The 57,671-nt window shown below is 47.3% G+C and carries 50 protein-coding genes, 1 pseudogene and 1 riboswitch (1 of these 52 running past the window's edge); of the genes and pseudogenes, 1 reads left to right on the top strand and 50 read right to left on the bottom strand.

Features of this window, described 5'->3' with window-relative positions; translation table 11 throughout:
• Positions 1–463, bottom strand: the 5' portion of a protein-coding gene (locus J2T14_RS26780) for a VOC family protein (protein WP_307475868.1). It extends 50 nt beyond the left edge of the window; 463 of the gene's 513 nt are visible here — the first part of the coding sequence; the start codon lies at positions 461–463; the stop codon falls past the left edge of the window.
• A 202-nt stretch (positions 464–665) separates the two neighbouring features.
• Here J2T14_RS26780 and J2T14_RS26775 point away from each other — a divergent pair, with 202 nt between their 5' ends.
• On the top strand, positions 666–1,487 hold the full coding sequence (locus tag J2T14_RS26775; protein ID WP_307475866.1) for a helix-turn-helix domain-containing protein: 822 nt from the start codon (positions 666–668) through the stop codon (positions 1,485–1,487).
• A 66-nt stretch (positions 1,488–1,553) separates the two neighbouring features.
• On the opposite strand, the gene thiD is transcribed toward J2T14_RS26775, so the two are convergent.
• The 49 genes and pseudogenes from thiD to J2T14_RS26530 all read right to left on the bottom strand — a co-directional run bounded on the left by thiD (position 1,554) and on the right by J2T14_RS26530 (position 57,649).
• A complete protein-coding gene (gene thiD, locus J2T14_RS26770; RefSeq protein ID WP_307475864.1) occupies positions 1,554–2,384 on the bottom strand; it encodes a bifunctional hydroxymethylpyrimidine kinase/phosphomethylpyrimidine kinase in 831 nt (276 codons plus the stop codon).
• 8 nt (positions 2,385–2,392) lie between these two features.
• Entirely contained in the window at positions 2,393–3,511 is a 1,119-nt protein-coding gene (gene thiO / locus J2T14_RS26765) for a glycine oxidase ThiO (RefSeq protein ID WP_307475862.1), read from the bottom strand.
• Between the two features lie 18 nt (positions 3,512–3,529).
• Positions 3,530–4,309 carry a thiazole synthase gene (locus J2T14_RS26760; protein ID WP_307475860.1) on the bottom strand — a complete coding sequence of 260 codons (780 nt, stop codon included), beginning with the start codon at positions 4,307–4,309 and terminating at the stop codon, positions 3,530–3,532.
• Positions 4,310–4,312: 3 nt separating this feature from the next.
• Positions 4,313–4,510 (bottom strand): sulfur carrier protein ThiS, encoded by a 198-nt coding sequence (thiS, locus tag J2T14_RS26755; protein ID WP_307475858.1) that lies wholly within the window; start codon positions 4,508–4,510, stop codon positions 4,313–4,315.
• 15 nt (positions 4,511–4,525) lie between these two features.
• Positions 4,526–5,143 (bottom strand): thiamine phosphate synthase, encoded by a 618-nt coding sequence (gene thiE / locus J2T14_RS26750; protein WP_307475856.1) that lies wholly within the window; start codon positions 5,141–5,143, stop codon positions 4,526–4,528.
• Positions 5,144–5,161: 18 nt separating this feature from the next.
• The gene (locus tag J2T14_RS26745; protein ID WP_307475854.1) at positions 5,162–6,175 is read right to left on the bottom strand and encodes a ThiF family adenylyltransferase; all 1,014 of its coding nucleotides are present in this window, start codon (positions 6,173–6,175) and stop codon (positions 5,162–5,164) included.
• 18 nt (positions 6,176–6,193) lie between these two features.
• The gene (locus tag J2T14_RS26740; protein WP_307475852.1) at positions 6,194–7,198 is read right to left on the bottom strand and encodes an ABC transporter substrate-binding protein; all 1,005 of its coding nucleotides are present in this window, start codon (positions 7,196–7,198) and stop codon (positions 6,194–6,196) included.
• Positions 7,199–7,228: 30 nt separating this feature from the next.
• The gene (locus J2T14_RS26735) at positions 7,229–7,984 is read right to left on the bottom strand and encodes an ABC transporter permease (protein WP_307475850.1); all 756 of its coding nucleotides are present in this window, start codon (positions 7,982–7,984) and stop codon (positions 7,229–7,231) included.
• Entirely contained in the window at positions 7,981–8,787 is an 807-nt protein-coding gene (locus J2T14_RS26730; RefSeq protein ID WP_307476057.1) for an ABC transporter ATP-binding protein, read from the bottom strand. The genes J2T14_RS26735 and J2T14_RS26730 overlap by 4 nt, the downstream gene beginning before the upstream one ends.
• Positions 8,788–8,789: 2 nt before the next feature.
• A complete protein-coding gene (gene tenA / locus J2T14_RS26725) occupies positions 8,790–9,461 on the bottom strand; it encodes a thiaminase II (RefSeq protein WP_307475848.1) in 672 nt (223 codons plus the stop codon).
• Complete coding sequence (locus tag J2T14_RS26720) at positions 9,442–10,785, bottom strand: acetylornithine deacetylase (RefSeq protein WP_307476055.1); 1,344 nt, start codon at positions 10,783–10,785, stop codon at positions 9,442–9,444. Before J2T14_RS26720 ends, tenA begins: the two co-directional genes overlap by 20 nt.
• 72 nt (positions 10,786–10,857) lie before the next feature.
• Positions 10,858–10,968, bottom strand: a riboswitch (TPP riboswitch).
• Between the two features lie 153 nt (positions 10,969–11,121).
• The gene (locus J2T14_RS26715) at positions 11,122–11,559 is read right to left on the bottom strand and encodes a hypothetical protein (RefSeq protein ID WP_307475846.1); all 438 of its coding nucleotides are present in this window, start codon (positions 11,557–11,559) and stop codon (positions 11,122–11,124) included.
• Positions 11,560–11,758: 199 nt separating this feature from the next.
• Positions 11,759–12,328, bottom strand: coding sequence for an SF0329 family protein (locus tag J2T14_RS26710; RefSeq protein ID WP_307475844.1), 570 nt, complete (start codon positions 12,326–12,328; stop codon positions 11,759–11,761).
• A gap of 24 nt (positions 12,329–12,352) precedes the next feature.
• Complete coding sequence (locus tag J2T14_RS26705; RefSeq protein WP_307475842.1) at positions 12,353–12,913, bottom strand: DUF4256 domain-containing protein; 561 nt, start codon at positions 12,911–12,913, stop codon at positions 12,353–12,355.
• 36 nt (positions 12,914–12,949) lie between these two features.
• A complete protein-coding gene (locus J2T14_RS26700) occupies positions 12,950–14,113 on the bottom strand; it encodes a DUF4317 domain-containing protein (RefSeq protein WP_307475840.1) in 1,164 nt (387 codons plus the stop codon).
• Positions 14,114–14,265: 152 nt separating this feature from the next.
• Entirely contained in the window at positions 14,266–15,771 is a 1,506-nt protein-coding gene (locus J2T14_RS26695) for an alpha/beta hydrolase family protein (RefSeq protein ID WP_307475838.1), read from the bottom strand.
• Between the two features lie 357 nt (positions 15,772–16,128).
• Positions 16,129–17,355 (bottom strand): carbohydrate-binding domain-containing protein, encoded by a 1,227-nt coding sequence (locus J2T14_RS26690; RefSeq protein ID WP_307475835.1) that lies wholly within the window; start codon positions 17,353–17,355, stop codon positions 16,129–16,131.
• Between the two features lie 196 nt (positions 17,356–17,551).
• Entirely contained in the window at positions 17,552–17,812 is a 261-nt protein-coding gene (locus J2T14_RS26685; protein WP_307476070.1) for a hypothetical protein, read from the bottom strand.
• A 9-nt stretch (positions 17,813–17,821) separates the two neighbouring features.
• Positions 17,822–18,685, bottom strand: a complete 864-nt coding sequence (locus J2T14_RS26680; protein ID WP_307475833.1) for a DUF4085 family protein — start codon at positions 18,683–18,685, stop codon at positions 17,822–17,824.
• Between the two features lie 251 nt (positions 18,686–18,936).
• On the bottom strand, positions 18,937–19,926 hold the full coding sequence (locus J2T14_RS26675) for a quinone oxidoreductase family protein (protein WP_307475831.1): 990 nt from the start codon (positions 19,924–19,926) through the stop codon (positions 18,937–18,939).
• Positions 19,927–20,021: 95 nt separating this feature from the next.
• Entirely contained in the window at positions 20,022–20,858 is an 837-nt protein-coding gene (locus tag J2T14_RS26670) for a helix-turn-helix transcriptional regulator (RefSeq protein WP_307475830.1), read from the bottom strand.
• Between the two features lie 83 nt (positions 20,859–20,941).
• The gene (locus J2T14_RS26665) at positions 20,942–21,850 is read right to left on the bottom strand and encodes a GGDEF domain-containing protein (RefSeq protein WP_307475829.1); all 909 of its coding nucleotides are present in this window, start codon (positions 21,848–21,850) and stop codon (positions 20,942–20,944) included.
• Positions 21,851–21,854: 4 nt separating this feature from the next.
• The gene (locus tag J2T14_RS26660; protein WP_307206313.1) at positions 21,855–22,301 is read right to left on the bottom strand and encodes a response regulator; all 447 of its coding nucleotides are present in this window, start codon (positions 22,299–22,301) and stop codon (positions 21,855–21,857) included.
• Entirely contained in the window at positions 22,288–24,105 is a 1,818-nt protein-coding gene (locus J2T14_RS26655) for a sensor histidine kinase (protein ID WP_307475827.1), read from the bottom strand. Before J2T14_RS26655 ends, J2T14_RS26660 begins: the two co-directional genes overlap by 14 nt.
• Before the next feature lie 13 nt (positions 24,106–24,118).
• Positions 24,119–25,405: an ABC transporter substrate-binding protein gene (locus tag J2T14_RS26650; RefSeq protein ID WP_307475825.1), complete on the bottom strand. Its 1,287-nt coding sequence runs from the start codon at positions 25,403–25,405 to the stop codon at positions 24,119–24,121.
• 627 nt (positions 25,406–26,032) lie between these two features.
• Entirely contained in the window at positions 26,033–29,215 is a 3,183-nt protein-coding gene (locus J2T14_RS26645) for a hypothetical protein (RefSeq protein WP_307475823.1), read from the bottom strand.
• Positions 29,212–30,633 (bottom strand): glycosyltransferase family 2 protein, encoded by a 1,422-nt coding sequence (locus J2T14_RS26640; RefSeq protein WP_307475821.1) that lies wholly within the window; start codon positions 30,631–30,633, stop codon positions 29,212–29,214. The genes J2T14_RS26645 and J2T14_RS26640 overlap by 4 nt, the downstream gene beginning before the upstream one ends.
• On the bottom strand, positions 30,630–31,676 hold the full coding sequence (locus J2T14_RS26635; RefSeq protein WP_307475818.1) for a HEAT repeat domain-containing protein: 1,047 nt from the start codon (positions 31,674–31,676) through the stop codon (positions 30,630–30,632). The genes J2T14_RS26640 and J2T14_RS26635 overlap by 4 nt, the downstream gene beginning before the upstream one ends.
• Complete coding sequence (locus J2T14_RS26630) at positions 31,673–32,554, bottom strand: response regulator (protein WP_307475817.1); 882 nt, start codon at positions 32,552–32,554, stop codon at positions 31,673–31,675. Before J2T14_RS26630 ends, J2T14_RS26635 begins: the two co-directional genes overlap by 4 nt.
• Before the next feature lie 582 nt (positions 32,555–33,136).
• The gene (locus J2T14_RS26625) at positions 33,137–33,982 is read right to left on the bottom strand and encodes a carbohydrate ABC transporter permease (protein ID WP_307475815.1); all 846 of its coding nucleotides are present in this window, start codon (positions 33,980–33,982) and stop codon (positions 33,137–33,139) included.
• Between the two features lie 21 nt (positions 33,983–34,003).
• Positions 34,004–34,906 carry a carbohydrate ABC transporter permease gene (locus J2T14_RS26620; RefSeq protein ID WP_307475813.1) on the bottom strand — a complete coding sequence of 301 codons (903 nt, stop codon included), beginning with the start codon at positions 34,904–34,906 and terminating at the stop codon, positions 34,004–34,006.
• Positions 34,907–35,009: 103 nt separating this feature from the next.
• Positions 35,010–36,389: an ABC transporter substrate-binding protein gene (locus tag J2T14_RS26615; RefSeq protein ID WP_307475811.1), complete on the bottom strand. Its 1,380-nt coding sequence runs from the start codon at positions 36,387–36,389 to the stop codon at positions 35,010–35,012.
• A 148-nt stretch (positions 36,390–36,537) separates the two neighbouring features.
• A complete protein-coding gene (locus tag J2T14_RS26610; protein WP_307475808.1) occupies positions 36,538–37,806 on the bottom strand; it encodes an ABC transporter substrate-binding protein in 1,269 nt (422 codons plus the stop codon).
• Between the two features lie 37 nt (positions 37,807–37,843).
• Entirely contained in the window at positions 37,844–38,821 is a 978-nt protein-coding gene (locus J2T14_RS26605) for a substrate-binding domain-containing protein (RefSeq protein WP_307475806.1), read from the bottom strand.
• Positions 38,821–40,620 carry a cache domain-containing sensor histidine kinase gene (locus J2T14_RS26600; RefSeq protein ID WP_307475804.1) on the bottom strand — a complete coding sequence of 600 codons (1,800 nt, stop codon included), beginning with the start codon at positions 40,618–40,620 and terminating at the stop codon, positions 38,821–38,823. Before J2T14_RS26600 ends, J2T14_RS26605 begins: the two co-directional genes overlap by 1 nt.
• A 1-nt stretch (position 40,621) precedes the next feature.
• Positions 40,622–42,259, bottom strand: coding sequence for a response regulator (locus J2T14_RS26595; RefSeq protein WP_307475802.1), 1,638 nt, complete (start codon positions 42,257–42,259; stop codon positions 40,622–40,624).
• 143 nt (positions 42,260–42,402) lie between these two features.
• A complete protein-coding gene (mutT, locus tag J2T14_RS26590; protein WP_307475799.1) occupies positions 42,403–42,786 on the bottom strand; it encodes an 8-oxo-dGTP diphosphatase MutT in 384 nt (127 codons plus the stop codon).
• Between the two features lie 13 nt (positions 42,787–42,799).
• Positions 42,800–43,180 (bottom strand): annotated as a pseudogene (locus J2T14_RS26585) (DUF3427 domain-containing protein); the annotation flags it as partial.
• Between the two features lie 184 nt (positions 43,181–43,364).
• Positions 43,365–44,360 (bottom strand): hypothetical protein, encoded by a 996-nt coding sequence (locus tag J2T14_RS26580; RefSeq protein WP_307475797.1) that lies wholly within the window; start codon positions 44,358–44,360, stop codon positions 43,365–43,367.
• Between the two features lie 207 nt (positions 44,361–44,567).
• On the bottom strand, positions 44,568–46,976 hold the full coding sequence (locus J2T14_RS26575) for a restriction endonuclease-like protein (RefSeq protein ID WP_307475795.1): 2,409 nt from the start codon (positions 46,974–46,976) through the stop codon (positions 44,568–44,570).
• Positions 46,948–49,713, bottom strand: coding sequence for an MrcB family domain-containing protein (locus J2T14_RS26570; protein ID WP_307475793.1), 2,766 nt, complete (start codon positions 49,711–49,713; stop codon positions 46,948–46,950). The genes J2T14_RS26575 and J2T14_RS26570 overlap by 29 nt, the downstream gene beginning before the upstream one ends.
• Before the next feature lie 114 nt (positions 49,714–49,827).
• Positions 49,828–50,154, bottom strand: coding sequence for a nucleoside triphosphate pyrophosphohydrolase (locus J2T14_RS26565; RefSeq protein ID WP_307475791.1), 327 nt, complete (start codon positions 50,152–50,154; stop codon positions 49,828–49,830).
• A 17-nt stretch (positions 50,155–50,171) separates the two neighbouring features.
• Positions 50,172–51,614: a DUF2075 domain-containing protein gene (locus tag J2T14_RS26560; protein ID WP_307475789.1), complete on the bottom strand. Its 1,443-nt coding sequence runs from the start codon at positions 51,612–51,614 to the stop codon at positions 50,172–50,174.
• 56 nt (positions 51,615–51,670) lie between these two features.
• On the bottom strand, positions 51,671–52,036 hold the full coding sequence (locus tag J2T14_RS26555) for a hypothetical protein (RefSeq protein WP_307475787.1): 366 nt from the start codon (positions 52,034–52,036) through the stop codon (positions 51,671–51,673).
• Between the two features lie 115 nt (positions 52,037–52,151).
• Positions 52,152–52,847 (bottom strand): nuclease-related domain-containing protein, encoded by a 696-nt coding sequence (locus tag J2T14_RS26550; protein ID WP_307475785.1) that lies wholly within the window; start codon positions 52,845–52,847, stop codon positions 52,152–52,154.
• Between the two features lie 1,269 nt (positions 52,848–54,116).
• Entirely contained in the window at positions 54,117–55,586 is a 1,470-nt protein-coding gene (locus J2T14_RS26545) for a recombinase family protein (RefSeq protein ID WP_307475783.1), read from the bottom strand.
• Between the two features lie 14 nt (positions 55,587–55,600).
• On the bottom strand, positions 55,601–55,759 hold the full coding sequence (locus J2T14_RS26540) for a hypothetical protein (RefSeq protein WP_307475781.1): 159 nt from the start codon (positions 55,757–55,759) through the stop codon (positions 55,601–55,603).
• A gap of 232 nt (positions 55,760–55,991) precedes the next feature.
• A complete protein-coding gene (locus J2T14_RS26535; RefSeq protein WP_307475779.1) occupies positions 55,992–56,897 on the bottom strand; it encodes a hypothetical protein in 906 nt (301 codons plus the stop codon).
• A gap of 113 nt (positions 56,898–57,010) precedes the next feature.
• Positions 57,011–57,649, bottom strand: coding sequence for a helix-turn-helix domain-containing protein (locus J2T14_RS26530; RefSeq protein ID WP_307475777.1), 639 nt, complete (start codon positions 57,647–57,649; stop codon positions 57,011–57,013).
• Positions 57,650–57,671: the final 22 nt, after the last annotated feature.

Here is a 57,671-nt window from a genome sequence, read left to right as displayed (position 1 = left end):
AAATATCCTCCACCCGGGTCATAATCGACCACCGAATGCCGTACGGATCCAGAATGCTGCAGTAACGATCGCCGGAGACGAAGCTTGCAGCCGGTTCTCTGACCGTCGCTCCGCCGGCAACGGCCAGAGCTAAGGTTTTGTCGACGTCCGGTACATAAATGCCCATCGAATAACAAGCCTTTCCTTCGCCCGGCGGCGAGATCAGTCCATATTCGGGCGTCGCCGCTCCCAGTTGCAGGAAGCCGTTGCCGAAGTCGATATCCGCATGAACGATGACTTTGTTGCCTTCATCGCCAAAGTCCGTCACGCTTTTCGCTTTGGCTCCAAATACATTTTCGTAAAAAACGATCGCTTCCGCCGGGTTGTTCACGACGATAAACGGCGTAAGTGTCGTATAGCCGTGGGGCTTGCCGTTGCTCGTATATTGTCCGTTCGCTCCCGGTGCATGAATGTTTTCTGCCATCCTTATTCCCCTCCAATAATAAACGTTATCGGCGTACGTCGGCACGAAGCGAATTGCCGGTACCGGTCGAGCGCCTGACAGCCGCTTCTCTACCCTATTGCGAAACCGGCTTGCATCTGCTAGATTCCATTATAGATGCATGGCTATGCCCTGTATTGTAAAAAGGCGACCAAGCAGACATATCGTCAGGAGGTTCGTAACCGTGAAGCCAAAAGACAGCTCGTCCACGCGCGGCATCGTGCACGCGGGCGCCGGGCGGGACAAGTTCAAGCTGTCCCGCTATGAACCGGGACCCGCGCTCAGGCCGTTTGTCGAGCATTATTGGGCGATTCGCTACGAATTGCCCAGAGGGATATCGCATACGCAGACCGTGCTGTCGTACCCTAACGTCCACTTGGCTTTCGAGCAAGACGAGGAGGGACGCCGCGCGTTGGTGTACGGCATTCCAAGCCGTCCGTTCGTTCGCGAGCTTCGGGGTGCCGGACAAGTGTTGGGGGTCAAGTTTCGCGCAGGAGGCTTCTTTCCGTTCTGGCAGCGCGACGTTTCCCTCTTAACCGGATCGACGATTGCGTTAACCGAGGCGCTCGGACAGGAAGCATGCGGGTGGATGGATTCTGTGCTTGGCGCCGGCGACGATGCGGCGATGGCCGGTCAAGCCGAGGACTTGCTTCTATCGCGGCTTCCGGAGCGCGACGAGCAGGCCGAACTAGCAGATCGGATCGTACAGGAAGTCATGAACGACTTAGGCGTCACGAAAGTAGAGCATATGCGCGAACGAAGCGGATTGTCCATTCGCCAATTGCAGCGCCTATTCCGCAAATACGTCGGCGTAACCCCGAAGTGGGTCATCAAGCGGTTCCGCCTGCAGGAAGTCGCGAATCGGCTGGAGAGCGACGCGTCCGTGCAATGGGCGGAGCTCGCCGATCAATTGGGCTATTTCGACCAGGCGCACTTTATTAAAGACTTCAAATCCGTTCTCGGTCAATCGCCGTCCGCCTACCGCAAGCATTCATCCGGTTCTTAACATAAAAGGCTGCTCCGAAGTCATCCAGAATGACTTCGGAACAGCCCTGATACCAAGAGTTGCCCTTTATCGAGGCAATCGGCTCCGTTGGAAAGCCCAGTGGTTCGTCGGTCCGCGGCCGCCGCCGATCTTTATCCCGTCTTCGATCGCCGCTTGGATGAAGGCTTTGGCCTCGCGCATAGCGCTCTCGACCTCAAGCCCCCGAGCGAGTCCGGCTGCAAGAGCAGCTGAGAATGTGCAGCCCGTGCCATGGGTATGCCCCGTAGCTATTCGCTTGCCTGCGAGCTCGGTAAAATAACGGCCGTCAAACAGCAAATCCACGGCTTCCGCTCCCGCGTCGTGACCGCCTTTGATAATGACATACCTCGCACCGAATCCGGCGAGCCGCCTTGCCGCTTCTTCTTTATCCGCCTTACCCCGAATAGAGCTGCCCGTAAGCTGCTCCGCTTCCGGAATGTTAGGCGTCACGACTGCCGTAAGCGGCAATAGCTTGCCCGTTAAGGCGCGAATCGCCTCTTCCTGCAGCAGCACGGCACCGCCTTTCGCTACCATGACGGGATCCACGACAACCTTCGTCCACCCGAAATGCCGGATCGCTTCGGCAACGGCAAGTATGATTTCGCTGCTGAACAGCATGCCCGTCTTAACGGCATCGACCCCGATATCGTCGCCCACCGCATGGATCTGCTGAATAACCGCATCCGGGCTTAACGGATATACGGCCTGTACCCCCAGCGTATTCTGCGCCGTCACCGCCGTTATGGCGGACATGCCGTAGACGCCAAGCTCTTGGAACGTTTTCAAATCCGCTTGGATGCCCGCCCCTCCGCCGCTGTCGGAGCCTGCGATCGTTAAAGCCCTTGCAACCTGTTGTCTTGAATGTGTATCGATCTCCATCTATACGCTCAACCCCTTCTTCCAAACCGTTCCGGCGAGAAAGCTTGATTAAATTCGGATGCGTTCTTCCCTTCCACGCAATCGGCAGCAAGCATGGCGGTAGCCGGACTAAGAAGAATTCCGTTCCGATAATGGCCAACCGCGAACGCGACATGGCTGGCGCCCGTCAAAGATCCGATCAAAGGAAAACCGTCTTGGGTGGAAGGACGCAAGCCGGCCCATCGGTGAAACGGGATCTTGTTCTCAAGGAAAGGAAACGCTTGTTTGTTCCATTTCCTCAGCCGGTCGATCCCCTTATCCGTTACCGAAGTATCGAAGCCGGCAACATCCTCCGAAGCCCCGCATACTAACGTCCCGTTTTCTTTGCCTACCAGATAGCCCTGATTGCTAAAGACCATATGCCGAACAGGCTTCTCTTCGACCTCGTAAGCGCAAATCTGGCCTCGGATCGGGTACACGGGAATACGGAGGCCGAACGTATCGGAAAGCTCCTGCACCCATGCCCCCGAGCAAACAAGCAATCTGTCCGCGCTGAACGAGCGCTGATCCGCCGACTGAACGGCAATTTCATTCCGCCATTCGGTGACGGACAGCTTCCCTAAATTGTCATGAATCTCGACACCCGTTATCCGGCAAGCTTGCTCAAGAGCGCTTACGTAGTGCGGCGCGTAGAGATGGCTCTCTTCCGGCGTATGAAGTGCTGCCCGTACGTTCCTCGACAGATTAGGCTCCAGACGGAATAAAGCATCTCCTTCCAATATGCTGCCGGAGGATCCGAACTGTTGCTGCCACAGGAGTCTGCCTTCCAGAGCAAGCAGATCCGCCTCATGGTAGGCAATATAGAGACTGCCCGAGTTCGTGTATTCGAAATTGCGGCCCGAAACCTTCTTAACCATCTCTTGCCAATCCGGGTATAACCGCAGGCTTTGCAGACAAAATCGGAAAAAGGCATCGGGACTCTCCAGATTCTCGGAATAAGGCGCCAGCATGCCCGCGGCCGCGCCGGAAGCCTGCCCGCCGCAACGATTGATTTCCAGCACCGTTACCCGATGACCCCGTCTCTGCAATTCCAACGCGCAGGATAAACCGATGACTCCCCCGCCCATAACCAAAATGCTTTGTTTCATCTCGCTAACCAGCTTTCGTTATTTCAATTTATACTCGTCGAATCCGCTGCTTGCCGAAGCATACCGTTTCTTATCGATCCGTCCGGATAGATAAGCAAGCCTTCCGGCTTCAATGCCCATTCTCATCGCTTGCGCCATGCCGACCGGGTCCGTCGCTTTCGCTACGGGCGTATTCATCAATACGCCGGATACTCCGAGCTCCATAGCCTGGGCTACATCGCTCACCGAACCGAGTCCGGCATCCACGATGATCGGCACTTGCGCTTCCTCGACGATTAGCCCTAAGTTATACGGATTGAGAATTCCAAGTCCCGTACCGATCGGAGCCGCTCCCGGCATAACTGCCGCTGCTCCGGCCTCTTCAAGACGTTTGCAGATGATAGGATCGTCCGAAATATAAGGAAGAACGGTAAAGCCTTCTTTGACGAGAATTTCCGTTGCTCTCAAGGTTTCGATCGGGTCCGGCAACAGCGTGCGTTCATTCGCGCTAATCTCTACCTTGATCCAATCGCTCAAGCCGGAGGCGCGCGCGAGCCGAGCGATGCGCACCGCTTCATCGGCCGTTCTCGCACCGGATGTGTTCGGCAGGTAGATATACGGTTCATTCTGCAAATGCTGAAGGATGGAATCATCCTCCGTCGATTCCAGGTTTATTCGCCGAATGGCAAAGGTCAATACCTGGGCGCCAGAAGCTTTGATCGCTTCCATCTGTACGTATGGATTGGGAAACAGGCCGGTACCGATGAAAAAGCGGGATGTCAATTCATAGTTGCCTATACGTAAAACGTCGCGTCTCATTCGTCAACCTCCTCCTACAAAGTGTACAAGCTCAATCGGCATCCGGGGATGAACCTCCGTATCCGCCCATTGATCCGCTTTCAGAACGACGCCGTCCGCCTCTACGACAACCGGCTTTCCTGCCAATCCGTAATGTTCAATGACATCTTGAATCGTCCGAGCGTCCAGCTCCTGGCTTTTTCCATTAATGATAAGTTCCACGTGCCTTCCTCACCCCTATTTGTTCAGCTTACTCAGGAACGCTTCGCAAGTCCCTCTTACATCGCTGCTTCCGACAATCTCGCTAACTGCGCAAATCCGCGTCGCTCCCGCTGCAATCACTTCATCGACATTGCTTAGTTTAATGCCGCCAATCGCAACGAAAGGGATGCGGATATTCTGCGTTACCTCGCGTACATACGAGACACCCACCGGATCAACGACATCCGCTTTGGTCGCCGTTCGATATACGGGACCGACCCCGATATAATCCGCGCCTTGTTGCTGTGCCAGCCATGCTTCTTGAAGCGCATGCGTGGAAATGCCGATGATTTTTTCGCCGACGAGCTTTCTTGCTTCCGGCAAGGAAACATCGCCCTGCCCCAGATGAATGCCGTCCGCATCGACCTCCATCGCGACATCGATGTGGTCGTTGACGATAAAGATTACGCCATGCTTGCGGGTTAATTCCCGAAGCGCCCTGGCCTTGCGCAGCAGCTCCGGTTTGCCGCTTGTTTTGTCCCGCAGCTGTATAATATCCGCTCCGCCAACAATCGCTTCCTCCATCACCTCGATCAAATCCCGGTTCGGATGGAATTGCTCTCCTGTTATTGCATACAAACGGAAATCCCTCATCTTCCTTATCCCTCCCATTTAAGATCCGATATAACGGGCATACAACGTTTTGGCCCGTACCAAGTCATCGGTCCCCTGAACGAATACGCGGCCATCGGGAAACAGCACAAGCTGTTCGCCATCCGGCAGCTCTGCCTTGAGCAAGTAAGCATTCACAGTAATTTTTACGCATGCAGGCTCCAGCCTTTGACGCCAAACCTCCAGATCCATCGGACCGCTTCCGGCGATCTGCACCGTGCCTCGCCCGCATAAGGAAATCGCCGAGTCCTGATCGAACCTGTCCAGGGCAGGATACTCCTTCAACTGACAGCAAGGACAGTTATTCGTCGGCTCTCCAAGCTTCATTTCATAATAGTGGTTGTTCCACACATCGAATGTGACCAAGCTATTTCTTCTATTGTCATTAGCGTCGACTAAATACTTCAATGCCTCTACCGCCTGATAGGAAGCGACGATATCGACCACGGGAGCTATCACGCCGATCATATCGCAGGTTTGCCCGCCGGCATCCCCGGATTGCAGGAAGCAGCGCAGGCAAGGGGTACGGCCCGGGACCAGAATGGCGCTCATTCCCCGCGAGCTGACCGCGCCGCCGTACGTAAAGGGAATGCCCATGCGGAAGCAGGCGTCGTTTAGCAGAAACCTCGTTTGAAAATTATCCGTTCCATCCAGCACCAAATCCATGCCCATAAGCAGAGACTCGATATTATGAGCGGTGATATCGGCCACGATCGCCTCAATACGGACATCCGAATTGATCTTGCGGAGCTTCTTCTCCGCCGCGACGGCCTTCGGATAACCATTCAGCACGTCTTCTTCATCGTATAACATTTGGCGCTGCAAATTGCTTCGTTCCACGTAATCCCGATCGACGAACCGTACCAGGCCTACTCCGGCTCTAACCATATGATTGGCCAATACGGTGCCTAACGCACCCATTCCCACAATACATACCGCGCTGCTCCCGAGCTTCCGCTGCCCGGCTTCGCCGATCGGCGCAAACAGCATCTGTCTTGAATATCGTTCGTCCACCCGACCTGACTCCTTCGCCTATAAATGACGGAATGCTTGCTCTGCATTCACGTCCTGCTTGATTTGCCCTTGCTCCTTCAGCCATGCGATAATGGAGCTCCATGATTTCTCGGACTGGCTGCCGAAAGGCTCCATCCCCGCATCCATCAGAGGAAGCAGGATATCCAAGCTTTTTCTCTCGATTTCAGCGTCCAGCGGGAACTGTTCGTCTTGCTTATCCAGCAAAATTTGCAGCGCTTCATCCGGGTGACTCGCGGTATACTCTTGCCCTTTGGCGGCTGCCTCCATAAATTTCTTGATCGCATCGCTATTGCTCTTCAGTCCGTCCTCGCTGGCTGTCAGAACCAACTCATAGTAATCCGGTACGCCATAACGGGAAGGATCGAAAGCAATCAGCTTCTCGCCTTCCTTCTCCAATAACAACTTCTCATGGTTTATATAGCCCCCGATAATAGCGTCCACCTTCTTCGTGGTCATTGCCGGAATCAGATCCCAGCCGACATCCACATAATTAAGCTTCGCTGGATCCCCGCCGTCCGATTTCACCATCGTGTCCACGATCGCTTCATCGAGGGGAATCGAGGGATAACCGATTTTTTTGCCGACAAGATCTTTGGGACTTTGAATCTCTCCCGAATCGAGCACCATGAGTTGATTGAGCGGATGGCGAACGATCGCTCCGACGGATACGATCGGAATGCCCTCGGAGCGCGATATCGCCACCTGCATTTGATAGCTTAGCGCCAAGTCGGCCTTGCCGGTCGCTACCAGCTTAAGCGCATCATTCGTGCCGGCAGGCGTTTGGAGATTTACCTTCAATCCCGCTTCTTCGAAAAATCCCTGCTCCTCGGCGGCATACAAGAAGGTATGCACGGCATTCGGATACCAATCCAGCAGCACCGTAAGTTCTGTCTCTCCGGACCCCGTTTGCTTATTGGAGCCGCAACCCGTTACCCCTATTAATACCAATACTAGAGCAATATAAAACGATGTACCTTTTTTCAATGAACGTAACCTAAACATAAATGAACCCCCCCAATTTTATACCTATCGTTACGCGCTTCTGCGATGAGCAAGAAACGCCTTTTCCACTGCCAGCACCCCAAGGAACAGCAACACGCCCATGGCCGACAGCAGCAGCACGCCCGAGAAAACGGCATCTCCCCGCAGCATGTTGGAAGCCCTCTTCGTATACATACCCAAACCGTTTTCCCCGCCAAGCCATTCTCCCAGCGTAGCGCCTCCGACGCTAATGGCAGCCGCCATCTTCAGTCCGGTAAAAAATCCCGGCAGCGCGGACGGAATCTTCCACTTGAGAAAACGATCGCGCTTGCCGGCCCCCATCGTCTGCATCAGCTCCCCGATATCGGGATCCGCGGAACGGAACCCGTCTGCCGTATTCACGGCAATCGGAAAGAACGTAAACAAGATCACGACGGCAACCTTGCTCCATATCTCATAGCCGAACCACATTACCATAATCGGCGATAAGGCGATAATGGGAATCGTTTGGGACATGACAAGTAGCGGATAGACCGTCTTCTTGGCTAGGCCCGAGCTTTCGATCCATACGGCAGCCAACACGCCGAATACGGCGGAAATTCCGAGCCCGAGCAATGCCTCTCCCAGGGTCACGGCAAAATGCTTGCCTAGCACCTGCCCGTTGTCCCGCATGGAAACTAGCACATCCGATAGTTTTGGAATGATGTAATGCGGAATATCGAATAGTGTCGTTCCTGCTTCCCACCCGGCAACCAGCAGCAATCCGAAAACAAGCACGGGACCATACGCCGAAAGGCTGCGTCTCATGTCCTTCCTCCTTCTGCAGCGCGGGCACCGCGTCCTATCAACCCTAGCAGCTGCCGCTTCAAGCCGATGAATGCTTCCCCCAGCGCGATTTCATAGCTGCGCGGGCGAGGCAGACTAACGGCAAGCTCGCTAAGCGTGGCGATCGGAGACTGCGCCGCAACAAGCACCCGATCGGATAACAGCAGCGCTTCATCTACGTCATGGGTGATGAATAGAATCGTTTTGCGGTGCTGCTCCCATACCTGCAGCAGCCATTCTTGCATGCCGACACGGGTCAGCGCATCCAAGGCGCTGAAGGGCTCGTCTAGAAGAAACAGCTCCCCTCCTCCCAGAAGGGAGCGCAGGAACGACACTCTTTGCCGCATGCCGCCGGATAGCTCATGTGGATACTTGTGCTCCGTTCCCTCCAGCCCCAAGCCCGGAAGCAGCTCCAAGACCTGACGGCGGGCTTCACGCTTCGTTGATCCTCCTAGTTCCAGGCCTAACGCGGCATTATCCAGCACGGTTCTCCATGGCATTAGGCAATCCCTTTGGGGCATATAACCGATCTTCCCCAGCTTCGACGCAGCTGCTGCGGAGTCTCCCGTTGCTCCTATGGCAATCGTTCCAGCCTGCGGATCCAACAGCCCAGCCAGCAACCGGAATAGGGTGGTCTTGCCCTTGCCGCTAGCCGCTAGAATGCTAACGAATTCGCCTGGCCTAATATCGAAGTCCAGCGCATCGAACAAAGGAGGCTCTCCGGGAAAGGAAAAGCGAAGCCCCCGAACCGACAGCGCCAGCGGCCCTTCTTCCTTCTTGGGCATGCTCAAACCGGCCACTCCTCTTGCCGGTAGGCCATATCCCAGAACAGATACTCAAGCTTGGACGCGACGACGAAGCGTTCTTCCAGCCTCGCCAGCTCCTGCTCGGGAAGTCCTTCCGCCAATCGATCCATCAGACCGATACACCAGTCGGTGAGCGCTCCGAATTCCTCGGAACCGTACATCAGGATCCATTCGCGATACAGCGGGTGATCCAATGCGCCGGGAACCTTCGAGTAAGCGGCTCCGATCTCCCGGTAGCTCCACATGCACGGGAGCAGGGCGGCTACCACATCTGCAAGCGGCCCTTGCGCGGCGGTATCCAGCAGATACTTGGTATACGCTACCGTGGTCGGAGCAGGGCGCGTCTGCTCGAGCTCCTCGCGCGATACGCCGAAGCGCTCCGCGTATTGCCGATGGAGGTCCATTTCCACGTTCAGCGTAGAATGCAGCAGCTCCGCGAACTTAACCATCGTATCCAGATCCTGGGCCTTCATGCTGCCTATCGCGAACATCTTGGCATAATCGATCAAATACACGTAATCCTGTTTGAGATAATAGATAAATCGTTCGGGATCTAAATTTCCGTCTCTTAATTCCGTCAGGAACGGATGAGCGTGACTCTTCATCCATATCTCCTCGGCCGAACGGTACAGCCTATCGCTGAATGGGCTCATCGGTTTCCACATCACTTTCAATATGATTCAAGGATGAGTGCACGCTCTCCGGCTTTACCCGGTTGCACCAGTCCGCAATAAAAGCAATCATGACTTTCGCATAATCGACCAGTTCTCTCCAGTCCGTGCTCTCGTCTAAGGAATGAGCCTGCGCAAGCTCTCCCGGACCGTAGATAAGCGTCGGAATTCCCGCCCGTCCCAGCCAGCCTGCATCCGTAACGGTCGGGCTCATGCCGACGTCGGGGGGGGCACCGAGCACTTCTTGGTGGCTGGCGAACAAAGCCTTCAGCCCTTCGCCTTCCGTATTCAGCTCTAATGACGGGAAAATCTCTCCCCGCTCCTCGATCATCGACCGGCCTCCCCAGCGGAAGGTAGGCGGATGATTCCTCAGCCAAGGATCGCCCTGGGCGACCCGGAGCAGATGTTCTTCGATTTCGGCGGCAACCGTTTCATAATCCTCGTTCGGATAAAAGTGCACCGTAATCCATAAGGAGCAACGGTCCGCTACGAATGCCGCATGACGGCCTCCTTCGATAACCGCCGGATTGATCGTATTCGAGCCTGCCGGGAAACCCGGATAGGCTTTGGTCACCGCCCAGTGGCGCTCCAGCTCTTGAAGCCCGGCGATTAACTTGACCATCTTCTCGATCGCGCTGGCGCCTTGAACGCCGCCTCCCGCATGGATCATTCGCGATCTCATCCCGTCATGGTAGGTTACCGGGCTTTGTACCGTGACCCAACCGGTAATTACCCCGCCTTGTCCTTGAATGGCCAACCCGCTCGTATCCGCGACCACGGCTAAGTCCGCTTTATGCCCTCTCTCCATGCAAGCCCGGGTCCCTGCCTCGCCTGCCTCTTCGCCGATAACCGAATGAAAGAGCAGATCTCCCTTAAGCTCCACTCCCGCTTCCGCGAGCAGCTTCACGGCGAACAGAAGGGCAGCAAGCCCCCCTTTCATATCCGCCGTTCCTCTGCCGTAAGCTCTGCCGTCTCTCATCGTTAGCTTAAATGGATCGCCTTGCCACTCCCGCGCATCCCCTACTTCGGCTACGTCCATGTGCCCGTTCAACAACAGGCTTTGATAATGATCCCGCTGCGTGCCCGGCTTAACCGCGGTAACATTCGGATCGCCGGGATACACCTCCCATAATTCCGTCTCGAAACCGCTCGTTCTAAGCTGCTCCTCCAGATACCGCTGCGCCTTTAACGTATTTCGAGCCGGCGGGCTAACCGTAGGATAAGCGATCAAATCCGTCAGAAGAGTGAGCAGTTCGTCCTGCCTCTCCTCCGCTTGCTGTTGTACCCGAGTAATGATAGAATCCATCATTGCTTTGTTCTCCTTCGCTAGGAAGCAGGCGCGAACAATAGAAAAAAACCATTCGAGAATAAACGAATGGTTTGGATTCGATAAGTTCTCTACGCCAGCATTACCTGGATCAGATTAACGGTCAGGGAAATAACGTTCCCTATCTCAGCCGGACTCCATCCAGCACCCATACTCTATTATTAAATTAACTTTACTATAGCTCACAAGTCGGTTTTTCGCAACATTCTCTCTTCTGGCAATCCTCGAACCGGATAGCCGGCGTCCGTTGTATGATGGCAAGTTTCTTCAAGGATGCTACCGTTCCCTTCGCCCATGCCGGGATACTCTCGCCCCTCAGCGCCAACGCTCACTGCGTTTCTTCACATAGTTTGCAAACACATAACGCCAAGGAATGATAAAAGGAAAAATGACAACCAGCAAGCATGATGAAGCCGTTTCCCAGGTTGATTCATCCATTTGACCAGCCGTCCACAGCGGAAGAGCGACGACGATCAGCCAAATCAACTTCCACAGCAACTCCCACAGAAGCAAAGGCAGCATTTGCAACGGATACCGAAATCCCAAAACGGATAATAGCGAGAAGGAGGTCAGCATGCAGGCGACGACTCCGTCCATTAGCTCCCATGATTTCTCCGGATCGACAGCCTTAGCAATGACCTCCGGCCATTGTACGATACCAAGCCCTACGACAACGAGAAGATACAAGGCCCTTAACAGATATAGTCGTGACAACGAGACTTCCTTCGTTTCCTTACTTTTGCTTGAATTCAATTTTTATTCCTCCTATCATTAATTGTATTCTCGTTGCAACGAGCTAGCTCAACTATATGACTATGTTCTCGGCTAATCATGTGTACTACTTAAATAGTACACTAACACTCTTGACTAGTCAATACAATCTAGCGTAGAACGATACAAACCCAGTATCGTTAAGACACTGGGTTTCATTTTACAGATATCTTTTTGCAGGTCATAAGGTACTAAGCCGCAGTTCATAAAAATACTGCACAATGGGATGCTTTACCTTCATTTTTTCGGTCATGTTTAACATTCGCTTTTTCCCGACTCGCCTGTCCACCAAAGCTAGAATATTCAATAAAATATCCTTGCTCTCTATGCTATCCTCTATAGAAGTGGATAGAAACGTATTAGCTACAACGACAAAATTCGACTTGCTTAATGATGATTGTGCGGACATAAGCTCCTTAGCAAGTTCTGTTCTTTTTCTGCTTCTTGCCATTACTTGCAGACGATCTTCCGGAACGACTCCCTTGGTATCTTTTCTGACCGCATCTATTTCTTCATCGTTGATCGGAATTTGGATACCTGAATCGTTCTTGATTTCCAGCTCCGTCTGATACCATCTGATCAAGGTCGTTTTGTCGCTCATATTGAGTACCTTCTTCTTATCCACCGCAAGATAACAAAGTCCTGCTTTGTCTGGTAAGTAACGGTAGCTGGATGCAAGATATTCGACCCTTCCAACTAACGCAGGACTGAGAAAGCTCTCCAGCTGTTGCTTCAATTTGCTCCAGGACATGTCATTCTCCTATGTTCAAAAAATTCAAACCCTTAGCAGCCCGCGAAAACCTCTGGCACCATAATAGGATTCTGCTCCATTGTGGTACACGAAGACAGTGTCGTAGCGGCGATCGCAAAAGAGGGCTCCGCCGAGTTTTCTAATAGGAGCAGGCGTTATCACCCAACTCGATGTTTTCATATCGAAATTCCCGAATTCCTGCAGCTTCCGGTATTGTTCTTCCGTTAATAGCTCAATGCCCATGTCAGCAGCCATGTCCATAGCGCTATTCGCTGGTTTATGCTCTTTTCTTGACTCCAGCGCTGCACGGTCGTAACAAACACTTCTGCGGCCTTTAGGACTTTCCGCTGAACAATCAATAAAAATGTATTCGCCCGTCTTCTTGTCATGACCGACAACATCCGGCTCGCCGCCGGTTTTTTCCATTTCATTGAGCGACCACAGTTTTTCAAGATTAGCCTCGAGCTTTGCTTGAACATCGGCCCATATCAGGTCCTCATGGCGGTTCGTATTTTTTTCAAATCGGCCTTTTAAAGTTTTGAGTATGACTTCCATTTGTTCGTGTGGCAAATCCTTTTTTATCATGTTAGTTCCTCCTCATTTAATAGGTATGGCTCCCGCCTACAGCGTCTCCGTACTAAGCGTAAATCCTTCAATGACCGCATCCTCGTCGACCTCGATCAAGATGCAGCGTTTCCCTCTGTAATTGACCTGTTTCACATACTTTAAATCTTGCGGGCTGACCGAAATCGTGGCTACCTTCGTATCGATTTTAATCGATTTCGAAGTAAACTTCGGAATGACGCTGCTCGCTTTGAGTTCATAATTTTTGTCGTCGACAACCGTTTCGAACGCAAGTTCCACCTTTTCCGTCGTCACATTGTCCACGCCGCTTGCAGTCAGGAGATGTGCTACATCCTTATAATCCAGCTTCGGAGGCTCTTCCTCCTCATTCGTTTCAATGATCTGGTGAATTTCCTCGTACACATGAGCTATCGTTGCCGCATCGAGCTGATCTCCCGCCACTTCCTTCACGATTTCCTCGAAAATGGCTCTCTCTTCCTGCGCCGTTACGGACTTCTCGGCATTCAAGACTTGCTCGATAAAATTCGGATTCGGTTCATTGGATTTCCCCGCGCAATACATAATGCGGTTCACGTCGGAATAGTTGTCCGTCACGCTAGGGAAGAAAAAGCCTTGCTCCGGCGCGTTCAATTTGATGATCGGATCAACGAATACATTATACTTGAACTCCCTCTCGACATAATCGAACATGAGGGTGTTTCGCTGTTGTTCCGTGGAATTCACGCTGCACAGAATGAACGGATTCACGAATAGCTCGTCCTTTCCGCTCTCCTCGGCTTCTTCGTTCCTTTCCTTGGTCGGCCGAAAATATTGTCCGCGGACGAAAGTAATCACCGTATCCCGTTCATACTTGGTATCCGCCAACATTTTCTCCACCATCAGAATCATCAGATCATGCCATTCTTCCGAATCGCCGGTCACCAACGCTTGATGGAGAAGCACCTGCGAAGGGTCTTCGGCTTCATCCATAAACTTTAACTCGAATAACTTCTGATCCAATTCGCCCGTCAGCAGTTTTTTGAAATTGCTCATATACAGCTCCTGCTTCTCTCTGTCCAACAGGGCGAACGGCTGACGCTCGTAATGATAGATTTCGTTGCTTTCTTTCATAATGTACACGTTAAGAATTTCGAACAGGTTAAGCAAATCATTATCCAACTTAAATTGTTTGCGAATATGTGCAAGTTCTTTTTTTATCATGTTCCGTCAGACAGCTCCTATGTAATAAGATGGCCTTACCATTATAAACTAAAAAGGCTCAAGCCGCATGGGCTTGAACCTCGTTCCTTGCGATTGGGTGATTTGAGTAATCGTTTATTTATTAATATCAAAATCGGTAGCCTGTTCCGAAATTATAGTAGCGGGGTTGCGAACTTCACCTCCGGAAACCGGCTATCCGGTCCTTTCATTAAGATTCCGCCTTGATTTTTCAGATACATATCGAAGAAATCCAGCATATAGGCATTGATAACGGAGCTCGCTCTTTCGGGCGCAATCTTTCCTGTAATGCCCAGCATTTTGAAAATCGGAGAAATGAACTGTACGTCGGCAAAATTCAAATGCTCTGTATTGTCGATATAGAGGAATTGTCCCCCTGCAGCAACCGTTTCGCGCATCCGTTCAAGCTCTAACTTTTTATCTTGCGTTACTTGATCCTCCCACTCTCTTGTTGATCCCATACGGTTAAGCTCTGCATCCGTGTAGACCCGGTTATCCATCACCCTTTTTAATTTTTCGAAATAGCTTTCCGAGTTGATGAACAAAAACGGCTTTCGCAGACCCTCTCTGTCACGCAGTCGATAAAGCCCTCCATCTAAGTCTATTCCAACCGCGATTCGCGGATCGTAAGAAGCGTCATAGGCCGTCGCTCCGCCGATGGAATGACCGAACACCCCGACATGACCGAGATCAATCCTCCCTTTTAGATGACTTGGAATCTGCCCCGCTTGGATGAGCTCGAATTGGTCCAGCGCAAACGCCACATCGCCGGTTAAAACTTTTCCCAACTTGTCGCGATTTCCGCTTTCCGTCCGATAATCATGGTCCGGCGAGAATAAGTCGTCGGTTGTGCTGGTCGTGATTCGACCGTCCGGAAACTCGGTTGCAAATGTATTGTAGGTGTGGTCGATCACGGCCACGATATATCCGTGACTCGCGAGATTTTCGGCTTGCGACGTGTGGAGGAACCTGGAAGAGCCGTTGCCGGGATTCGCAAGGATCAGCGGGTATGAAGTCTGTGCCGAAGAAACTTCGGCCCCCGAATAAGCATGACTGGATACGTACTTCAGGTGTTGAAACGTAAACCCGGGAAGGCCATAGTCCGCGGCCATATAACGTAAAATCCGGGTATCGGGAATAAAGGGAGCGTACTTGCCGGTGCCAGCTTGAGCCGGATACCAGACCTGAACCATCAATTCCCTCTTGCCTGTCGCGGTTTTGACGAATGTCTCCTCCCGACTTGGATCGATGAAATGAAAGACTTGCGTGCCTACCGTAAACTCGCCGGTTGGCGCCGGAAAGTCGATTACGGGAAACACATAGAGGAAGCACCCCGTTACGATTAGCCCAATCACGATAAAAAGGCGGCCCAGCACCTTACGGATTCGCGAGGCAGTCCGAACGACTTTCGGCGTTATGAAAACGTCAATAAGCGAAAGCATAAGCATCAGGATCGTAAATCCGTATAAAAATAAAAGCTGAATCCTGTACCCTTCGACAAACAAATGTATCGCTAAAAAAACGGAGCCTGCTCCGCTTGTCAGGAGCAAAGCTGATCTTCGGATACGTTGATTGAAAATGAACAGGAGTGCCAACAAACAAGCACTTGAAAAGAATAGCAGTATTTCAAAAAACCTCACGCCAACTCCCCCTTAAAAATAATCCTATCAATGGTTAGTATAGAGGAGCAGCTAGGTTGATACTATTGATCTAGATGACAATTGCCTTACACTCTTGTAAGTTAATTCTTTTCGAAATATCATAGACGAACCCTCCTTGCTCGCATAATGGCCAACGGATGTTGACATATTTAATGAAAGCGGACATAGAAAACAGACCCCGTCGCCGGGGTCTTTTCGCTATGCGGTGTCGGAATGGTGAGGATGAACGGAAATCGCAGCATTCTAGCCCCCAAACAACTCATGGCATGATGACTATGCGTTAAGGGGATACGGCCGGCTGTAGCAGGGTCGGAGTTTTTTGCCTCGGCTCCTAAACTAGCGGCGCATTCCTCTACCACCGCCGCGTGACGGGGTAATTTGAGTGATTTTTTCTCCATTGACCGTAACTTCGCCGCCATTTAATTGAGCAGTACCATCCGCATCAAAGGCTGACGAGGCTTCAACAGTTATGGTGCCTCCATTAATATAGAGGTCGCCGTTTGAATCAAAGGCGTCCGTATCTCCACTGCCCATACTTACATCAATGGTTCCTCCATTGACTTCAATAACGACATTACCATCGGCTTTTTGCGAGGCGTTAATCCCGTCATCCTTCGCATACAACGTGATCTGACCGTCATTAATCTTGACGGAGGTCGCCTCGATACCTTCTTCGCTGGTCTCTATGTTAATAGTGCCGCCATCGATTTGAACAAAGCTGTTACCGCGGATGGCATCATCGGCAGCGGTGATATTTAACGTGCCGCCTTCAATATAGATATACCCAAGGGAATCATCCTCATCGTTTTCGCTATGCAGGGCATCCTTATCAGAATCTATTGTAATCGTTCCATCATTGATTAGAATGGCGTCATTGGCTTCTATAGCATCCGCCGATGAATGAATGGTATACTCGCCTCCGGTAATTTTAAGATCATCCTTAGAAGAAATACCATTGCCTTGATTCGATAAAATTGCTAAGGTTCCGGTTCCATTCAGGGTCAGATCAGCTTTGGAGAAAATAACCGCATCCAAATTGGTATCGCCATCCGCCACATAGCTTCCGGAAACCTCCATGCGGTTCTCACTGTCAGTGGATGTAACGAATACTTTATCCGCTGCTTTCACATAGATGGCAGGTGAATCTTCATTGGTTATACTTACGCCGTCAAGGACGATTTGAATTTTTGCATCCTCGGCAGCATCAACCACTACCGTCGCATTTTCCACCTCGCCGCTTAAGACATAGACGCCTTCCTTATTCAGTGTCACATCTTGATTGCTTTCCAAATTCATTTGTGTTGCAGTTGCAAGATCCGCCGACTGTTCTAAATCCCGATCACTGAATAATTCCGATGTGTCTGGAACGGAAGCTTCCGCTGTTGAGGTAGCGTTTGATGTTGTGCTTGACGTTGTGCTTGACGACACGGTCGAACTTGCTGTTTGAGTAGTTGCGGCAGCTTCCCCGCTGCCGACTTGTGCCTGAGAGCATCCCACGGCAGATACGGTAAGCAATGCGGCCAAAGTAATGGCGCTTATGCTTTTAATCTTCTTGGTTTTCATGAATGAACACTCCTCGTATAATGAATAGCAATCATCTGTTTATTATTCAGAAAGCATTATCGCTTCATGACTTAATCCTAATGCGGATAACTTAAATTAAACTTAAATAACGAATCCTAAAGTTCTCTATCCGATTAAAGTCAGCCAAAATAAAAATCCCTCAAACTTATCCGTTTGAGGGATTATAAAACACAATTCATATATAACTTTCAAAGCCCTTCTTATCAGGCTGTTTCCTGGCAGATACTTTTCGACTCTCTGGATGAACCGAATCAATCCCTCGAGCGAGTGCATCGGGATCGATGTTTACACTTATCCCGAGACGATCGACAATGAGGTTGCGAATGGTACTTTTTCCACTTCCATTGTTGCCTGCAAAAATGTACATGATCGATGTCATTTCATTTACCGTTGCGGAGCCAGCTATTCCCAACTTATTCGCAAGCACGTTCAGCAAATGTTTTCTTCATTCATGTTCTATAATAATGTCCGCGCAACGAATAATGAGTTCAGGCATTCCCGTGCCTGAAAACAGGATATGGGCTTCATAGCCGTCATCCATGCAATACAGTTCTTCATATATCCAGTGACTGCCCACAATATGCTCGTCATGCCTGATGATTTCAACTTTATCAAAAGTGATCTTATTGAAATTAGTGAACCCGCCCTCTGTGTCCATTCGCATGATAATCTGCTTGCCGGAGGTCAGTTCCATTACTCTGCAATCGTGAAAACGGAAATGGTTGCGAATATGTTCTGGAATGTTCTCCGCTTGTTGTGCCTGCCTATATTCATCTACGAGTAGCATCATGCGCTTTTCATTTTCTTTGCTCAGTTGCTTCAACTCGTGCAATACTTCTTTCGTACAATAGCCTAGTGAAAATACCCGCATATCCGCAATGCGGGAAGACAACTCGTCCGGCAGTTGATGAGCCGCTTCCTTACATCGATGCCCGTGATTGATGCTGAAGTCTTCCTTACACTTCACCTCGTCAAAAGGAGACCGGGCATCATAAGTCGCAATCAATTGCTGTATATGGGAAATTTGTTCGGATGACATATGGTAAACCAAAGTATCTTCTTCGCTGATCTTTTCCCCCTTTATCCAATTATCGAGAGGCACATAATACTTACCGTCCTGTTCCAGCATAAACCGAGGATCAACATCGTAAACCTCGCGCTGCATTTTAACAAATTCTCTTTCCTTTCTTTTATAGAGCCGCAAATAGAGTGCTTCGTCACGTACATACGCTCCCTTATGCGCTCTCATGCCAAAATAAAGTCCTGTCCGCTGGCATAGATCGTACCATGCTTTTGTCAAATATTTCACGCAACCCCACCTCTATGCCCTTAATCGATTCAGCAGCACGTTCCGACACTAGACACGCAAAACATTCATCTTCTGAATGTATTTTCATGCTTAATCATACAGGTAACCAGATGTAAAGAAAATCCTGCAAAAACAAAAAAGCACCCTCAGTCTGTTACGACGAGTGGTGCATCCGCAATTCGTCACGGTTCATAATGCCTTGAAAGGGGATTTGGGATTTTTGTAATAATAAAGAGAGGCTGAGCCCAGGCTTATATTTTCAAAACCAATTTTCCGACCGTGTTCTTCTCTTCCAAGAGCGCAAGCGCTTCGGCGGCATTTTCCAGAGGATACACGCCTTGAATCTCCACATGTATCTCTTTTCTTGCCAGCATACCCAGCGCTTCTCGCGCCGCTTTCCCAGTCTCCACAGGATTACTGTCGCTGTATCCGCCTAATGTAAAACCTGCGAACTGTTTGTTGGAAAACCATATTTGATTATAAGAATTTATAACATCCTGTTCTCCGCTTGCGTTACCCACTACAACCAGTTGCCCTAACGGGCAAAGCACCTCTAAGCTTTGTTTGCGCATGCTCCCCCCGACAGGGTCGAAGACGGCATGAACGCCTTTTTGTTCGGTTGCCCGGAGGGTTTGCTCCACAAAATCGGTCCGGACGAATAATTCGTCGTATCCAAGGGATTCGGCCAGTTTTACTTTCTCGACGCTTCCGACGGTTCCAAATACCTTGCCTGCTCCCAGACGTTTCGCCATTTGCCCCAGAAAGCTGCCCAGCCCGCCAACCGCTGCATGAACAAGTACGCTGTCACCCGTTCTCATTCTATTTACTTCTTTTATGGTCAGGTAAGCGGTAGTCAGATTTACAATGGAAGCTGCTGCTGTCGCTAAGTCAAGGTCAGCTCCCAATTGATCCAGTGGAACCGTCAGATCCGGCCGCACGTTCGCCATAGAAGCAAAGCCGTTAAGATCATGCAGTGTCATCGAGGCAACGGGTTGACCGATGTAGAAGCCCTTCACCCCTTCCCCGATGGCGCGTACATACCCCGAAACTTCCAAACCGGGAGTAAGCGGCATCGGAAAAGCCGAAATGAAATCGCCGCGGCTAAGCAACACTTCGAAATAACCTACTCCAGCATAAGCAACGTCAATGGTCAGCATACCGGGGGCTGGTTGAAGATCCGGCTTCTCTCGCAGCTGCAAATTTGCAGGTCCCCCTGGTCGATCTATAATGATAGCTTTCAATTTATATTTCCTCCTTGATTGCGAATAAGTCCATTATATTTAACGACCAAGGAGGTAACCAGTTTGCAGTTATACAGGTATCCAGACTAACAGGCTTATTTTCGAACCATATTCAATAATTTTTGCTCCGTGTCGGTACCTTCAATGGGAGTAAATACACAGCAGTGTATGTTTCCATTGCCGTTAAAATTAGAAAAGGAGTTCAATTGAAAGTATAATCGCCCTCCGACGAGGTGATCGATCGTGAAATGTATGGCTTTCTTTTGCTGCACATCATGCAAACGCCATAACGTTTGAAACTCCTCGTTTTCCTTGCACATCTGCAGCACGAATTCCTCAAACCAGGGATCGTCCGCCTTTTGGTCAAAATTCGAACGAAATACCCCTAACGTGTAATCGGCAAATTCCTTCCAGTTAACCAGCTGGCTGCGCAGGTTTGGATCGGTAAATATCAATCGTGTCATCACGCGTTTCTCAATTGGAATCGCATGGAAATCCGCAATGATTTCAGAAGCCATCCGATTGTAGGCCAATACCTCGGTTCGACTGCTTGCGATGATCGCCGGATAGTGCAATTGGTCAATAATGTTCTGAAGGTCTGGATATATTTCCTTAGCGTCCGGGTAAGAATCTCCCTCTCCGCCATAATTTGCCAAACGAAGCAAATGAAGATGTTCTTCTGAAGATAATTGCAAGGCTTTGCCGATGCTCTCGATCACTTCTCTTGAGGCGGTGACGGCCCGGCCTTGTTCCAGCCAGGTATACCAGGTGATACTTACTCCCGCAAGATGAGCAACCTCTTCTCTGCGTAATCCCGGCGTTCTTCTTCTTCCAAAGCGACCGTCAATACTGGCATGATCCGGCTTAATCCGTTCCCGGCGGGATTTTATAAAGTCTCCGAGGTTTTTGATTTTTTGATTTTCTGAAGACATGTTTCCACAGCCTCCTTCTTCGCGATCATGCATTTTGAATCTGGTGAGACCATCTTGCAATTGATCGCTGTGCGCCATTCCGATCAGATATTCTGCGCATTTCTAAACATTTTCTCTTTCTTGCAGGCATACATCCGTTGGTCCGCCTTGATAATCAAGTCGCCTAAGGCAAGCGGCATTTCAGGATTGAAATAATAAAGACCCAAGCTGATCGAAAGATGATAGAGTCTGCCGGCATCCCTATTAAAGCTATGCAGCTTATGCTGCATATTTGAAATCATCTCCTGTTCAACGCCCTCCAGGAGCCGAGAATCTCGAAGCGTATCCGGCACAACAACAGTGAACTCGTCGCCGCCCATCCGGGCTATAATGACGGAATTATGGAAGATCTCTTTCAATATATTCGCCGTATCCATTAATGCCAAATCCCCCATGTGATGACCATAGGTATCGTTGATTTGTTTCATTCTGTCCAGATCTGCAACGATCAGGTAAAAGCCTTTGCCTTCCTGAGCGCGCGCGTTCATATACTGCTGCGCCAGATTGAAGAAACCCCGCCGATTATAAAGGCTTGTCAGCTCATCGATAATCGACAAGTTATACAGCTCTCCTTGAAGGCGATGCCTTTCGATGGCGTAACGAATCGAACGCAGAATGACAGAGCTGTTGACTTGTCCTTTCATCAAATAATCCTGTGCTCCGTGCTGTACCGCATTTATCGCAACCTCTTCATCGTCAAGCCCGGTCAGTACGACAATCGGGATTTCCGGCGCTTTCTCCCTGAAGGCGATAATCGTTTCCATCCCATGGCTGTCGGGAAGGGACAGATCGAGCAAAACAACATGAAAGGCTTCTTTCGTTATGCGTTCGATGCCTATATCTAATTGATCCGCCCAAATAAGTTCAAAATTCTGATGCTCCGTTTCCGACATGACTTCCTTAATTAACCGGGCGTCTCCCGGATTATCCTCGATCAACAGCACTTTTATCATCGGGTTACCTCCTAGGCAGCTTAACGATCGTAAGCCAAAAATTTTCAATCGATCTTACGACTGTTAGAAACTGCTCTAAGTTGACTGGCTTGGTGATATAACAATTGGCATGCAGATCATAAGCCTTTAATATATCCTGCTCCGCTTCCGAAGTCGTCAATATGATGACCGGAATGTGCCTCAGCTGCGGGTCGTTTTTGATTTCGGCAAGAACCTCGGTTCCATTGATTTTGGGAAGATTCAAGTCTAATAAAATAATGTCCGGGATAATCGAATGCTGATAGCTTCCTTCTCGCCTTAAATAGGCTAAAGCCTCCTCGCCGTCTTCGACCACGTTCAAATGATTGGTTATTTTCCCTTCCTTCAGCACTTCGACGATTAAACGAATGTCCCCGGGGTTATCTTCTACCAATAGTATTTCTAAATGATTTCTCAAACTATTGTCGATCATCTAATTGTTCTCCTCCGACCGGCAGCGTGAAATAGAAGGTTGTCGAAGAGCCTGCTACCGACTCCACCCATATTCTCCCGCCATGGCGTTCAACGATTTTTTTGCAAATAGACAGCCCTATTCCGGTGCCCTGATATTTGGTTTTATTATGAAGCCTTTGAAAAATGAAAAAAATGCGCTCCGCATACTTTGGATCGAACCCGATTCCGTTATCGCGGACTGAAAACTCCCACTCTTGCCCCTGCCGTTTAACCCCGATATGAATGACGGCCTTCCGGTTCGCATCCCGAAACTTGATGGAATTGCCGACTAAGTTCTGAAACAGCTGCACCATTTGCGTAGAATCCGCCATGACGGTCGGCAGTTGATCCAACGAGATTCGAGCATCGCTTTCTTGAACGGCATGCTGCAGATTCGCCAGCACATGCTGAAGAACTTTTTCTAAATGTACGGGCTTCGGCTCTTTCCCCTTCGTGCCTACCCTGGAAAAAGCCAGCAAGTCGTTAATTAAATTTTGCATGCGCTGCGAGCCGTCCACTGCGTAATGAATAAAATCATCCGCATCCTGATCCAATTTCCCTTGGTATCGCTTGGCCAACAACTGTACATAGCTGGCCACCATCCGCAGCGGCTCCTGTAAATCATGCGAAGCGACATAGGCAAATTGCTCCAGCTCTGCATTCGATCCGGCCAGCTCTTCTTTTTGCCGCTTCAGCTCAAGCTCGTTATCTTGAATATTTTGCGACATTTGATTAAATGCCTCGCATAGCTGCAGCAGCTCGACCGGTGCGGTTAACATGCCGCTGTAGTCGATCTTATAATCATAATCGCCCCGCTTCAGCCGTTGCACCCCTTTTAATAAATGCTGAACGGGATGCTCGATATGATGCGAGATTCGCAGCATGGCGACAAACCCGATCGTAAGCACGATGCATACAATACTAATCATGACAAACAGCTGCTGATAAAAGGTATGATACACTTCATCGCGTTCGATTTCGTTAACGATAATCCATTTGCCGTTATTCGCCAGCTGATAAGTACCCAATACCTGCTTGCCGCGGTAGCTTTCATAAATCGAGTTTGACTTCTCTCCATACTGCGCCCGTTTTAAAATGTCGCTGCTTAATTGATATTCCATAACTTTCCAATCACCTTCAAAACGCGACTCGGTAATCAGAAAGCCGTTACGATCAATGACATACGATTCGCCGCTGTCGCCTCTCCGAAATTGCTCCAGAAGCTGAACGATCGTCTTTAACGTAACCGTTCCATAGATAACGCCTTTAAACTGGTTGCTGCTGCTCATAATCGGTGCAGAAAACAAAATCATTGGCTGTCTGGTCACGTTGCCTAGCAGCACGTTCGATATATATTCGTTCCCTTTAGCGGCTTCTTCCAAAAAAGTTCGTTCGGAAAAATAAGCGCCAATCTGGTTCATCGTGCTGAATTCTACAATGCCGTCCTTATTGGCGAAGGAAACGGCTTCAAACTCCTGCTGCTGCGAAGCAAAATAGGTAAGATTGCTTTGAATATCATCCATTTCCAGCTCTATCGTCGACTGCAAATGAGCCAGATTCCGAATTTCGGAAGCTCTGGCCGCTACCCAGCTGTCTATGGCTGTTCGCTGAATCGCACTATCCTTGCTCATCGAATTGATTTGGTCTTTTTTTGTTTCTTGATACTCCAGAATCGAATAAGACAATATCGTCAGAAGCCCAACCATCAGCACAAGAGAAATGCCCAAAAACCGCATTCGCGCTTTCAAGGTTTGCAGCCGAAATACCCGTAAGAAGAGGTTCACTCGCTGATCACCATCATTCCAGAATAAGGCTTGCTTTATCTTTTATATAATTCTCATCCGCTTCCTTCAATTCATTCGACAGCTCTTTGCCCGACAAAATGCGATTTAGCGCTTCGCTAATGGCGGCATTCGCCGATTGGGTAAACAAATGCCCCGGATTGATCGATGTCGGATGCAGCTGCAGCGCTCTCTGCACTTCCTTCATCGCCGGATTGCCGTACTCGGCAATGACATCTTTAAAAGCGGATAAAGCTACGTTTTTGCTATAAATCGCCAGCATCTCCTTGTCGAGCAGAAGAGATACTAAATATTTAGCTTCTACTGCATATAAGGTTTTGGCATTTATGGCCACCTGCTTGTCCGGCGCCGCGGCCATAACCGTTTTGCCGTTCTCATCGGGAATCGCGAAGAAGCCCATATTGAAATCGGAGGTTTTGCTGTCGACAACTCCCGGCGTCCAGCTCCCCATCAGCTGCATCGCGCCTTTACCGTCAATAAATTGCTGCGTTGACTCGTCATAACCTATGTGCATAGCATCCGGGTTGAAAAAACCGCCTTGTGCGAGTTCCTGAAATTTGCGGAGAGCGTCATTGACTTCAGGACCGTCGATTTTGGCTTTCCCCGCATAGACATCCCATTCAAAGTCGGGATTGTCCAGAAACTCCGACGTTGCGGCGATCGGCAGATAAGCGCCTTGTATGGTCCACGTGTCTTTAAAGCCGCCTAGTATCGGAGAGATTCCGGCTTCTTTGATCCTGGCGCAGAGCGCTATAAATTCATCCCACGTCCCAGGCGGCTGTAATTGCAAGCTATCAAAAATCGTTTTGTTATAATAAGCGCCAAAGGTGCTGACATCAAGAGCCCCGCCGTACGTTTTCCCTTTGTAAGAAACCGTCTGCTTCGCGGAATCGATCATTCGCTGCGTCCACGGCTGATCGGACAGATCCAGCAGGTAGCCCGCTTTGGCGTACTCTTTGATCTTCTGGGTAAATAGGATATCGGCAGCTTGGCCCGACGTTAACTCGCTGTCGGTTGCCTCGGCAAAATTCTGCTCATCCAATTTATCCCACTCTATCGTCGCATTCGGATACTTCTCTTTAAATTTCTTATCTACCGCATCCAGATATCCGTTTTTATCCTGCGCCCAATAAGAGACGCGAAGCGTAAACGTTTCATCGGTTCGATCTTCTTCGGGCACACCCTGTTCATTCTCCTGACTTGACTGCTCCGCCATGTTGCTGCACCCGGCCATTGTGATCGATAAGCACATTGCCGTCAGAACAAGGATCCATTTACGCATAATCTCTCTCCTCCCGACTAGTTATAAACCTCGAATTCATAAATTCTGGCATAGCCGTCATAGCCCGAATGCGTACCTTTTCGTAATATAAAGTCTAACATATCTGGCATTCGAGTGGATGCTTCGATCCGAATTATTTGTCGAATTTCCTGTTACGATGTCTATTCTTCTGGATTAACATAAGATCAATCCCCTTCGGTATGAATAGACCAAGCCATAGCTGACCAATTGGAGCAAAAGACAATAATAAAAAGGCCACGTCGATAATCCACATCGCACCTATTTCCATAAGCATCATAGAGCGTTATACGCGACATCGGAAATTAGCCGGTTCCAAAATAATGTGAAGTCCCTGTGATTGCGACATAAGCGAGAAGTTCAAGACGTTACACCTCCTTTGAAAATCGATAATTGTAAAAGTTCTCAACATCATAACCCTATATTAAAGCTTCATATGGGCATCAGTATGTCAGCGAATGTACGTTCGAGAAAAAGAAATAACCTCGCTTTTTGGGAAGCGAGGTTCATCGGTTATACACTAATATGTTCAACTCGTTTGCGAATATAAACACACAGTCTGGTGCACACCGAACTGATTTACATGCGCAATGAAAACATTCATATTTTTTAATACGCCTCAAACAGCTTTTGCAATATCGAATAAGATTGCTTCAAACGCTCTTTAGACTTTGGCAATTGCCACGTTTCCCACGTGTAAGCCTCCAGCTCCGGAAGCACTTTTCCCGTTGCTTTCGGCAAAGAATCGACGACTTGATTATCATCATCGACAAAGACCGCGCCGATATAAATTTGCTCAACCTTAACCGACGCTTCTACGCCATCTTTGTGCAGATTTCCGACAAATTCACGCTGACTCGGATCTTTTGCCTGGATCAGCAGCCACGGAATGCGCAGTTCAATAACGTCATCCGACCAGTTATAGTCAACAAGTGAGTTATAGTCCTCCGCTTCCGGATTAGCATTCCCCTGCATCAGCTTGCCTGTTTCATAGAAACTGAAATCGGTCACTCTGTCTTCCTCAGGCAAATACAGCTGCTTATTCAATACATAGTAGATGGGCGCAAATTTACCGCTATTATTAACGGGAACCTCCATGCGAGATGGAATCAGCTTTAAACTGCGACTGTACAAATATTCATACAAATCGTAATACTCATCAATGACGATACGAGAATCATGATTTTTATTAAGCTCAACAATAAAATCGACGCCATTGGAAAACGTAATATCTTTGATCATGGTTGCTGACATATTCCCTTGTTCAGGTACGACATCTAATAAAATACGAGGAGATGCTTTTTCCAGCAGTTCGCTTTTTAATTTGATATATAAATATTGCTCATCATAATCGGCAGCAAAATCGGTCGCTTCAGAGGGTGACGTGCCAAATAATTGCGTTCCTTCCCACTCCTCTGTATTTCCGTCTACTTTAGCTTTCAGTCGATCAAAGCTTAATAAGCCAAAATGCTGCTCATTTGTTTGCGTATTGGACCAGAACGGCCGGCGATTGGGATTATCATAATCCATCGTATTCCAAGTGCGCTTGAACCATTCATCCTGCCAGGTGAACACAAGTCCGCCAAGCAACCCTTCATGCATAATGTCTTCAAACAAATGCTGCAGCGTTTCTCCTTGCGCCTGCTCAGACATGAATCCTTGATTCCAGCCGTAAACATTCTCATGGGTCATTCCGCGGGAACCTGGAATGCCGAATTCAGCAATCAGAACAGGCATGCGATGCGCTGCATGCAGCTCCTTTAAATAGGCAGCATAGCTGTTTTTGTTGCCTCTAAAATCTACGTAATTTAAATAATCTCGATCATAGTTAAAAAAATCGGGGTAATAAGGGTACACATGATAGGAAGCAAACTCGCCAATGGCTTGCATGTCGCCCTTCGTATAGATAACATTTGGATTCACGCTTACTAAATCCTCATCTTCAGACGGTTCGGATGGATGGTCAAGCAAATCAGTTGTGACCCAGTTTGTAAAGCTCATGGGGCGCATCCAATTGTATTTATCCTTCTCGTAAACCGTGATCAAATCCATTTGTTCCGCCAGCCAACGTTCAAACGGCGCTGCATTTTCCGTCTCGAAATAGGTACCGTCATACTGTCCGATATTTGCATGCTTCTCATTCGTGCCGACAACCATTTTCGGGTACCACTCGATGCCCAGCACCCAGCCAACGACATATTTGGAGACATCCGCATCGTACAATCCCGAAGCATGACCTGCCTCATGCTCAATATAAATGTTACCATGAATGACATCAACCAAGCGTTTCATTTCTTGCTGAAACTGCGCCAGATTTTCTTTCTCATAAGCATCCAGCGACTCTTCCAGATTTTGCTCATTTATCCATACGCCATGAAGCACATAAAGCGGCTGTTCTGGATGCTCCTCGTTGTATTTGGCCAGCGCACGATAAAATCCGGGGGGATGTATGGTATATACGCGTATCATATTGGCATTCATCTCGGCAATTTGATTGAACCAACGGTAATATTCTTCCTCAGTAATTGCTGCTTCTCCAGGGAAAGCACCCGGTTTGCCCATTCCGATATTGACACCTTTAATGACAATCGGCTCCCATTTGCCATCCTTCATCACTTCAAAAGCTTTTCCTTGAATGCGCGCGTTATAATTCAGCTGTTCCTGATTCACCACTTCAATTTGTTTATCCTCAAAGTGTTCAACTATTTTCTTCATGACTGGCATATAAATCGACCAGTAAAAGGAACGATCCGCATACTTCTCCAAATATTTATACACCGTGGGCAAACCTTTAATTTGATAGATACTTGGCACACGCGATACATCATTAAAGTCGCCGGCGAAATAGTAACTCGTTGTATATCTCTTTTCCTGCGATATAATAGCTGCAAATTGCTGAGGGATACCGAACTCCTCCAACTTCGCAATTCCTTCATCCGTTAAATCCCATGCGTATCGCGCTAACATATCCTCTTCATAATTAGGCGTAACAATATCGAACCAGTATTGGTATTCCGTATTAGCAGATTTGCCAAAAAACTGTTTTCCTTTATCCGTGAATTGCACCTTGATGCCTGCTGTTGTGACATGCTTTTTCTGCTCTAATATAACAAGCTTCTCTGTCAACTCATTAAAGAGGATAAAACCTCCGTCCTTGTAAGACCAGTTATCCCCATATTGATCTACTACCCATTGCGGAATTTCTAAATTTTTATGATAATCCAGTTCATCGAAATATCGTCCAATCCAACCTGACCATGTAAGCCCTAAATAGTCTTGCAATTCTCTTCTGACTGGTTCTGATGTTGGAGAAGCAAATGAATTGAATTCAGCGATCAGCATACTTTTTTTAGGACTGGCTAAGCGAGCCGCAATATTCTGCCATTCTTCCATCTCCAGACCGCCGACAATTTTTTCAGAACGTTCGCCTAAACGCCTGCGCTCTGTAAAGTCATCCTTGTATACGCCATAAGTATCTGCTAAATAAATCACATCATAATGGTTGAAGTCTGCTGGAAACGGCTTTACTTCCACCTGTTTCGCAGCATCATTAGGAAGCGTACCATAGTAATGCTCTTTCAAATTATACGCTTGCTCATCAATGGTGTATTTATAATGATTTAAAAACCAGTTTACACCCAAATGCTCGCGATAGGTTTCATTAGGAACTGTCTTATCCAATATGGCCACGTTCAGGGGTTTTTCATCCTCTGCATACCACCATACAACCGGCGTAAGAAGAGCTGCTAAAACAACGATTACGATGATGACAATGATATAAATCCGCTTCATGCGCTTTTCCCCTTTTCAGCGATACCGACGCGTTTCATATTGCCCCATTCACTTTTTCCTATGACAAATCGGAATAAGCCTTCACAGCGCCATAACAGCGTAAGCGGTCGATACCAGAACATTTCAGTCAATGACAGCACAAGGATGTGCAACAGTTCTCTTTTTTTCGGATAAGTATTCATGCTCCAAGCCTCGAATAAGACGGATGCAACCGAAAAAATCATCCCGTAAATGATAAACAGCAACACCAGTGCAATTGCGATCTCATAATAAATACTTCCCATAAAAAAGGCCGCAACAATATAAACATAGCCCCCGAGTTCGATAATGGGGCCCAAGCATTCAACAAGCCAAAAATAAGGGAAGGAAATGAGTCCGATCGCCCCATATCTAGGATTGAGCGTCATTTTCTTATGTTTCCACAAACTTTCGATTAATCCTTGATGCCATCGTCTTCGTTGATTTCGCAGTACTTTCGCTGTTTGGGGCGCTTCTGTCCAGCATACCGGGTCTGGCACAAATTCAATCCGCTTCTTCTCCTTCTTCTCTTTAATCAAGCGATGAATATGGACGACAAGCTCCATATCTTCTCCTATGAGATTAGCCGAATATCCTCCGGCTTCAACCGCCCATTTTTTAGAGAATACACTAAAAGCGCCTGAAATAATAAGTACCAGATTAAATTTGCTTAACGCGATACGCCCCATTAAAAACGCTCGAAAATATTCGACAACTTGCATGATGACCAAGTAATTTTCAGGCAATCTTGTCTCATAAACGGAACCGAGCTGCATTTTCGCACCATTGGCGATGCGTATATTGCCGCCTGCGGCGACGACTTCTCCATCGGATAAAATAATCGGCTTCATAACACGCAGCAATGACTTCTCGTCCAATATGGAGTCTCCATCAATCGAACAAAAATACGGGTATTTCGACATATTAATCCCGACATTCAAGGCATCTGCCTTGCCGCCATTTACTTTATCAATTAAAATACAGTTGCTATAAATGGCAGATTCATAAACTTGGATAACCTGTTTTGTCGGAATATGCTCGCGGATCATTTTTTTTACAGGCTTCATTTCAAAATGATCAATGATCGTCTGAAGCGTGCTATCTGTAGATCCATCGTTGATAATAATAATTTCCGTTTGCGGATAGCGTAAATTCAATAATGAATAGACGGTATCGACAACTCCTACCTCCTCATTGTATGCAGGAACAAGCAAAGATACTGGCTTGGAATAAAAGGCATCAATATGCGCATCGTCATACTCCGAATGATCTAAACGATAACGCTTGCGTACGTCAAACATAGCCGTGATAAACATCATGAAATACGATATAATGACGAATAACATATAGAATAGAATGATGCCGCCAAAAAACGACATAGCGTAATCTAGCATTCTCATCTGCTTTCCTGCTTTCTCATTAGCGTTTCTTTTGCCATATCGACCGCATATTCGTCATCAGCGTATTGAATAAATTGCTGCAGTCTTTCACCGCCTTGTCGAGCTTCGGCGATCGTTTCGGCTGCTTGTGAACGTACCCACCAGTTTTCATCCTGAAGGAGCTGCTCCAGATACGTATACATGTTGGCTAGCGGCGCATGTTTGAAAATTTTGGCCGCCATCAAGCGCTCTTCCCATACATCCGAGCTAACAAACGGCAAATAGATCTCGATCTCATCAATAATACCGATTTCATAAATACCCTTTAAGGCTCTGATTCTGATCTCGGCATTATTATGAGATAGCAAATGCTTTAATTTATCAACGTATGGTGCATTTCTTCTTACGGCCGCCGTATCGATCAGCGCAAATTGAATATTCAACGACCAATCTTGAAAAGCATCAAAGAACCGGATGAATAGATCATCATCCAGCAATACAAGCAATCTTCGATATTCACTCTCGGAATAGCCGTCCTGCAGCTGTTTCAGCTTTTCCGTGAACAAGTCAGGTTGAAAAAGCGAATAGATTTTTAATAGCTGAAAACGCTCTTCCTTAGAAATTTTTTTATGCTCAATGCTTCGGCAAGTATCCAGTAATTCATCCATACCAAAATCAGCAATACGATATAGTGCATTCATCCGAGTACTCCAGCGTTTACTTGCCAAATCCTTTTTATAGAATTCCTTTAGGTAACGATTGGAAAAGTTTTTTATTTCCAATCGTATTGCCGGGCTTGCAATATTTTTGAGGTAGGATAAAAATATAATTTCAATGGCCTCGACATCCGCCCTGCTCCGTGGCACCAATCGAACAGAAAATAGTCCTTCTTCAAATAAATAGACATTCCAAAGCTGCGTAGATCGCTGCAAGTAGGACTTACGATTCTTGTTGAAAGAAGCTTCACGCTCCCGTTGGATAAACAAGTAAACCGTAAATAACCCTAGAATGGCTAATAGAGCGACTATGACGATTGCGAGAAAGGAAACAGACAAATGGATCATAACCAGAACCTCGCAAATGTCCGCTTGATTTTCGCCTCTAACAACCGCAAATTAAATGGTTTGACTATATATTCGTCTACGCCGCCTTCATAAGCATTAAGCATTGCACCTTCATAATTCCGTTCTGACATCATGTAAATAATAAACTTCTTAGCATTCGGCATTTTTCGCAAATTGTGCAAAATTTCGAAACCATTTTTACGAGGCAAAATATCATTCATCAAAATAAGATGGAGTTGTCCGGTTTTATAATGATCCATTTCCAAAAAACTGTAGCCATCTTCGTAAGTAGTAATGTCAAAGGTGAAATGAGGCAAATCCAATTGGTTAAGTGTTATCTCAAGCACTTGCCGAAATATTTCATTATGCTCTATAATGCTTACCTTTACTATCTCAATGGGCTGCATACGATAATCGGCAATCTCTTCAATCGTCCAGCTTGATTGCTCGTGATCAGCGAGCCGCTGTTTATTTTTGTTAATTAATGCTTCAAACGTAACATCATTGTTTCGTATTTCTGTAATAGAAGCTTTCAATTCTATGGGATGAGATTGTTCTTCCTTTAAAATAGAAAAAATCCGATTCAAAAATGCCTTTGCTTCAACTGCGCTGTTTTGAAGAAAGAAAATCCCCCAATGGTTCCCATCCGATAGCTGGAAAAGCAAATCCGTTTTGCGTATTTTAGATTGCAAAAAAAATGTAACATGATCTTGCACATGATGCTCTTGTTCATCCGATCCATGTAAAGAAGTCACAGCCTTTAAGAAGATTGCTGTTATCGGAATGCGCGAACGTATGATTGTCTCGAGCCAAGTTTCAAAGTACTGTTTTACTTCCCGCTCACCCATAATCTCTTCTATGACTGCTATTTTCCCCATAGTTGATCACCCGCCTAATATTCATCCTCATAAAATGTACAATATATAGTTATCTGGTTAGAAATCGGCGTAGATTCAAAGCGCATCAACAAGTTGACTACATTCTCATAGAGAGAATATCATAACTTGGCGTAAAATGTCGACTAATGCCATAATATAGAAAAATCAATCGGGCTACAAATTGATTGGCGAGACCAATTACTTTCGCATGTACATTTCTCCTTTCACGCAATAAAGCCGGCTGCTCTGATGGTTTCAGTGCAACCGGCTTTTTGAGGGCGGGATCAGCAGAAACGCCCGAGGATCCTGTTCATTCAGGGCACTCCCTCGATTGAACGCCAAATGGCGGTACAGGGATAACCACCTTGTAGCCGCCATTTATTGAATTGCTTGTTTTTCTTGGTTACAGATTCAATATCCGTGCGCGCCCATGTTTGAAACTTGGCATTCGTGCCGAGAACAAAACCAAAGCTGTGCGGATGCAATGGGGACGGCGATAGAGAGGACCTGTCCCGTTATCGCATTCATTGCCAGCAGCTTGCGCATTTCCTTCGACGTCCTTGGAGAACACCTGCTATTCTGCTACTTAACTGCTCCTGCCGTAATGCCGCTAGCGATTTTCTTCTGGAAAATAATATAGACGATAAGCACCGGAATGATCGTCATAAGAAGAGCCGCGAACAGCGGACCCCATTCGGTGCGGTATTGCATTTCGGCCTGCATAATCCCAATTTCGATAGGCAGTGTATACTGCGCGGGATCGTTGATCAGGATGGTGCCCACGATATATTCGTTCCAGATGTTCAGGACGTTCACGATGCCGACCGTGATAAGTCCCGGCTGCGACAGCGGCAGCATGACGCGGAAGAACGTTCCGTAATGTGAGGCTCCGTCGATAACCGCAGCTTCCTCGAGCTCCTTCGGCAACGACTTGAAGAAACCGACCAGCACGAACACGCCGAACGCGATGACGCTGGACGTATATACGAAGATAAGACCGATTTTGGTATTGATCAGATTCATGGAATCCATCAGGAAAAACAACGGGATAAGCGCCAAAATAAACGGAACCATCATCGACGAGATGTAGAGCAAATACAACCCGTTGCTTCCCTTGAATTTGTACCGGGCCAGCACGTAAGCAGTCGTAGCGGACAGCAGCAAGCCGAGCAGCGTCGAGCCGCCCGTCACCACGATCGAGTTGATAAAGTACACGTCGAAATGATACTTGTTCCAGACATAGGAAAAGTTCGACCATAGCAATGGAAATTCAGGCGGCGCCCACGGCGCGTTTAAGAAAAACTGCTCGTTGTTTTTCAATGCGTCTAACAGCGTCCACAACAACGGATACAGCACAGAGATGCTCCATATGACAAGAATAGCGAAGAAAATAAGCTTGACGACCGGATTTTTGATGCCCATATTCATTCTGTTGTCCCCCTTTGACCTCTAGCTCAGTTCGACCGATTCATGACGGAGCAGCCGCTGCAGGATGACCGTTGTGATCAGGGACAGAACGAGAATAAGCACCCCTATGGCCGCCGCGTAGCCGAAATGATATTGCCGGAAAGCCATCTGGTACAGGTACGAGCCCATAACATGAGTCGAATTGTCCGGTCCGCCTTCCGTCATGATCCAGACGATGACGAAGGAGCCGTTGAGCGTCGTCATCATGATGTTGATGATGGATACCTTCATCTGCTCCCAAATGAGGGGAACCGTGATGTTCCTGAACTGCTTCCACTGACTCGCGCCCTCCAATTGGGCCGCCTCGTAGTAGGACTCCGGAATATTCTGAATCGCTGCGATCAACAGAATCATATAGAAGCCGATACCCGCCCAGATGGCTGGAGGCAGCAGCATATAGATCGTATGCGAGGTGAAGCCGAGCCAGGCGATCGTCACCTTCTCTTCCGTAAACAGGGAGAGGAACGCGTTCAGGAAGCCGATCTGCGGGTTATAAATGAAGTTCCACAGCACGCCGATGACGACGACGGAGATCACGTTCGGGATAAAAAATATCGACCGGAAAAAGCCCGCCAGCTTAAAGTTGAAGCGTGTCAGAGCGACGGCGAAGAAGGTTGCCAGAACCATGATTCCGACGATCTTGCCCGCCACGAGAAGGTAGTCGTTGCCGATGGCTCTTAGAACGATCGGGTCTTTGAACATATTCGTAAAGTTGTCGAAGCCGATGAAATCCTTCGTATCCGACATCCCCGACCAATCGAACATCGAGTAGTACAGCGCCTGCATGACCGGATAGATGGTGAAGATGAAGAAAAATACGAGAGTCGGAACGATGAACGTGGCGATGAACAAGTTGCGCTGAAGCTTTTCCGATACCGACTTCATGCGGGCCGCCTTCCTTTCAAGTAAATTCGCGGAGGCATCCTTCAGGCTCGCGCCCTGGGTGCCTCCGCTTCCACGGTTTTTCAAATCGATAAGCTAGAGAATGTTACTTGACCTTGGCGACGACATCGGTTACGCGTTTAACCCACTCGTCCGGCGTAATCTTGCCGATCGTCAACGCATCCGTCGCATTCTGCATTTCCGTATCGACGTCCGCGTTGAACGTAATCGTCGGGATGACGACCGTGTTGGGATCCGTCAGATACTTCGCTGCATCCTTAACGAAGCTAGGCGCATTCGAGCTGCTGATGTCGCCTTTGATGTTGGAAGGAGCGCCGCTCAGCTCCGCCCACTGGGAAGCTTGAGCCTTGGAGAAAACGAACTGCAGGAACGCCTTCGCCGCTTCTTTGTTCTTCGCATTTTTTGCGATTGCGACAGTGGCGGTGGACGTGTTCGCGACGACCTTGCCGCCCGGCTTCTGAGTGAGCGACGGAATGAAGCCGAAGTCGAAGCCTTCCGGTACGTCCTTCGCCATTTCGTTCGGCAGCCAGAGGCCGTTGGAGATGAACGCGTCTTTATGCTGCAGGAACATCATTTGCGAGTCGGTATGGTTGATTTGGATGGCCGCCTTGTCGATCAGGCCCTTGTCGCGCATTTCCGCGATTTGGTTCAAAGCTGCGAGAACGGCCGGACTTTGGTAAGCTTCGATCTTGTTCGCCGCCATGTCTTGCAAGATCGTGTAGTCGTCGTTATTGTTCGAGACGATCGCCGGATACAGAATCGAGCCGTTGATGTAGTAAGGATATTTGCCGGTATGGATATAAGGCGTAATGCCGTCTGCCTTGATTTTCTCGCTGACTTCGAGGAACGATTGGAAGTCGGTCGGTTCGGCGTAGCCCTTCTCCTTGAATAAAGCCTTATCCCAGAAAATGCCCCACGAGTTCAGAACGAGCGGGATATTGTAGATCTTGCCGTCATATTGCTGCGGCTGTTGAGCCAGCGCGTCGAGGATCTTGTCGCCGTCGATGTTGTTGGCATCCTTCAGCCAGTCGGTCAGGTCCTCGAGTTGGCCGTCTTCGACCATCTGGCGGTCGTTCAGGTTCGGACCGTCAATGTAGACGAAATCCGGCGGGTTGCCCCCGATCCAGCGCGGTTTGTTCTGCTCGTTGATTTTCGGACCGGCGCTCTCCTTGATGTTAAGCTCCGGATTCGCTGCCGCGAAATCGGCAATGACCTTCTTCCACCACTTGTCGCCATAACCGCCGACGAAGTATTGAATCTCGAAATCGCCGGTCAGCTTGGTCTCGGACGAGCCTGTGCTTGGCTCTTCGGTTGCATTTGTGCTTGGATCCTCGGTTGCATTCGTGCTCGGCGCTTCGGTTGCGCCTCCGTTATTGCTGTTGCTGTTAGAGCCGCAGGCTCCCAGCAGCACGATCATCATGACAGCGGCAAGGCAAAGCGCCGCCCATTTTTTGTTTAACACCATAGTGCAAAAAACCTCCCCGTATATGCTGGTTTGCGCCATCTTCGGCGCCTGTAACCATCATATCGGGGAGGGCTTCGCGTCTCTATCGAATATCTTCCAAATAATCTCTAGTATTTTCTTATTGTGCGGCTGAACGCCGCTCTGCCCGCTATTGCCCGCTGCGGGTCTCCGCGAACTTCTGAAGCTGGTCGAGCGCGTCCTGCGGCGACAGGTTGTCGTAGAGGACGGCATCGCCCATTTTGCGGCTTGTATCCATAACCGCTTGCCAGGCGGGCTCCTGGATCGGGTAGAAGTTAGCCTTGCCAAGCTCCTGCAAGTACCGCTTCATCGCCGAATCGGATCGGGATAGCTTGCCTCCGACGGTAGACGTAACCGGGATAAAGCCTTCCCGGACGATCATATCCTCGTAGTTGTTGTCATCATACAGAAAATCAAGAAACTTCATGAGTGCCGTCTTGTCCGTATGGTCGGTCTGGAAGGAGACCAGCACATCCTGAACCCCGAATGAAATCGGCGGCATCCCGTCTCTGACCGGGAGCGGACCGCTTCCCCAGCGCAGGCCGGGCGACTCGCGCGTCACGACGGACGCGAAGTAGTTGCCGGAGATCATCATGCCGAGCTTGCCGTCGCCCATGATTCGTTGCTTCTCGTCGCGGGTCGTAACCGTCGGCTCCGAATCGGTCAGCCCTTGACCGTAAAGCTCCTTTAGATAGGTCAGTCCCTGCACATTCTCGGGAGAGTTGATGGCCCACTTGCCGTTCTTGATCCAACCGCCGCCGGAACCGAAGAAGAAGTAAGACAAGTAAGCCTGAATCTCGTCGTCCGTCAAATCCACGCCGAAGCCATGAGCCGCGCTCGTCTCTTTGATTTTGCGCGCGTCCTCCATAAGCTCGCTCCACGTCTTCGGCGGCGCCCCGATTCCCGCCCCTTCGAACAGCTCTTCGTTATAGTACAAGTTGCGAATCGATGCCACATACGGAAGCGCGTACTGCTTGTCCCCGATCCGATCCATCTGCATCAGATTCGGATACAGCTTGGCCCTCAGCTCCGGAGAAATAATCTCGTTCAGATCGTTCAGCTTGCCCGCATGGGCGAAATGGGCGTATACGTTCGTGATGAGCAGATCGGGAGGGCTATTCTTGCTCAGCATCGACGTGTAGATGCCATCCAGCACGTTCCAGTTCGCCACCTGAAGATCAACGATAATTTCCGGGTTCTGAATCTCGAACTGTCGTACAATATTTTCCAGGAACGGTTTGCTCTCCGTGCTGTATTCCGCGGCAACGAAACGGATAACCGATTGCTTCTCCTCCTCGGTGACGATAACCTGCGACTCCTTGTCCGAGCACGCCCCGAGCAGCGTTGCTGCCGACAGTATAGATACCAGCAATAACGCGCGAGCACTCCTCCGCTTCATTCCTATCCCTCCCTCTTCATCCCGTATATCCGACTCGCTACCTGAATGGAAACAGAAGCTTCTGGTTTTCCGGAGAGTACATGTTGTCTCTCGTCACGACGATGGAATCGATATACGTCATCCTCGGAACCGGCTTGCGGTCGATTAACTTCAGAGCCGTGCGCACCCCGAGATACCCCATGTTGAAAGGCCGCTGAACGATCATGGCGCTCAGACTGCCTTCCTCCATTAGCTTGATCTCGTAGAGCGAGCTGTCGAAGGCGATAAGCTTCACCACATTCTGCTTGCCCGCTTCCTCCACCGCTTTAGCCGCCCCCAGAGCCGCTGGCTCGCTCAGCGCGATGATCGCGTTCATGTCCGGTTCGGAGCTAAGAAGATTCGTCGCCAGCACATAGGCACGATCCTCATCATTTTCGCTGTAAAAGGTTCCGACGAAGCTGTTCTCGTTAGCATCGATCGCCTCGCGAATTCCCTTTACTCTCTCTGCCGATACGCTGGATGACTCGTAATCGCTCAGTACCGCCACGCGCGGGGCTCCCGCAGTTTCCGCAACAGCGATCTCTCCAGCCTCCCGGCCCGCTTCCGCGTAATTGCTGGATAACGTCACCGCATCCAAATCCGGATCCGTCGGCATATCCATCACGACCAGCTTGATGCCCGCTTCTCGGATTCGCGCAAGTACTTTCCTCACCCCGGCGTCCTCGATCGGCGCGACAACGAGCGCTTCCGGTTTCCGCAAGAGGACGTCCTCCAGCAGCCGAACCTGGGCCGCCGCGTCGGTATCCTGCAGCGAGCCCATGACCTCGAGCCGGGCACCGCTCCCCTTGACTCCCGCTACCGCACCCTCGCGAACCGTCTGCCAGAAGTCCGAACGCACGTTGGTGGATTTCAGCATAACCGCGATCCTCGGCTCGTTCGCCGAGCCTCCCCTATAGAGCTGGAAGTAAAAAACGAGGAATAGCGCGGTCGCCGCAACCAGCAATCCCATTCCCACCGTAAACCTCTGAATCCGCATCAGCCCATGCCTCCCGATCCCTCAATCTTAGGGATGCGAATGGTCACGCAGGTCCCCTCTGCCAGCTCGCTTCGGATGGAGATTCCGTAGGCTTGCCCGAAGTACAACCGAATTCTTTCGTTCACGTTTCGAATGCCGATCCCTCCGTTTTTCCACTCTCCGTCCGGCGCTTCCCAGATTTTCTCCAGCTGCTCCTCCGTCATGCCAAGCCCGTCGTCCTCGACCTCGAACACGATGCCGTCTTGCGTCTCCATTCCTCGAATGACGATCGTTCCGCTGCCCGGCATATTGCGAATGCCGTGATAAATCGCGTTCTCCACAAAGGGCTGAAGCAAAATCTTAAGCGTCTTGCAGCCCAGAATCGAGTCGGAAATCTCCAGTCGATAGTCGAGCTTGCTCGAATATCTCATCTTCTGAATGAGCAGGTAATTGGTAATATGCTCAAGCTCGATCCGAATCGGGACAAGCTCCTGCTCCTTCGTGATGCCCGCCCGGAACAGCTTGGCGAGAGCGGAAGTCATTTCAACGACCTCCTCATGCTTCTTCGTCTCCGCCATCCACACAATCGAATCGAGCGTATTATACAGAAAATGGGGATTGATCTGCGCCTGCAGCAGTTGAAGCTCGCTCTTGCGCTTGTTCTCGTGCGTGTCGAATATTTCCTGCATCAGGTTCTTGATCTGCCCGACCATCATGTTGAACGTTCGCGCGAGCTGGCCGATCTCGTTCATCTGCGTCACTTCGGCCTGCACGTCGAAGTTGCCTTTTTCCACCTTCCGCATGTTCCGCTGCAGATTGCGAATCGGCCGCGACAGCCGGCGCGACAGCAGAACGGAGATGACGAGGGAGACCGCCACTCCGCCGAGCGTGATGAACAAAAAGTTGATCAGCGTGCTTTTGTAGCCGATCAGGTCTTCCGCATAGGCGACCCCGACGATTTTCCACCCGAAGCTTGTGTCCTTGACCGAATAGAAACGTTTGCCCTCTTCGTCCTCCACCTTAAACGTAGTGCCGCTTCCCGCTCGTACAACCTCGGCGATCTGCTCGGAGCGCAGATTGCTGTAAATGAGCTGCTGCTCCGGGTGGTAGACGATATTGCCGCTGCCGTCGACAATGAATACGTAGCCTTTTTTGCCAAGGTTGATTTGACTGAGCAGATCGTTAATGACGCTTAAATTCAAATCGACGAGAAAAATGCCGTCAGCCGTCATGCCGTCCGAATTTTTCAGCTCCCGGCTCAGCGAAACGACCCAGCGATATTCGTTCTGAATGATGTTCTGCACATGGGGCTCGGAGATAACCGACTTGCCGCCTTCCCTCTGAGCGTTAACGTACCAGGCTTGCTCCTCCACCTTCGCATTCGGGTTCAGCGTCGTAATCCGGCGATCGGAGACGAATCGTCCGTTGTAGCCGAATACCATAATGGAAGCAATATCTTTGCGGGTGTAGAGAATGGATTGGAAGAGGTCCGAGATCCGCTTCTCATAAGGACGGCGTCCTTCGTTCCCGATGAAGCTGTTGCTGGAAATGTAATATTTCACGTCCTTATTCGTCATCGCGAGCAGGGAAATGTTCTCCATGTTATCGACATAGGACTGGATGTTCGTGTTCACCTGGTTGATGACTTCCTGAATATAGCCCTTCGAGTTTCTCTCGACGGCGTTGACGGAGAGCCGATACGCGAACAAGCTCGTCGCCGCGATCGTCAGCAGGATCAGAACGGAGAAAGCGAAGGCAATGCTCGATTGAATGCTCTTTAGAGGAAAAAGCGGGAATAACGGCCTGCGTTCTCGGAACATGTCAGCGGAGACTCTCCTTTGCCTGCTTCTCCCGGAAATCCCGCGGAGACGAGCCCGTATGCTTCTTGAACAGGATGCTGAAGTAATTCGGATCCGCGTAGCCTACCTGCGACGCGATCTCGTAAAATTTGAGCGAGGTGGCAAGGAGAAGCTCCTTCGCTCTCTCGAGCCGTACCCGGGTCAAGTATTCGACGAAGGTCTCTCCGGTATATTGCTTGAAGAGAAGGCTGAAATAGCTCGTGCTCATCAGGGTGTGCCGGCACAGGTGCTGAAGCGACAGCTTCTCCTCGGCATAATGCTCTTCAATGTATTCGGTCGCTTTGGCAATCTGATTGCTGGCGACCAGATTGCGGTTGTCCAGTGCGGACGCCGCCAACTCGCTCGCGATCGCCTTCAGCCAGACTTCGATCTCGTCCAGCGTTTTGAAGCGATAAATGTCCGTCAGCCACAGCTGGCGTTTCCTCAGATCCTCCGCCTCATGCGCACCGAGCTCTTGCATGACGTTCATGAGCGTCAGTACGACTCTCTGCGTCTGCAGAAATACCGCCTCGATCGGCATTCGCGAGCGTCTAAATTCCTCGATCAAGCACTCGATTTGGCGGCACGCCGCTTCTCCCGAGCCCGTCTTGACCGATGCGGAAAGCTTGCGATCCCAGTCGCCGGACAGGGCAGCCGGCATCGCCCAGCCTTGGCTTCCTTCCAGATCGTTGATGCTGAGGATCCGGTTCTTCCCAAGCTGAAATCGATAATCCAGAGCAGATTGGGCGCTCTTGTAGGATACCGGAAGCTGCTCCGGCGACGAACAGGCGCGTCCAATGCCGATCGTCACGGTGAACTTCAGGTACCTCTCAATGTGGTGCCTTGCTTCCTCCGCCATCCCGTAGGCCCCAACGTATAGCTCGTCCTCTCCTTCGGCTCCGTTCAGAATGACGACAAGCCGCTCTTCCCTCGTGCGAAACAGAAGCGCGTTACTACGGGTCGAGATGACCTCTTCGAAAATGTTATAAACGGCAAACCGAAAAAACTCCGCGTCGTGGCCATCATCCATCCATGCCTCGCGTTCGCCGAAGTCGTCGATGTCCGCCAGCATAACGATGAATGGAGGCGTCACCGCAGGCAACCCAAAAAACGCGAATTGCCCCTCGATCTCCTGCCTTCCAAGACCAAGCACGACAAGCCGCTCCAAAAATCGTTCCCGCAGCAGCGGCAAGCTCAGATGGAGCTGGCTGCGCAGCCGGCCGAGATCCTCGCGCCGCTTCGTCTCCTCGTCCATCTCCAGCCGGACTTTGACCAGCAGCGCTCTCATATCCTTCGCGGTGATCGGCTTCAGAATGAAGTCCGACACCTTGAGCCGGATCGCCTGCTGTGCATACTCGAACTGATCGTATCCGGTCAGAATGATCATTTTGATATACGGATAATTAGCCGAAACCATTCCCGCCAGCTCCAGCCCGTCCATAAGCGGCATGCTAATGTCCGAGATAACCAGATCCGGCTTGAAGGCTTCGATCGCTTCCCATGCGTCTCTTCCATTCTCGTAATCCCCGATCAGCGCGAAGCCGTGCTCCTCCCACTCGATCGTTTGCTTAAGTCCGTCCCTGACAACCAATTCGTCGTCCACAATGATTACTTTGTACATGGGCTATCCCTCCGCACGATCGATGTCAATGTCACTTTCATCATACCTGATGGCCTTGGTGGGGAAAGGGGGAAAAATATCTTATGAGAGGGGTATTAATATCTCATTGGGGAGGGGCGAAGAAACGGCGATAAACCTTGATCTCAACTTGAAATCAGGTTCCTCAAAAACGGAACATCCGCCGGAGCAAACGTATACTCCCCGAACTCCTCCGTCCTAACCCATCGATAGTCATCATGATCCGTCAGCACGATCTCCCCGCTTACGAGCTTCGCTTTGTAAGCGAGGAGACGAATCGTTATCGTCCCGTAATCATGCTCGTTAACGCCAAAATACGCATAAGGCTCGATCGTGATGCCCATTTCCTCCATCAGCTCTCTCCGCAGGCATTCTTCGGGCGATTCGCCCTGCTCCAGCTTCCCGCCGGGAAACTCCCACATCCCCTCCTGCGACTTCCCTTTTGCTCGACGAGCAATTAGTATTCGCCCCTCTTCATCCTCAATAATGGCAGCCGCCACTTCAATCATTTCCGTCCACATCCTATACGATCACTTTGTTCGCCACCGGCACCAGCGCTGCAGGCATGTCCTCCTTCAGACGCCAAATGATGCTCATCGGCTTGCTTCCCTCGTGCCTGACATACTCAGCCTCACCTAAGAAAACGAAAGAAGCGGTGTAGTTGTTTTCCTCTTTATACTCCCTCACGAACAGCGCGATCCGATTGCCCGTCTTTTTGTGGTTAATGTATCGTTGCGCCGTGCTCGTTTGCTCGGATATCCGGCTCTGCGTCTGCCAATGAAAGAGACGTTCATTCATCGCATAGTCCTCATACAGCGTCGAAGGCGAGAAATCCTTATCCGATTTATTCAGCGTAATAAAGAAAATATCCGTCTTCTTGTCTTCAAAATATTTCACGCCCTCGCATACGTCTAGCTTATATAATACAACATGGTTATTAATTGCTTAACCAATCAAAGAACACCTCCGATTGTTGGAAGGGATTAAATGGGACTTTACGCTGTTAAAGTGCAGAGGACGTTATGGAAGCTTGACATCTTACATATTTGTGTTAGAAACCAGTTACCCCTAAGCAATTATATTTATATTACATTCCTCTTTTAATCGTACTGGTTGTAGAAATCATTTTTATTAGATCCGGTAGGAAACGCTCACTAAAACCAGAAATAAATGAAAAGACTGCTAATGAGTAAGGGCTTTCAGCAAAAGCACCGAGAATTAAATTAGACTTTGATGCAATAATTACAAAAAGTCCAGAAATTATTCCAACTAAGAGCCTCGTGCATCCCTGAAGTATTATACTTCGTACAGGAGAATAAATGTCAAAAGATAATTTTTCAACATTATTTAATGTCGAGACAAATGCACCAGTTACCCCAGACAAACCACCGATTATCCAAAATAACAGAGTATCCATAGAAAATAAATAACAAGAAATTGCAACTAATAAAAGATATAAACACAGCGTGGAAAGAAAATACGAAATACGAATACTTGACTCTGCTCTTGCAATTATGGAAGTTCGAATCGTTTCGAATCCATTTAGTACATCTTCATCGTCGTTTCTTTGGAATGAAGCCGCTAAGGTAGAGGCAAGCTGTGAATAAATAACTTTTCTTTGTCCTCTTGGTAAACAAGCATTTGAGAGACTTAAAAGCGTATTAAACTCTGAGGCAGCTGGTTTGTGAAGATCGGGAATATCTCTATACCAGTATCCAACCCCATTTTTGTATGTCCTATATATCTCATAATTTCGATCATATGCTATAGTTTTCACAATTTTTTTATTTATTTTTTTTAATGACTTTTCAACATATCGGAACTCGGATTTTATATCATTTGTTTTTTGAATTAAGACTTTAGTAAAAACGGTACCTAATAACATACTTGCTGAGAATTTATATTGTCTCACGACAGTAGATTCAATTACTCCTTTTAATCTAACACATTCAGCTAACACCATATTCCCCCTATCATCTAAAGAATTTAGTTCCCAAGACAAGGAGTCATTTTTATCAATATAAATAAGATTCTCATTTGAGTTATTAAGCATTACCTTAACGCGATTTTCTTTTTCATCCATAAAAGTTGATACCTCCTAGATTGATGGCATAAATATGGGACTGCTAACCCCTGGCAGAGTTAGATGACGTTCGAAGATCTAGGTTCCCTTGTAATAATGGGAATTGATGGACCAATCCTATGTGCTGTAGGTCTGCTACATCAAACGCTATATATTTGGATTTTATATAAAAAACAAGATTATAGGATGCATGTCGGAGTATTATTTTCATTCCCTCAAACGAATCCCCATAACCTTCGCCAAATCCACTTGTTCATGATCCAACTCTACTTTAACGGTACCTTGTCGCCTCTGCTCACGCCATGCTACTAGATCCTCTTCTGATTCTAGCTTAAGCTCTGCAATCTCCAGGGCTCGATCAAAAATATACTTTGATGTATAAAGGAGCGAGTATATTCCCCTACCTCCCGGAACGATGGCCCGCTCACGTTTGACCCAACTCTCTACTGTGAACTTCACATACAACTTCTCCTCTGTCCCCCTTCTAGCCGGTCGTTCCAAGATCTCCTTACGCCGAACCACCCGCCAATCAACCACTTTACCATACCAGTTCACACCTATATCTCCCCGGGCAAGAAACTGATTTCGTGACTGGTAGAGTGCTACATATTCGAGCTGTGTTAATAAGGTATGATCAGAGATATTCTCCAACGGAACATGATAATATCCGTATCTCAGCGCATCTTCAAGCTGTGAGACTTCTCTGAGCGATCCGACCAGAACATTTTTACCTGTAAGCTTATTCCGATAGTACTCCTTCGTTCCCCTCGGACGAGTCGAGCGTTCATAAGCCTTTTCTGGGCTATCCATAATAATTTCATCCAAGAAATCCTCCATGAGCTTCGTGGAGTTGGGTAAAAATGGGAATGCGCCAACGTTAATCATCTCAATACTTTTATAAAACCGATGTTCTCGGAATTGTTCCTCATTATGATGAGGAAACAATACGTATGCACCGAACATACTTCGTTCGAGTTCACGACTCTGCGCGTCGGTATACACAATTGCATCTCTATAGCGATGCATCGTATTAATATCATCTTCCTCTGGACCTGGTATCTTGTACTTGTTGTAATATGGCGTACCCTCATAAGCCGGATTTAGGCGATACTTGGCATCGAAGATATATTTATATTCCGCTGCGGAATCATTTTTTCTGAGCGTAAGGACATTATCCGGCTTCTGCCCCAATGTCTCGCTATGATCGCCTTTCGGTAATGCATTATAGTAAAGGGTGAATATCTCACCGTTCTTCGGGTTTCGATAAACCATCCTCGCCTGCTGAGACTTATCCAATGTCACGAATACTCCTGTTCGGTTTACCTTAATGATGTCTTGCTTCAACAACTCATATTTCCGGCCGAGGAGATCATGGATCTTAAGAAAGCACCAATATTCATACAATTGGGCTAAATCCTTCATGGACAGACGGAACAAATCACTTTGAATGGATAAGCCTTTCATCAGCATTAGATAATTTCGATAGACTTCTCGATAGCCCGGAGCCATCTGCAACACAAGTGTTACCGATAGCTGCCTCATCTCCCCAACATTCAAGAAATCCATTTTCAGAAGACGTTGCAACTGCGTTTGCATAAAATTCAAGCGTTTAGTCAGAAGCGGGTCTTGCAGACGATTTTTTTCGGTTAGACGAGTTTTTAAATCTTTTAGCTTCTTGGAGATACGCAGCAGAACCCAGCGGACAAACCGATTTTCCATCGTGTCGTAATTGACCTGACGTTTCGTTTCAAGCACATGACTTGGATAAAAAAGCCTATCGTTCAAGGGAATAAACCCGAGCTTCTCATCCTGCACAAGGAGCTGCGGCCTCTTGGTTAGGTAGGCCATATTCTCCCTGCCAGCTCTCTTCACCCTTGCTGCTTCCACTAAATGCTTCTCGTACTCAAGCTTAGAATGGGGTGCAGCTTTGATTCGCTCCACGGCATGGACCAGTTGGTCGAACACATGCTGAAGAATAGTAAAAAATTCGGTTAAGCTTTGGTTGCGTGTTTCCTTTAACCCAGTGAGATTGTAAGTCTTCCGCATGAAATCAAAGGACAGATTATAGATCTGTTGATTCACATCGTGAAGAATCATTTGATAGTCTTGTTTATAATCGATCTTTGAAGGAAAAATTTCGAGTTGCAATTGAAATATGGGCAGCCCATTTAAACGAAGCTCCAACTCTGTGAGCCCAACTTCGTTTTGAAAATTCAACAAGCCGGAGATGATCATTTTCCCTAATGGTTTAACTGCCTGCCGGAGATAGACATTATCATGGTGAAAGGATAATGCCACCTCTTCTTTTTTCTCGATCACCAACTCATAACTTTGTGTTTCAAAAAAGATAGGAAAACTCTGATCCCCAGTCTGCCAGTCTGACAGCTCCCTAAGCTCCGGATTGAACACAGATATACTTTCAATGGTTAGGGATGTCGAAAGAGTGGATACCTGTAAACCGGCAGCCACCCATTTCTCCTCATTCGTTCGATGTAATTGTAAAGACTCCACCGTTGGATGAAACGGCTTGCCTTGAAAATATAAATTAAATAGGTTTGTCTCCACACGTAGAAGCTCCACGCTTTGATTAAGAGAGCCAGTATGAGGTGAAGCCATCTTCCTCTAACCTCCGTAGCATAAACGCAATTTTCCGGGCGGTTTGCGGATGTTTCACCGCTTCTGCCGTTTGGCTTGCACTCCATTTCATATATAGATCTGAGGCATCTTCCATTAGCTCTACAATCGGCAATGTCTTTCCCAAAGCTCCCTGCATCAGCTGTAACAATACACGTTTTACGGAAGAGCTACTCCCTTGAACACGAGGCAAAATCTTCTGAAGCAGTTGCAGATCAAATGCCGCATCCTCGCTTAACAACTGGAACCGTTCATTGTAAATCATGTAAAAACAAACCGCATCCCGAATCCGAAAGCCGACATGGGAATGAATCTCTTCTAGAATGCTGTTAATTTTAACAAGCTTTTCTGTTGTTCTCTGGACCAAATCGCGGTGATCTCGATAACCATCGATTAACTGAAGATACTCACTCCGTAAGAAGGAATTGTCTGCTCGAGAAGCTCCAACCGCATTCGAGAAATCGACTTCATCTGGGAACTGACTTAGATTAATGTAGTTAAACTCAATCGTATTCGCGCGATCAAGCACCTTTTTGCTGAAAGGATGCGTGGTCTCATCCATGTTCACGGTTCCAATCAAATAGACGTTATCCGGAAGAGACAAGTTACCATATACCGGTTGATCCTCGAGCCTTAGAGAATCCTTATGGATTAAGGGGGAAGTCACGATATGATCGTTTTGCCATTCTTGGGTCTCGATGATACTAAGCAAATCACTGAAATAATGCTCAACTCTAGCCAGATTCATTTCATCCAGACATATAAAATATGGCTTGTGACGATTGTTTGTTTTTGATGCCTCAACCAGCACCTCTGCCAATTGTCCCGGACGATAAGCTCCGGATAAATCTTTATAGCCGAGCAGATCAGACGGGTCGCTCCAGTCCGGCCTTACCGGGATGAGTGCGAACTGTTTATTTAGAGTTGTGGCACCGAGGGCCTCTGCGAATAACTTAACAAGCTTGGTTTTACCCGTTCCTGAAACACCGGCGAGAATCACAAAAGGTTTGGTTTTAAATGATAAATAGAGGTTCTCGATTAATGAGCCTGGATAGTGAAAGCCTTTCTGACCGATAAAATCTTTGATGTGCTCGATGCGTTCAGAAACTGTTAAAGTATCCAAAGGCTCATTCTCCTTATCCTCGTGAAAAATATACTTGTCTCCCAGCTTCTGAATGAATGCAATCTCTTCTAGCCAATTCAGCATGAACCTAGACCTGTTCTCCTGGGTGACCTTCCCCCATTCATCCTGCATTTGCATTCCAGAAATAAACTTCTCGTTGAATTGTTCTAAAGAAAATTCATTTAAGTTACGGACGATTATTATTGCCATATTTATTACTTTGATCAGGTTGCTGGTGCTGCTGGCGTCGCTATCTTTCACGGCTAGTTTTTGTCTGAGAAGTTTGACTTGCTCTGAGCTCAGCCTCCATAGGTTTGAATCAAAGGCGTTAGCATATTGGACACCTAAGGGAGTTAAAGAATAATGACTATTATCAATATGAATAAGACCGAGCTCCAATAATGCCCTACCAATATGCTGGATCCGCTCCTTTGGGTGCTTCACATCATCACCGGAAATTAAGACAGCTGATTGATTGGCGGTTAATTCATCTAATTCGATAGGGGTCGGAAATTCTTTTCCGAGATAAGCGATGATTCCATGAGCCAAGTAGAGATGAGCCATTGTAAATTTAAATGTTGGATTTGGCGTAGATACCGGGTTCGTTACTTTATCTGCGTAAAGTTTATAATTGGCCATCATATTTTCCAAATCTGCAGTCAGTTGTTCTTCATCTGGGATATGATCCCGCTCATAACGTATGTAAGCGATAGTAGACACTTGATAATCGCGTCCCAGACCACTTGATGTCAGGTGGATGTGTTCATCCTTTTGCATATTCTCAAGTGGCAGAAGCTCACGAATTTCCTGGACCTTTTGCTGGAGATACTGATACCCCTCTCTCTTGCCCCGATCCCTAAGCGGAACAGTAACCCCTTGGGCTAACGTCAAATAGACCGAGCTCATATCCTCGGCAAACAAATACACCACATATTCACCATACTGCGTCGTCTCAGTAATCCGCTTGTCCAGAACGGCAAGCCAAGGAATATTAGCCCAGTTCCCCTGACCGATAGAACCCTGTACTTTATACTTATCATCAATGAAGGTTAATTTCTTTAAATTTGTTGGAAGGGTTTGTCGGAGCAATGTACCCAATGGATGATTGGAGAATGGCTGTGTTTTAGCACTTATGTAGTCATTTATGATTTGAGTTAATGACTGATTAAGTGATACTGGTGCAGCTAAATTGTTATTATAGTTATCTAATTCGACCAGGGCATATCTCTGCAATTCATCCATAGTCTCCTCGTTTAACTTGTCCCAGATCGTCGACTTAAACGAGATGGTTAGTCCTCCGTTACTTTCATCAAGTATTGAAGATAACGCTTTAATCGGCGTGTAGAGCAGTGATTTGGTTTGGCTCAGCGTAAATTCAGTCCAGCTTGCAGCTACACCACTCGGAGGGGAGTCTACCTTTTTCCCTTCTATGATGCTGTTTTGAAAATAAGCCAAGAAGCGTCTACCTACATCATCGAGTGAAATGGCTTGATTAAGAGTGGTTCGATACTCATCTATTATTGAAAGGATAAGAACCATTTTATAGGACTTTTGTTTGCTTCTAAATATTGAGGATAATTCGGCGGGAAGTGGCATGATTGTGTCCTCCAGATCTAATGGTGCAAATATAGGACTATTATAATATAAACGTTAAAGACCTTAGAATATTTTCGAAAAATCCTACTTAGTCTATCATATAGCCCCGTCCAATCAGGCATCTACCACCTCTATGAGATAGACTCTCTCCATAAAGCCACCACGCTTCACGGCTTTATCCGCACGGATTCGCTCTAGTTCTTGAACGGTAACTCCAATCGTTTCCGCGAGAGCGTGTATGACTTCTAGCATGTCGGCCAATTCCTCGGAGGCTTCACTGCCGCTCTTCGCTTCTATGAATTCGTTTGTTTCCTCTTTCAGCTTCGCAAGCAGCTCTGTCTTATATTCATCATTCTCAAGAACGCGAGTTGTGAAAGACATGCCTTGATTGGTTATGATCTCTGGAATCCGATCTCGGACGAGTTTGTTATAATTGGTCATAAGGACTGATACCCCTTCTATTCCGTCGTTTTTGCTAGTCGCCTCATCAAGTATTCTTGAAGCGATTGATCTCTGCAATAGATATAACAGCCCTTCATTCCTCTGGACATCAGAATTTTGTAAATATTCTTGATAAGAGCATTAAGCCTGACTGGATCGTCCTTCAGCCCTTTTTTCCCTGTTTTGTCTTTGTAGTCTTTGTAATCAGAATATAACGTACCTGTAGCAGCATCGTACCTCAGGTCGTTCCCGATGATGACGCCGACATAATCAAACTCCAGCCCTTGCGTCGTATGAACGCAGCCAACCTGATCGATACCATCAGGATGGATCGCCCATGACTCGCGAATCGCATTGCCATTCCAAGGCATATTAAAGTCATGCTCTTCCAATATTACATCCTCGATCTGTCCATTCGCATTACCTTGCTTTGCTGGTGTCCAACTCCATGCATATCCGGCTAATAGACGTGCTTTGTGTCCATTACCTTGTTTATCTTTAATAAGATCATACAAACGATGTGGCGTATCTACAATCCGGAAATCGAAAAACTCCTTATCCCACCCGTTGAAATTACCTGTGTTCTGTATGCCTAGGACATCATCAACCCAATTTAAGTAGCCTTCTGCTCCCGCGCACCTGAATTGAGCGTGTAATGAGTATTCATAGATTTCAGAGCCAAGCTTCTTGGCAATTCTCTTAACTTCCTCTACCGTACCAATATCGTCTGGACGGATTCTCTGAAGATCATCTATGAAAAACACACTCGTTTTTGCGCTTTTGACAATATCCTCAATCTGATTTTGTCCCATATACATATAGGCGCCTTTACCCTTCAGGCGATGCGCTTCATCTACGATTAGGACATCGAATTGATCGGTCTCCGATTCAACAAAGCTGCCTGACCCCATAAATAAGCTCTTCGTTCTCATCTTCGATCTAGAGCTTTGTTTCGTCAGCATCTCTACCATCACATTCCGAAAAGAAGAGTTAGGCGCAACGAATTTGGCATTCAAGCTATGACGGAGCAAGCCACCAAGCGCATTCATAGAAATAACGGATTTCCCTGTACCAGGGCCGCCCTTGATGATGATCGTCCTTTTTTTGTCCTGTTTCTTAGCTAGTGCTACGATTGTTTCATAGGCAACTTTCTGCTCGTCGAGCAGGACAAAATCCGAGTTCCCCTCAAACAAAGCATTGATATGATCTACCAACGATTTAGAAGGCGTAATTTTTCCGTTTTCTATTTCATATAAGAGTTGCATTCCTTTGCCCTTGCCAACATATTTGAAAATGAACTCTTGCAGCTTCTTCGTTTCATGGGATAAGAATAGAGGTGCCTCCGCGATCGTTTTCTCATACTGCTCCGATTTGAGAGGCTCCGGATTTTTTTCGCGATAATTATGTAAAAAAGCCACGGAGTGCGCTGTGACATCCTGGTTATAAACGGCGGTATTCATGTCGACGATGAATTGTCTATAGGACCATGCTTGATAGGACGGATGGGTCGTTTCTCTCACGCCGCCGTTAATCGATGTTTGACTATATCTTCTTTTTCCGTCGACCATGCTTCTTCCCACTGCTTGAGCTCAACAATAATGAAATTTCGGTTCTGCTTATCGTCCTGACCGGCGATGATAAAGTCAATCCGTTTGCTTGTAGCCGGAATATTGTATTCGATCATAACCCCACAGTCGTCGGCAACTTTCGAGTTGCGAATAATCCGCTCCATGAACTGCATGGAATTATTCCAAGAGCGCCATTCCGAAACGGATGGTCGCTTTCCTAACTTTTCGATAAATGCGGTTTCGATATTAACGGCAATTTTATTCTCGTCCACTGCCTCTTTAAAGTCGGCAACAGAGCTGCTGTATACAATCATTGGGCACCTTCTTATGTAAGAATGTTTCTATCTGCATTTCAAACGAAACATATGTCGCGATAGCGATTGGCTGAGGACTGTTGGCGCAGATATGATCTCGTACAGGGATAGCACTCTATTTCGAGTTTGCTTTTGAAGCTTTCGCCCTCTCAATATGTTGATCCCTTACAGTTGGGTCTGAGATATTAAGCACAGCCAGCCTTTCTTTAATATTCCTAACTTCATCGTCCGTAAACCGCGGAGAAGGGTTCTCTGCTTTGAGTCTAGTCAGTTTTCGCTCAATAAATTCGGTAAGTTCCACGTCGTATACGATAAGCTCGTCCGAGCCGATCTTTCTCAGCTCAGGATCGATGCTGAATCTGCACCGCATTGTGAAGGAAATCATAGAAATGTAGATGACGTTTGGAATATCAGCCAGTTGCTGCTCCACCGCTTTAATATGGCCATAGTTCTGCATCAACGGGTTATACATTTTAAATCGGTTGCTTACGCTCCAATTCCGATCCTCGCGCGCCCCTTTGATCTCGCCATTGTAGTTTTTGGTTTCAATGACGAATATGCCATATGGGGTAACGATCAGGTGATCGATTTGGGAGTACCCAGTGCGCGATTTGGAATTTGGAATAAGCAGATCGTTTAAATGCTGGCATTCCTTCGACAGCTGATCCAGTTGGATATTGATTTTATGCTCACCCAACTCCCCGATACGGGTGGCCTCTACTTTCGGTTTGGATGGCTTTTTACGAGGAGATGCTTTTGACTCCGGTTTTGCTTTTTTAGATTGGAATAACGTCATCAATTTTTTAAGCATGCTGGAACTCCTTCGATACTGTCATTTGTTTTGGTATAATTCGACAAATTAAGTCGGAAGTCCTGCTCATATGAAGAAACTTGAATAAAAGGGGGGCAATTATCGTTAATTGAGTTCATTCATTGGTACAAGGATTTCCCTGTTTGTGCTCCAATAGAGTACCCATGCGATACATAAACGCCTTTGGCATATTAAGAAGCCTCAACAAAAAAAAGGCATTACCAAGAGCATATCCCGTAAGGGACTCTCACTGATAATGCCTCAATTAATGCTTTTAATGTACTTGGCTATCCAAATCGTTTCTAGTGGCGGAGCAGAAGTTTACACTTGGAAACATGTAAAAATAAGCAGCATCAAACTAACGCTCAAAATTTGCTTCCGTGATTGTTTTTGGGTTCAAAATTACACTATCATAGTATGCTGTGTCGTAGTACTTTAAAAACTTCGCTGAGTCACTCATGCTCGAAGGTGAAACCATAAGAAATTCATTTTCGAAAACATCTAGTATGATATAGCCAAGTTGGTTAACATGTGCAGTAAGTAAATAACTTTCAGAAGACCATCTCTACGGGTCTTGCAATCCAATATAATCCATACTAGAATAGCAATTGCATACCTACTACAGAGAGGTTGAATTCGATGGGATGGCATTCTCATAATGTTGATGGCAGGAAGTACACTTGGAACGTGGATAGACTATTTCCGTTGGCTTTGGAACTCCCACGTAAAAGAGTCAAGATTAATTCGATTCCAGGCCTGAACGATGACTGTTGGTTTAAAGGAAGCAGTAATCCGGACGCTCGGGTTCCGTCCATACGTAATGTCGCCAAGCATTTCAAACAAATGCTCGATGCTGACCTAAACTACCCTATAATCATCAGTACGGACAGGAATCACCTAATTGATGGAGCTCATCGCATTGCGAAGGCTCTTGCATACGGTTACGAAGATATCGAAGCTGTCTACATGGAGCTACCCGAACCAGACAGAATCGACTAAGCAAATAGCAGCAGCGGTCGTCCCCCCCCCCCCCGATGGCCGCTGTTTCATTTCCTGTTAGTACTAGACATGTAAAATAAAACAACTTTTTAAGTCATTGTTAAAACATAACCTGTAAGGCTACGAAATCACCAAATAGTCCATAATGGCAATCAAATCGTATTTTACAATGAAATAGAAATATATTTCAAACATAATACGCACTCCATATGTGTTGTATGTTGGTCACTAACAAATGACCGATGATATATCCAAATCATTGCGTCTTGCTCATGTTGGAGTGGTAAATCGATAATATATCTTTGGTGTTCCATCCGCTTGAACTTCGACCTTCTCAACCAACTGGTGAAGCATTTCTGGGGTAAGTTCATCTAGCTTTAAGAATGATTGTATTTCGTTCTTCAATCGCTCTAAGTCAAATTGAGTATTACTCTGAGAGGAAAATCTATGTTGCTGAACCTGTGCCTGTAATTGTTGTATCTCATGATTTGAAGTAGCAACATATTCTTGGTAGTCAGAATCCGAGACAGTACCATCAACGAGTTTTTTTATCAAGGCATTCTTAGAATCTTTGAGTCGAATGATTCTTTTCTCTAGTTCAGCAACTTGCTTTTCACGTATCTTTCGTTCTTTTTCAGCAGTTGCTTTGATCTTAATTAAAACCGCTGTTTCATCTAACGTCCTAGAGAGTTCCCGAATATCATCTAAGATAATACTTATCAGTCTGGCTTCTTTAATAGTGTGTTGTCCACAAGCATGTTTACCATGCTTTAAGTGCGTTCCACAAACATAACCTTCACGATGTTTAATGTACCACAAACTTTTACCACAATCAGCACAAAAAGCGACATTTGTGAAAAGGTGCTTCTTACATTTGGGACGCTTCTTCTTTCGTCCATTCATCATATCTTGAACCATTTGAAATTGTTCCCGACTAATGATAGCTGGGTGGGTATTGGGTATCACAATTTGCTCATCCAAAGAAACCTTGTCTCTTGTTTTGACAGTAACACTAATTGTCGTCTCTCTGCCTTGTACTAAATCACCAGTATAGTGAGGGTTAGTCAGAATCAGCTTTATTGTCGACCCATTCCAATACATACCTGCGTTCTTTTTTCCTACCGTCTGTGAAGGAGTTTGATAACCTTCGCGAGTAAGCGTTCTTGCAATGGCGTCGAACCCAATACCCTGTAAATACAACTGAAAGATTCGTCTCACTACTATAGGAGTATCGTCTTCTCGTAGAGATAGAACTCCGCTTACAACATTATATCCGTAAGGGGGGATAGACCCCTTAAACTCCCCCCTACGTGCTTTAGAAGCAAACGAAGACTTGATTCTTTCAGATGTTCTCTGTGATTCTTGTTCATAAAGCCAAGCGTATAAACCAAAATTTTCAGAACGACCTTCCATGGTATTTACTGCATCATCTAACGTGATAATATGAATACGATTTGTTTGAGCAATATCACGTATTTCATACGACAATTTACCGTTACGTGCAAGGCGGGACAATTCCTTCGCAAGAATAACATCAAATTTACGTTGTTTCGCATCGCTTATGAGGCGTTGTAAACTTGCTCTCTTGTCAGTAGTACCTGTCTCAACATCAACGTAAAACTCATGCACGTCCCAACCTTTATCCCCAATGTAACGATAGAATAAATCCCTCTGATTATCCAAGGATGATTTCTGTTCTTCCTTATTAGTAGAAACCCTTAAATATATTGCGCATCTCATAACCATGTTCTCCCTTAATTTTCTTGGTTATGAGAAGGTAATGTGGGTACATTTTCATTCTCTTGTCTAGTGATTTTATCTATAATTTTGCCTATTTGATCTTCTACAATTGGCATGAATAGGCTCATGAATGAAGCAGTTGCATTAGGATTATACACACGAATAACATTCATCAAAATATTCCCTCTCTCGAAGCACACCCCTTGCATTTTATGTTTTGTTTAGTAATTTCCTTATGTTTATCGATTAGTGGTTATCGTTGGGCTAATAATATTCAATGTAAGGCAGTTGCTTTATCTTTATTATTAAGTAAAATAAGAACTAGGTTTGTTTAATTTATTCCACGATCTTGGACTTTTTATCGTTATCGGCAAAATAACGTGTCCTTATCGACGGAAGTGTTATCTATTGGCTAATCGTCAATGGACTGAGACAGTTCCCTCTGGGAATTGTCATTTTTTTTGCCTCAGTTTTTCGATTGGCATATGTTGAAGAAGTGTATATTTTTCTTAGCGTTTGTTCATCGAACATCTCTTGTAGTCGTTGAAACCCTAGCATTCGTTCAATCTGGGCTATGTTTACTCTGTTCTCTAGTAGCCACGATAAATCCAGTTCATCAAACTCTGTCGGGTACTCAATTTCCCCAAGTACTTTCCCCGTCATGTATTCAAAGAACGGCTTCCCAATTAACTCAACCGCTAATCTAGTTGGAGAAAACTTCTTCATATCATTGGTACTTGGCTTGATCTCTAAGCGAAGTAAACCTCTTGACTGTTCAATGATATAATCTGGCTCTTTCATCTTGGTTAGCTGTGCTTCTTTGTCGTAGAAGATGATTCTGCTACTTTTGTTTCTGTATTCGACTGTCTGATCTTGGTTGTATGTTATGGTACTCTTGAAAGCAAATTTCTGTTTACTTAGCAATCTGACATACTTGGGAACTTCATTACCCACTTGAAAATTCCAACTTACATCACATCGGATGACTGTCCAACTAGAGTGCGGAATTTTTACACAGAATAATTGTTCTAGTCGCTCTTGAAGTCGATCAAAGAATACTGGAATATCCGTTTCTGTAACCTGCTGAACATTGTTCCCAAATAACAGCTTTGGAATGGAGACTTGAACATCAAGCATATGGCTACCGTCATAATAAGTGATGTATGGCAATAGTTCGTCATATACCTTATATGTGGTACGGAGTTCTCCTGTACTGCTGTTATAGGAGGTAAATGACTTCGGATTGTGTTGATTCAAGTAATGTGAATCAAGATCAATAAATCTTGCTCTTAGTTGTACAGTATCAAACATCTTTTCTTATCAAACCCCTTTTTGTTATTAGTAAATGATCATGTAACCTACAATCTTGGACGAGATTAGACATGTTATAAGAACGGGACGCTGTATGGCATCACTATCACCTCCTAATCGATGGACAATCCATTTTCTTTGAGTAAATTATCTAGTTTTTCGAAAAAGCCATTATGCTCGTACTTGCTTACAGAGGGGTGAATCCCTCCCCAATCCTTGTTGCTCTGATAATCCGTCAAATAATGCAGTACAAGTTCAATGGACTTGCGATGAGGTTCTTTATCGAGGACTGTTAGCAATTGTTCTATAAGGCGTTTATTCTCGTTACCGTCGACTAAATCATCGCTGACAACTTGCTGGACACATTCAATGAACCTCGCTTCTTCGTCACGTTCATGAAGATAACGGATGATTCCTTCATTCTGAGATACTTGTTGCTTAATGATGATTTCTTTCCCATCCTCATCTACATGAGGATATTCAACCTCAACCCACTCATCTGTGATATGGAAATAGAGAATTTGAATGTCTCTTTTCTCCGCATCCGTAAGTTCCTTTTGGAAAAGTCCTAATTCCTTGATGCCAAATAATTCTGAGAGTTGTTCTAATCGTTGATGCGGTATTTTCCTGCGTTCTTTAATCCAATCCTGAAATGTTTGCTTAGAGACACCAATTTTCTCAGCGACTGTCTTGTACTCCATGTGAAACATATCAGCTATATACTGTAATCCAATCACTTTCATCACCGCCATACTTAGTATGTCTTTATATCTC

The sequence above is a fragment of the Paenibacillus harenae genome, from assembly GCF_030812415.1.
GTDB lineage: Bacteria > Bacillota > Bacilli > Paenibacillales > Paenibacillaceae > Pristimantibacillus > Pristimantibacillus harenae_A.
Note: the sequence above shows the minus strand (reverse complement) of the source record. Positions and strands in the feature narration are given on the sequence as shown.

Coding starts and splice junctions, on each gene's coding strand:
- J2T14_RS26700 (WP_307475840.1), bottom strand. CDS start 14,113: ATGATAAAAAAAGAACTTGCACATATTCGCAAACAATTTAAGTTGGAT.
- J2T14_RS26635 (WP_307475818.1), bottom strand. CDS start 31,676: ATGATCCATTTGTCTGTTTCCTTTCTCGCAATCGTCATAGTCGCTCTA.
- J2T14_RS26640 (WP_307475821.1), bottom strand. CDS start 30,633: ATGAGAATGCTAGATTACGCTATGTCGTTTTTTGGCGGCATCATTCTA.
- J2T14_RS26570 (WP_307475793.1), bottom strand. CDS start 49,713: ATGCCACTTCCCGCCGAATTATCCTCAATATTTAGAAGCAAACAAAAG.
- J2T14_RS26705 (WP_307475842.1), bottom strand. CDS start 12,913: ATGATAAAAAAGGATTTGCCACACGAACAAATGGAAGTCATACTCAAA.
- J2T14_RS26555 (WP_307475787.1), bottom strand. CDS start 52,036: ATGATTGTATACAGCAGCTCTGTTGCCGACTTTAAAGAGGCAGTGGAC.
- J2T14_RS26565 (WP_307475791.1), bottom strand. CDS start 50,154: ATGACCAATTATAACAAACTCGTCCGAGATCGGATTCCAGAGATCATA.
- mutT (WP_307475799.1), bottom strand. CDS start 42,786: ATGATTGAAGTGGCGGCTGCCATTATTGAGGATGAAGAGGGGCGAATA.
- J2T14_RS26535 (WP_307475779.1), bottom strand. CDS start 56,897: ATGTTTGATACTGTACAACTAAGAGCAAGATTTATTGATCTTGATTCA.
- J2T14_RS26580 (WP_307475797.1), bottom strand. CDS start 44,360: ATGGATGAAAAAGAAAATCGCGTTAAGGTAATGCTTAATAACTCAAAT.
- J2T14_RS26605 (WP_307475806.1), bottom strand. CDS start 38,821: ATGCGGATTCAGAGGTTTACGGTGGGAATGGGATTGCTGGTTGCGGCG.
- thiE (WP_307475856.1), bottom strand. CDS start 5,143: ATGAGGGATTTCCGTTTGTATGCAATAACAGGAGAGCAATTCCATCCG.
- J2T14_RS26595 (WP_307475802.1), bottom strand. CDS start 42,259: ATGTACAAAGTAATCATTGTGGACGACGAATTGGTTGTCAGGGACGGA.
- J2T14_RS26690 (WP_307475835.1), bottom strand. CDS start 17,355: ATGAAAACCAAGAAGATTAAAAGCATAAGCGCCATTACTTTGGCCGCA.
- J2T14_RS26645 (WP_307475823.1), bottom strand. CDS start 29,215: ATGAAGCGGATTTATATCATTGTCATCATCGTAATCGTTGTTTTAGCA.
- J2T14_RS26575 (WP_307475795.1), bottom strand. CDS start 46,976: ATGGCTTCACCTCATACTGGCTCTCTTAATCAAAGCGTGGAGCTTCTA.
- J2T14_RS26630 (WP_307475817.1), bottom strand. CDS start 32,554: ATGGGGAAAATAGCAGTCATAGAAGAGATTATGGGTGAGCGGGAAGTA.
- J2T14_RS26665 (WP_307475829.1), bottom strand. CDS start 21,850: ATGATAAAAGTGCTGTTGATCGAGGATAATCCGGGAGACGCCCGGTTA.
- thiO (WP_307475862.1), bottom strand. CDS start 3,511: ATGAAACAAAGCATTTTGGTTATGGGCGGGGGAGTCATCGGTTTATCC.
- tenA (WP_307475848.1), bottom strand. CDS start 9,461: ATGAGCCCATTCAGCGATAGGCTGTACCGTTCGGCCGAGGAGATATGG.
- J2T14_RS26710 (WP_307475844.1), bottom strand. CDS start 12,328: ATGTCCTGGAGCAAATTGAAGCAACAGCTGGAGAGCTTTCTCAGTCCT.
- thiD (WP_307475864.1), bottom strand. CDS start 2,384: ATGGAGATCGATACACATTCAAGACAACAGGTTGCAAGGGCTTTAACG.
- J2T14_RS26650 (WP_307475825.1), bottom strand. CDS start 25,405: ATGCGTAAATGGATCCTTGTTCTGACGGCAATGTGCTTATCGATCACA.
- J2T14_RS26545 (WP_307475783.1), bottom strand. CDS start 55,586: ATGAGATGCGCAATATATTTAAGGGTTTCTACTAATAAGGAAGAACAG.
- J2T14_RS26670 (WP_307475830.1), bottom strand. CDS start 20,858: ATGTCTTCAGAAAATCAAAAAATCAAAAACCTCGGAGACTTTATAAAA.
- J2T14_RS26540 (WP_307475781.1), bottom strand. CDS start 55,759: ATGAATGTTATTCGTGTGTATAATCCTAATGCAACTGCTTCATTCATG.
- J2T14_RS26625 (WP_307475815.1), bottom strand. CDS start 33,982: ATGAATATGGGCATCAAAAATCCGGTCGTCAAGCTTATTTTCTTCGCT.
- J2T14_RS26615 (WP_307475811.1), bottom strand. CDS start 36,389: ATGGTGTTAAACAAAAAATGGGCGGCGCTTTGCCTTGCCGCTGTCATG.
- J2T14_RS26620 (WP_307475813.1), bottom strand. CDS start 34,906: ATGAAGTCGGTATCGGAAAAGCTTCAGCGCAACTTGTTCATCGCCACG.
- J2T14_RS26720 (WP_307476055.1), bottom strand. CDS start 10,785: ATGGATTCTATCATTACTCGGGTACAACAGCAAGCGGAGGAGAGGCAG.
- J2T14_RS26600 (WP_307475804.1), bottom strand. CDS start 40,620: ATGTTCCGAGAACGCAGGCCGTTATTCCCGCTTTTTCCTCTAAAGAGC.
- J2T14_RS26760 (WP_307475860.1), bottom strand. CDS start 4,309: ATGAGACGCGACGTTTTACGTATAGGCAACTATGAATTGACATCCCGC.
- J2T14_RS26730 (WP_307476057.1), bottom strand. CDS start 8,787: ATGCCCAAGAAGGAAGAAGGGCCGCTGGCGCTGTCGGTTCGGGGGCTT.
- J2T14_RS26530 (WP_307475777.1), bottom strand. CDS start 57,649: ATGGCGGTGATGAAAGTGATTGGATTACAGTATATAGCTGATATGTTT.
- J2T14_RS26740 (WP_307475852.1), bottom strand. CDS start 7,198: ATGTTTAGGTTACGTTCATTGAAAAAAGGTACATCGTTTTATATTGCT.
- J2T14_RS26660 (WP_307206313.1), bottom strand. CDS start 22,301: ATGATCGACAATAGTTTGAGAAATCATTTAGAAATACTATTGGTAGAA.
- J2T14_RS26550 (WP_307475785.1), bottom strand. CDS start 52,847: ATGCTTAAAAAATTGATGACGTTATTCCAATCTAAAAAAGCAAAACCG.
- J2T14_RS26735 (WP_307475850.1), bottom strand. CDS start 7,984: ATGAGACGCAGCCTTTCGGCGTATGGTCCCGTGCTTGTTTTCGGATTG.
- J2T14_RS26610 (WP_307475808.1), bottom strand. CDS start 37,806: ATGAAGCGGAGGAGTGCTCGCGCGTTATTGCTGGTATCTATACTGTCG.
- J2T14_RS26560 (WP_307475789.1), bottom strand. CDS start 51,614: ATGAATACCGCCGTTTATAACCAGGATGTCACAGCGCACTCCGTGGCT.